We start from the raw sequence: 57,369 nt of genomic DNA, 5'->3' as shown, positions 1-57,369 counted from the left end.
GATGCGCGGCAAGAGGCTGATCCGGCGCCTTCTCGGCAAAGACGAAGCGCGCCGCCCCGCAAGGACGATCGAGGAGGGCCTGGAAAGTGCGCGCGCGGCCTGGAATCGGGAGATGCAGCCGTTCCGCAATCCGCTCGGGATCATTGATATTCCCGGCTATCCGCTGCTCGACAGCGTGCATATGGAAGGTTGCCAGTTCCTGCCGTCGCGCCGGTCGATCATCGAAAGGATGCCGGTCGGGGCTGTGGCGGCCGAGATCGGCGTGCAGACGGGGGCCTTCTCCCGTTTCATCCTTGATACCAACCGGCCGTCCGAACTTCGGCTGGTGGATATGGATCTGGCGACTTACGGCATCGATGCGATGTTCCGGGATGAAATCGGGCGCGGTATCGTCACCACGCACGAAGGGGACAGTTCGACGATCATCGCGTCGTTCCCCGACGCCCACTTCGATTACATGTATATCGACGCCGATCATGCCTATGAAGGCGTGAAGCGCGACATCGCGGCGGCAAAATCGAAGATCAAGCCCGGCGGCTATCTGCTGTTCAACGACTACACGTTCTGGTCGGCGGCGGAATGCATGCCTTATGGCGTGATTCATGCGGTGAATGAGCTGTGCATCGAGGATGGCTGGAAGCTCGTCTATTTCGCGTTCGGACAGATGAGCTACAACGATGTGGCCGTTCAGCGGATCGCGGACCTGCCGCAACCCGGCGGTTGAGGCCGGGCGGATCACGCCCCGCTTTTCAGCGGGCGGGTTACTTGCCGATCGTCGTCGCGATCACGCTGGTGATCTCCGTGATCCAGCCGCTGTCGGTCCTGAGATTGAACGTGTTGGTATAGGACCATGCGCAACTCTGGATGCCGATCGAGGCAAAGGCGTTGCTGACGGTGCCGTAGTACTTCGCCCGGTCGCTCGTCGCGATGTACTGGATCGCGCCATATTCCCCCACGAAGGGGACGCGCCCGGTGCGGGCGATGTAGTTCTTGACCAATTGCAGGTTCGCATCGAGTTGCGCGTAGTCCGCCGCGCTGCCGAACGTGGCACCCAGGGGCGGGGTCGGCGTGATGTACGTCGCGCCCTGGTGGGTGAAGTTGAACGGGTCGTAGTAGTGGAAGGTCGGCACCACATAGGGATCGTCGGGCATCTGCAAGGTGGCGAGCGATGAAACCTGCGAGGTGTTGCCTCCGCCGATGATGACCGGCCGGGTGAGATTGGTTTCGCGGATGGCGGCGAGCGCTGGGCGGTAGATGGTCAGCAGGTTGCTGTTGGTGAGATTGATGTTGGGCTCGTTCAGCAGTTCGAACCACACCGTGTCGGGCGCGCCGGCAAAGGTCTGCGCGATCTGGCGCCACATGGCGACGAAACGGTCGGTGTTGGCGGTCGGACTGGTGTTGATCTCGTCATAATGATGCATGTCGATGATGACATTGAGACCCGCGCCGGTGGCGAGCGAAACGACCTGCTGGACGCGGGCCATGAAGGTCGCATCGATCTGGTAGGGCGCCGTTGTGCCCGCATGGCCGGAGAAACGGACTGGCAGGCGGACGGTGTCGAAGCCGCCCGCCTTGATGAAGGGGAAGTCGGAATCCAGAATCTTGCGGCCGAGATCGCCTTCGTTGGGGGCATCGAGCTGATTGCCCATGTTCACGCATTTTCCGACCGGCAAGGTCGGTCCGACGGTTGACCGGGCGGCGAGGGCAGGGGCGTAGGGGAATGTGGGCGTCGGGGTTGGCGTCGGGGCCGGCGTGGGCGTGGGGGTCGGCGCCGGTGCCGGCGTCGATACAGTGGGTGCGGACGATGCGCCGCCACCGCCGCAGGCGGCCAGCACGAGAATGAGGGCGAGGGATCCGAAGCTCTCTTTGCGCATGTGTGTTCCATGATGGATTCGACAGGCATGGAAAAGAGGCAATGACGATCTGCAACAGTAAAACCGTGGATGATTTGATTCGCTGGACTTTGGGCAATCGTTGCCGCACGGTTCGTTCATCATGAAGCCGCTGATTTCGGTCATCATTCCCGCTTACAATGCCCACAGCACGATTGCCGCGACCATCGCGTCGGTTCAGCGGCAGAGCTGTTCCGATCTGGAGATCATCGTCGTCGACGATGGCTCAAGCGATGCGACGCCGGACATCGTGCGCGGGTTGCAGGGACAGGATTCGCGCCTCGGATTGATCCGGCAGGAAAATGGCGGCGTTTCGCGGGCGCGCAATGCGGGGATCGCGGTGGCGCGGGGGCGCTATGTCGCGCTGCTCGACGGGGACGATATCTGGCATCCACAGAAGCTCGAACGGCAGGTGGCGCGTTTCGACGCGGCGCCGGGCGGGGTCGGGCTGGTCTATTGCTGGTACCGGCGCATCGATGCGGATGACCGGGTCTATCCCAATTCCCCTGCCGCCCGCGTCGAAGGCCGGGTCTATCACCGACATCTCGAATGGAATTTCGTCTCGAATGGCAGCACGCCGATGGTTCCGACGGACCTGGCGCGCGCGGTCGGGTTCGAAACCGCCCTGCACGATGCAACGGGGCAGGGGTGCGAGGATTATCTGTTCCAGCTTCGGGTCGCCCGAACCCACCGCTTCGCGTGCGTGCCGGCCTACCTCACCGGCTATCGGCGGGTGGACGGCAGTCTTTCCCGCGACATCGAGGGCATGATCCGCTGGCACCTGAAGATGTACGATCTGATCCTTGCGGACGGGGGTGGGCACGGGCCTGCCGGCGGGATCGTGGCGCGGCGGCAGGCGCAACTGCTGGTGGAACTGGCGCGCAACAGGCTGCGGCGTGGGCATCTGGCCGAAGCGGCGGGGCACTTGCTGCGCGCGTTGCGCTATGCGCCCGCAAGCGTTCCACCCTTTGTGGCGATGGAGTTGCGCGCCGCGTGGAGGCGCTTGACCCCCGCTCCGCTGCCCCTCGCGCCGGGGCGGGATTTCCTCAGCTACGGGATCGAGGAGCCGGACGGGACCTGGGCGCCATCGCGGTCAGCCGCCTATCTGGCGCGGCTCGAGCGGTGGGATGGCGCCATGGAAACGGCTGGCTGAAGACGGGGCGCGGTGCGCCGTCAGCTTTCCAGTCGCACCGGTGAAGGCGCGTCGGTCTGCGCGCCCTTGAGCACGACGGCTTCCCGGAACCACTCGAGGGTGCGGCGCACGCCTTCCTCGTAGGTGATGTTCGCCTCCCAGCCGGGCAGAACCTTGCGGCACAGCGTCAGGTCGGGACGGCGGTTGGTCGGGTCCTGCGGGATCGGCGGGCACAGCTTGAGCCGGGCACCGGGAACGAGCGACACGATATGCCGTGCCACGTCGATCACCGGGATCTCGCGGTCGTTACCGACGTTGAGCGGGCCGCAATAATCGACGTTGTCGAGCCAGAAATACCGTTCCAGCGCGCTGACGATGTCATCGACATAGCCCCAGCTGCGCGACTGCAAGCCATCGCCATAGATGGTGAGTTCGCCGGTCGTGAGCGCCTGGCTGAGGAAGTTCGATACCGCGCGGCCATCATCGGGGCGCGTGCGCGTGCCATAGACGTTGAACAGGCGGACGATGCGGATATCGATGCCCGCCGTGCGATGCAGCTCGAACAACAGCGATTCGGTGCAGCGCTTGCTCTCGTCGTAGGAAGATCGCGGACCGGTGCAATCGACCTGGCCGCGATAGCTTTCCGGTTGCGGGCTGATCAGGGGATCGCCGTAGACTTCCGAGGTCGAGGCGAAGCTGATTCGGCCGCCTGGGTTGAGCATCTCCACCAGATTCAGCGCGCCAACCAGGTTCGCCTTGATCGTGCGGGCGGGCTCCCGCATGTACCAGGGAGGCGAGGCCGGCGAAGCGAGGTGAATGATCTCGTCGAACTTTTCCGCAGTTGCGAACGTTTCCACATCGGCCTGGACCAGATGAACGCGCGGATCGGTTACGTGTGCGAGATTCTCCCGGAGACCGGTCCAGAAGTTATCGACGATGACGAGGGTTTCCATGTCATTGCGCCGCACCAGGCGGTCAACAATATGCGACCCGATAAAGCCCGCACCCCCCGAGACAAGTACCTTCTTCGCCATAGCAATGAGCAACATGCCCTTCTGAATTTGCGGGTTCGATTATCCAATAATCGGAACCGGTTAAATTTTTCGCACCGATCAGGAGGGAAAACAATCCGAATAATCGGGTGTCAGGCCGTGCATGACAGCATCACCCGGCATTGCTCTGGCCGATTGCACCAAGTGCCGGTGTTTGCCGGATGCGTGGCGCGAGTTGCCCGTGTATTGCCGGATGCTCTTGGCAAAAAGTTGTTTCACCCCCGTGAACAGAAGGCGACTATATCTCATTTTTCGCAAATGCAAAAAAGAATCGGCGCCGCTTCCGGAATTGTACATAAACAGGACAGGGCACGATCTAGGGTAATGCGCGCGCGTTGGCAGGATACATCCAAAGCTAGAACCAAGTCACGGGCGTAAGAGTTACGCGGCCGCGGCGTTAACTTGCCGCATTCAGCCGTGGTATCCGGATGGGATGACCGCTATTCGGGGGCGCCGGCAAGGGGCGAAAAGCAAGGAGGGCAGGGGGAGCGGACTGGCCTGAAATCCCCACACCCGTTCGTCCTTCGACAGGCTCAGGACGAGCGGAGTTTCTGGTGTCCGATGCCGGCTATCGCGTCGTGTGTAGAATAGCCGCTTCGGCGGGAATGGCGGGGGGAGCGGTTGTTGGCACTGCGCGCTGAGCGTCTGGGATTGGGCGACAACCGTCGAGACCCCTTCAATCCTCTCCATCCTCCTCGTCATGCCAGCGTAGGCTGGCATCTCTGGCCTCAAGCAATCCGGCATGAGATCCCGGCCTTCGCCGGGATGACGGGATGACAGGATTTCCAGCGACGGGTTTTTGGCGCTTGCAGCCACACGGCTGATGACATTTTCCGCATCGTATCCGGACTGGCTGTTCCGACGCAAAGATGTCGGATAGGCGCCGCCCTGGCCACGTCGAAATTTGTCCACGCCGCCTACGAAGCGATCGCCCGGACATAGCTGGCGTAAGCGCCCTTGCCGAGCGCATCGGCACAGCGAACAAGTCCGTCCGCATCGATAAAGCCTTGGCGATAGGCAATTTCCTCGGGGCAGCAGATCTTGAAACCCTGGCGCTTTTCCAGCGTGCCGACAAATTCCGCGGCTTCCAGCAGGCTGTCGGGCGTGCCGGTATCGAGCCAGGCATAGCCGCGCCCCATCAGTTCGACATTCAACTGCCCCCGCTCCAGATAGATGCGGTTGACATCGGTGATTTCGAGTTCGCCGCGCGGCGAAGGCTTGAGATTGGCGGCGATGTCCACCACCTGGCTGTCATAGAAATAAAGCCCGGTTACCGCCCAGTTCGACTTGGGCACCACCGGCTTTTCCTCGATCGAGAGCGCGCGCATGGCGCCGTCGAACTCGACCACGCCATAGCGTTCGGGATCGGCGACATGATAGGCGAAGACCGTTGCGCCGGCATCGCGCGCCGTTGCCGAGGCCAGCAGTTCGGTCAGGCCGTGGCCGAAATAGATGTTGTCGCCCAGGATCAGGCAGGACGGTTCCCCGCCGACGAAATCCGCGCCGATGATATAGGCTTGCGCCAGCCCGCCGGGGTCAGGCTGCACCGCGTATTCGATCCGCATGCCCCATTGCGATCCGTCGCCCAGCAGCTTGCGGAATGCGGCGTTGTCATGCGGCGTGGTAATGATGAGCACTTCGCGAATGCCAGCCAGCATCAGCGTGCTGAGCGGGTAGTAGATCATCGGCTTGTCGTAGACCGGCAGAAGCTGCTTCGACACCGACATGGTGATCGGATAGAGGCGCGTGCCGCTGCCGCCGGCCAGGATGATCCCCTTCATGCCTTCATTCGCTCCTTTGTAGTGTCATCGGTGGACCGCCGCGATCAGGCGGTCGCGGATTCGCTGACGAGCCGCGCGATCACCGTCCGTGCGGAATCGCGCCAGAATGGCAAGGCAACTCCGTGAACCCTGGCCAGTTTGCCGCAATCCAGCCGCGAATTGGCCGGGCGTTCCGTGGGAGTCGGAAACTCCGCCGTGCTGATTCTGCGCACCCTGGCCGATGGGCCGCCTGCTTCGGCCGAAAGCGCGAAAATCGCTTCGGCGAAATCCGCCCAGCTCGCCTCGCCCTGGCTGCTCAGGTGGAACGTGCCGCGCAGCGCCGGATCGGCCTTTCCGACAAGATTGCGCGCCACCGCCGCTATGCCATCGGCAATGTCGCCAGCGCTGGTCGGGTTGCCGATCTGGTCCTCAACGACTTTTATTTCTTCCATCTCGCGCGCCAGCCGCAGCATGGTCTTGGCAAAGTTGGAGCCGAACGGGCTGTATATCCACGCCGTGCGCAGGATGGCGTGATTGGCCGTGGCGGCCGCGACTGCGCGTTCCCCGGCCAGCTTGGTGCGGCCATAGACGCCCAGCGGGTCGGCCATGTCGTCCTCCCGCCAGGGGCGGTCGGACCGCCCGTTGAAGACATAGTCGGTGGAAAGGTGGATGACCGGCACGTTCAGCCGGGCCGCTTCCGCGGCGACGGCCGCCGCCCCGATGCAGTTGACCGCCTGCGCCAGTTCCGGTTCCGCTTCCGCCTGGTTGACGGCGGTATAGGCGGCGGCAGAGACGATCGCATCCGGGCGCAGCGCATCGAACGCGCCGGTGATGGTTGCGGCATCGGCCAGATCGATTTGCGGCCGCCCGATCGGAATCACGTCCACTTTCAAGTCGTGCGCCCGTTCCAACATGGCCCGGACAACTTGTCCATGCAGTCCTGTAACAGCGAGGCGCATCGTCAGGCGGCATCCTGCTTGGTCTGATCGAGAACGCCCAGCCGCTCACCGTCATAGCGGGTGCTGAGCGGCCGCCACCACCATTCGTTGTCGAGATACCACTGGATCGTCTTTTCGATGCCGCTGTCGAAATTCTCCTGCGCGCGCCAGCACAGTTCGGTTTCTAGCCTGGTGGCGTCGATCGCATAGCGTGCGTCGTGGCCGGGGCGGTCGGTCACGAACTCGATCAGCTCCGCGCGGGGGCGATTGGCCGGCACCAGCCGGTCGAGCACGGCGCAGATGCGGTGTACCACGTCGATGTTCCGACGTTCATTGCGGCCGCCGACGTTGTAGGTTTCGCCGATCCGGCCCTTTTCGACGATGGTGTCAAGCGCCCGGGCGTGATCCTCGACGTAGAGCCAGTCGCGGACATTCTCGCCGGTCCCGTACACGGGAAGGGGGCGCCCATGCAGCGCGTTGAGGATGGTGAGCGGGATCAGCTTTTCCGGGAAGTGGAAAGGCCCGTAGTTGTTCGAGCAGTTGGAGACCACGACGGGCAGGCCATATGTCCGCTGCCAGGCCTTGGCGAGATGATCGGAGGCGGCCTTCGATGCGGAATAGGGCGAACTCGGATCGTAGGGCGTGGATTCCTCGAACAGCCCTTCGTCGCCAAGCGAGCCATAGACTTCGTCGGTCGAGACATGGAGGAAGCGGAAGGAATCGCGCTCTGGCGCGGGAAGCGATGTCCAGAAGGCCCGCGCCGCCTCGAGCAGCGTGAACGTGCCCATCACATTGGTCTGGATGAAATCCGCCGCGCCGGTGATCGACCGATCGACGTGGCTTTCGGCGGCAAGATGCATGATCCGGTCCGGGCGGAAGCTGGCAATCGCATCGCGCATGGCTTCGGCGTCGCAGATGTCCGCCTGCCGGAAGCGATATAGCGGGTTCCCCTCCACCGGCTTCAGCGAAGCGAGGTTGCCGGCATAGGTGAGCTTGTCGATGTTCAGGACCTCGAAGCCGCGCTCGAGCACCAGATGGCGGACAAGCGCCGAACCGATGAAACCGGCGCCGCCGGTTACGATCACGCGCGTCATCGGGCTTCTCCTTGATAATCGAAGTAATGCGGCAATGCGCTGAGGGTCGGTTGTGTCTGATCCTTCGCGGACAGGGTTCCGGCGTCGGCCTCCGCGGGCCAGGCGATGCCGATGTCCGGATCGTTCCAGGACAGGCCGAGATCGTGGTCGCGGTTGTAGTAGCCGGTGACTTTGTAGGACACGATGCAATCGGGCGCGAGCGTGCAAAAGCCGTGCGCGAAGCCTTCGGGAATCCACAACTGGTTGCAGCTTTCCGCGCTCAGGGTCACGCCCGCCCACTGGCCGAAGGTCGGCGATCCCTTGCGGATATCGACCGCGACATCGAAGATCGCGCCCTGAACGCAACGCACCAGTTTGCCCTGGGCGTGGGGGTGCGATTGGAAATGCAGGCCGCGAATTGTTCCCACCGCACTGCTGAGCGACTGGTTCTCCTGAACAAAATCGACGTCCGCGACGTGTGCGTCAAACCAGTTCTGGCGGAATGTTTCGGCAAAGTAGCCACGCGCGTCACCCAGCAGCTTCGGCTGGATTTCCACGAGACCGTCGATTGGTAATGGCTTTGTTTCCACCGAACTGTGCCGCTTCTTCTTGAGGATTTCACGATGGGCAAAGGGTAGGCGGGATGTCCGTTGATTTCCAGTTCTGTTTTGCAGCGCAAAAAAACGCCGTGCGGGAAAAGCGACGAAATGGGGCAATAGCGAGGTTGACTGTCCCGGAGTCGGGCAACATTCAGGAGACCTGTCTCAAAACCGGGCGGGTGCGTGATGAAATGATTCGCCTTTGAGGGGAAGTTTCTTTAAAAACCGACGTTTCAGGGGTTGGGGCGTGTCCAAGCGGGAATTAGGGGAATTGTCGTGATCTCTGGCGGAATCAATGGAAAGAGCGAGCTGCGCCGGCAGCGCTGGACTTATGCGATCATCGCATTGACGGTGTTCGGCGCGGCTTCGGGCAACAGCCTTGTCCGCGCCATGTTCATTCCCGGAGATGTGGCGGCGGCTGTCACGCAGAATCCGGCCGCTCTCGCTGCGCTCGCGAACAGCGGGTTCGGCAATCTTGCCGCACCCGTGAACCGTCCCGTCGGGCTTGGCACCGGCAACCTGTTGAACGGCCGCACGGCTCCGGTTGGCGCAGCGCCGGCCACGGGCAATTTCGTGGCTCCTGGCCCGGTTGGAAATCAGGGCACGCCGGGGGCTGGCAATCCCCAGGTTGCCGGCCTTGCTCCGCAAACGGCGGGAACGGCGCCGGGCGTGACCGGTGGTTCAACCCCCGGTGCGGGCAGCCCTGGTGCGGCAGCGCCCGCTAATTTCAGCACTCCCGGTATTGGCGGGACAGCGCCGACCGGGCCGGACATCGTGGCGGGTAGCAATCCGACCACACCGCCGACTACAACGCCCACAACGCCGCCAACTACCACGCCGACCGATCCCGGCACTCCCACCACGCCAGCCGAACCGCTGCCGGAACCCGAGACGTGGGCCATGATGCTGGCGGGGATGGGCATTGCCGGCTGGGTTGCGCGCCGCAAGCAGCGCAAGGCCGCCGTGGCGCGGGCCTGATCCGATCGGGAGCGTTCTGGCGGATCATTGCTGAAACGGTTCGGTCGATCCGACTTAGCGTAGTGTCATCACGTCCTTGTCGAACGTGATCGGGCCGAGCTTCGACAGCGCGTTCTGCCCCAGCAGCGACACGTTGATGCCGGTGCTCAGAACCGCGACACGAATGGGCGGCAGCTTACGGCCGGCGATGACGAGCCCGTCGAGCTGCCCCTGGCGGGCGCTGGCCTGGCCGCCGACCGTGGAAAGACTGCTTTCGCCGGTCTCCGCATCAAGGCTGGCCGCTACCAGCGCGGCGTCCTGTTCCGTCAGGACGGTGACGCTTGCCCCGGTATCGACCAGGAAGCGCACCGGTTTTCCATCGATCATGCAGGTGATGTAGAACATGCCGTCGGTCGACCGCGTGACCTTGCGTCCGCTGGTGGAGGGACTGGCGAATGAGGCGACCACTGGCTCCATGACTGCGCGGGCCGCCGGTTCCATCGGTGCCGGAGCTGAGTCGCCGGGTTCACCGTGAACAAGGCCAACCACGCCGACGGCGAAAGCCATCAGCGAGCCGGCCAGGCAGGAGTGAAGGTCGAGCGACGCGAACATACCTGGCTTTTCGCATGTCGCATCTCAACAGACGGTAGGCCGGTCTGGTTAACCGCAGTTTTACCTTTGCTTATTTCGTTGCGGTCAGGGAATCGGCGGGTGCGTTCTGCCCGGCCAGCTTGCGAACGTGGCGCCGTTGCACCAGAGCGAGCAGGAAAAGCACTACGGCGATGCAGCCGGTCTGGAAGGCCGCCAGATAGTAGGGGCGGCGCATCGTGCCCTGGTAGCGATAGAGCACATAGGGCTTTGCGGCCATGGCAACGCCGGCGTTCCGGTACAGGGTCTCGATCGCACCGGGCAATGCATCATGCATCAGAATGCCCGAAACGCTCATCACCGGATCGCCGGGGCGATCGCCGGTGCCTTCATACGGAGCGAGTTGGACGAAGTATTGCACAGGACCTTCGCCGCTTGCCGGAAGCATGGGCGCGAAGCGTGCCTGCTTGTCCGTCAGGATCAGATCCTGTCCCAGCGTTGCCGTGCGTTCGAACACGACGCGGCCGGTCAGGCGCGCGGAACCGTTCGACGGTTGAGTCGAACCCGGCGCCCCGACCGTGATTTCCTGCTGCTGTCCGCCCGACCCCGGCAGTGTCAGAATCCCGGCGAGCGAAACGAGCGAGGCGATAGCGAAGCCCGACGCCAGATAGGTGAGAATGCGGCCGAAGCGGATGGACTTGGCCAGGAGCCTGTCCTGTTCTTCGGCCGTGGTGAGCTCGTGATCTTCCTCTTTGCGGCGCGCGCCCAGCACAACGGCGACAAGGCCGGGAACGGCAAAGAGCAGCGCCAGCGCCAGGAAGGTAACGGCTGGCCAGCTCTGCCGAAAACTGCCGAACTGCCATTCCGAAAGACGGGCGAACAGACCGGTATAGCTCCAGGCTTCCCACAGGAAGTAAACGACGGCCAGCGCCACCCAGGCCACGCCCACGGGGCGAAGCCAGGCCTGCTTCTTCTCTGGCTCACCTTTCATGGCGGCCCCGCTCCCCGTCACAGTCGCCACATTCGGCCTCCCGCAGATTAAGTCATTCCAATGACTGTGTATCACGAACTTCGCATCAGCGACAATCGGCGGGAACACCCCGTCGTTCCGTGATGCATTTTTGTCGTTGCAAGCGACCCTGTACGGTCCTTTTAACCCCTAGTGATGCCTGTTACACAAGCCATCGTGAGCCTGGCACCATCCATCTCTCTTTCCAGATCGGCAAACGCGGGTCTGGCGTTCGGGTTCCCGCGACCGCAATTGCCGTGGATACGCGCCAATGCGGTTCTTTTGGTGGCGATCGCGGTCTTTGCCGGATCGGCGCTGGTCATGGTCGCCAGGCAAACCTGGTCCACGTCGCAGGGCGCGCATGGGCCGATCGTGCTGCTCAGCGGCCTGTGGCTGCTCTGGCGGGAATGGCTGCGGGCGCCGGCGGGGCGGGGGGACATGCGCTTCGCGGTCGGCGCGCTGTTGCCGCTGCTGGCGGTCTATGTTCTGGCGATGACGGTGGGAGCGGTCTGGCCCTTGTGGATCAGCATGGCGCTGAGCCTGATGTCCGTGCTCTACGCGATTGCCGGAATGGCGGCGATGCGTGCGCTGTGGTTCCCGCTGCTGTACCTGCTGTGGGCGGTGCCGCCGCCAAGCTGGGTCACGGCCCCGCTGACCGATTTCCTCACCGACTGGCTTTCAACCGTCTCGGTCGATCTTCTGTGGATGACGGGCTTTGACGTCGCCAGAAGTGGTGTCGATCTCTACATCGATCAGTACGAATTGCGCATGGCCGATGCCTGCGCGGGGCTCAATTCGTTGTTCAGCCTGTTCGCCATCGGCATGTTCTACATCTACCTGCGCCATCGGGCGGACTGGCGGTATGCCGCGATACTCGCGCTGGTGGTGCCTCCGGTGGCGGTTCTGGCGAATCTGGCGCGCGTGCTGATCCTGATGCTGATGACGCATGCGATGGGCGACGCGGTGGCGCAGGGTTTCCTGCATGGCACGACCGGGATGCTGATGTTCATCGTGGCGCTGATCGCGCTGATGGGCATCGACGCGGCGTTGTCGCCGTTGCGCAGAAGGCTGGCGCGCGCGTGAGCGGGGCCGGGGTGAGGAGGCCGGAAGGCGTGCGAATCGATCGGCGGCAAGTGCTGCTGGGCGGCTTGCTGATGGGCGCGGCGGGCGCTGCCCTGGCGTTGCGGCCACGGCAGGGCGCGCTGTCCGTGCCGGCGGGCCTGCTGGAGCGGGTCGTGCCGCAGACCATCGGCGGTTATCGCTATGTGAGCGCCAGCGGCCTCGTGCTTGCGCCCAAAAGCGAACTGCGCGAGGCGACTTATGCCGATGTGTTGACGCGGGTGTACAGCGCGCCCGATGCTCGGCCGGTGATGCTGTTGATTGCCTATGGTTCGGCGCAGGACGCGGGGTTGGCGGTGCATCGCCCCGAGGAATGCTATCCCGCCGTCGGTTTCGGCATATCCCCTGTGCGCAGGGTGCCGTTGACGGGGCCGGTTCCGCCGGGCAGCCAGGCCTGCTTCCTGACGGCGCGGCGCGAGGACCGGACGGAGCATGTCTATTTCTGGGTGCGTGTGGGCGATTCGTTTCCCGTCTCGCCCTTGCGGCAACGCCTGAAAGTGGTGCGCGACAACCTGGCGGGAACCCTACCTTTTGGGGTTCTGGCGCGCCTTTCGGTGATCGGGGGAGAGGCGGACGAGGCGCTGGCGATCGCGGAGCGGTTCAACGCGGCTCTGCTGGGTGCGATCGGAACGGAAGGACGAAAGGTGTTGCTGGGCCATGGTTAGAAAGGGCCTGGGGCTGCTCCTTGTCGCCCTGGTGACGGGTTGTGCCGACGAGGCGGAGCCGCAGGGACAGGTGGTGGCGCGCGTCAACGGCGTCGAGATCACGCGCCGCGAACTGATGACCGAGTTGAAGGCCCAGGGCAACTATGCCGAGGCGGACCTGAAGGCGGTGCAGGGCGGTTTGATCGCGCAACTGATCGACCGGAAGCTGCTGGCGGCGGAAGCGCGCAAGGCGCTGGTCGATCGCTCGCCCGACTATCTGGCGGACCGGCGGCGGATCGAGGAAATGCTATTGGCAAGCCAGTTGACCGGCCGGCTGACCGACCGGATGGGAGAGCCGGACGCTGCCGCGCTCACGCGCTACATCGATGCCAATCCGCAGATGTTCGCGCGGCGGACGATCCTGCTGATGGACCGGATCGATTTCGATCCGCGTGCGCTTGAGGCCGTGCCGCAGTTGCGGACGGCGGGAAGCATCGATGCGGTGGCCAAGGCGCTGGGTGCTGCCGGCCTCGGTTTTCGGCGCGATGAGCAGACGATCGATTCGCGCGGGCTGAGCCTTGGCGAAGCCGAGGCGCTGGAGCGGCGGCCTATCGGGCAGCCGGTCCTGACCGTCGATGGTGCCACGGCCAGCGTCGATGCCGTGCTTTCGCGAAGCCCGCTGCCGGGCGGACCGCAAGAACAGCAGCGCGCGGCGCGCGCCGCCCTGTTGCGGCAGGGGCAGCAAACGGTGGTCAAGGCCATGGTGGACCGGCTGCGCAAGGAAGCCGTGATCGAATATCAGCCGGGCTTCGGTCCGAAGCAGGCGCGTTAGGGGCAGGACCCTAGGCGGCATGCGCTGCCTTCAGCGGCGGGCGACCGTGCGCCGTGGCGCTTTCTGCTGGCCGATGTGGCTGATCCGGAAGATGAAAATCTGGATCCAGTTGAGCGGCACGGCAAGCCAGACATAGAGCAGCGCGTGGACGACGATGGCGCTGCTGAAGATGGCGACGAACAGGAACGGGGTCTCCCACGCGGGCATGCCCGCCAGCATGCCGGGATAGAGCGTGAGCAGCACCCAGCCGTGAAGCAGCAGGATCGGCAGGGATGCCTTGCCGAAGAAGCGCGCCACCCGGCCGATCATCATCCCGGCGGAGCGCTGCCCGGCCCAGATCAGGAAGGCGATGAACAGGAGTTGCTGGGGTACATAAGCGAAAATCGAACCGTATTGCCCCACCATCGGCTGTGGCACGAACCGCAGGTCGCAGGTGAAGCACGGGCCGATGCGGAACAGGCCGTGGCGATTGACCATCGCCAGTAGGACCGACGCGATCAGCGCCGCTACCGCCGCCCAGTTGGGAATCTTCTTCCCGTGCGGCAGCTTCATCCCGATCAGGAAGAAGAGGGTGGCGGTGGGCCAGTTGCGCCATTCGTAGATGTTGTCGGGCACCCCGGCTTTCCCGGCGCCCCAGATGATCGCGGCGGTCAGCGCGGCGACACCCAGAAACGCCGGTTTGGAGCGCAGGAAGGCGTAGGCAAACAGCCGGGCAGCCGCCAGCACGACGAAAAACCATGCGACGAAGCTGCTGTATTCCGTGCCGATGAGCAAGGGCCTGACCAGCCCTTTGATGGCATCCCATGGCGTGGGAAAGCCGACGCCGGCCAGCATGATCAGGAAACCGATAACGTGTGACACGATGGCGAAAAGTAGCAGCACGATCGATTGGCGCAGCACCGGCAGGAAGCCCTTCTTGCCGAGGGCGGGGGCGGCCATGCCGCTGAGGAAGAAAAAGGCCGAAACATCGGGAGCCAGCAGCTTGAGCTGGATCAGCGAATACCAGGCGTTGTCCCCCATGTGCTGGGCCACGCCGATCATCGCGTGGATATAGAATACGCACATCAGCAGATAGCCGCGCGCCACATCTTGCGCTTCGGCCGCGTTGGCGGTCTGCGATGGCATGATGCCGTTGTTCAGCACATTGCCGATCAGGACGCGCAAGCGTGCCGCGATGCCAACGGGGTGCGGAACAGGGGCGTTCATGCGGGCCGTTTCCATTGACGTTGCGCTTCGAAGAGTTGCGCCCAGAAGTCCTTGACGCCGATCATCGGCAGCGCATCGAGCGAGGCCCAGTTTTCCGCTTCGCCACCTTCGGTCTGCGCCGCGAGGTACGGGATGATCGCGCGCGTGGCGTGACGGGCAAGATGCGGGCGCAGATGATGTCCGCTCCAGCGTTCGGCGATCGGCGCCCAGGGCAGAACGCAGATTTCCATTTCGCCATGCAGGATGCGTGCGCTTGCCGGCCGGAATTCCGTGAGGCGGCGCTCGGCCGCGTCCAGACCGTGCGAGAGGTCGATGTCGATTTCTGGAGGCGGAATGCGGGGCATGGGTTCGGCGATGAAGCTGCTCCATCGCGGGCCAAGGCTTTCGATCGCGCCGCGCGCGTAGCAATATTCGCGCAGGATGTGTTCAAGCCGGCGGCGGACGCTGACAAGGCCCAGCCGTTCGACCATGGTCAGGAGACCGGGGCCGACAGCCATCAGCGGGCGGTCGATGAACCCGGTACGCCGGATGATCGCGTACTTGATCGCCTTGGCGCGCCCTTTCCGACGAAGCTGGCGGGCGGCCTTGAGCGCGGGGGCCATGTCCGGGTGCTTGATCGTCATCAGCGCATCGGAGCGGCCTTCTTCCTTGGCGCGGCGCAGCGCGCTGCGGGGCGATGTGGTCAAATATTCCTGATGCCAGCCGATCGCGTCCGCCGCATAGTGCAGCGGTGCACCGTGCTTGATCAGGCGCACGCCGAGTTCGAGATCCTCGCGCGCGTGGGCGAATTGCGGATCGAGCCCGCCCACCGCGTCCCACAGTGCGCGGGCAAGCGACAGGTTGCCGGTCAGCAGGTCGATATAGGTGAAGCGGTGGCCGGGGCGCGCCAGTTCGGCGAAATGCGCGTCCCACCAGCGCCGCGCGCTGATCCGGAAGCGGTCGCCCGAGGCATGGGGGGCGGGCGGATAAGGGCCGAGCACCGCGCCGCCGGGACGGGCGCGATGCATGTCCCAGTGCGCGGCGACGAGGCCGGGCGTGGGCATCACGTCGTCATCGAGGAACAGGAGAAGATCGGCGCCGGCCCGCTTAGCGCCGGCGTTGCGCGCCCTGGACGGGCCTACTCCGGGCTGTTCCAGCATATGGAGCGGATAGGGCACGGCATGGCTGGCCAGCATGGCCTGCGTCCCGTCCCGGCAGCCATCGGCGACGACGATAACCTCGAACGACGGTGTGCCCGGCCTCTGCGCGGACAGGGCATCCAGCACCTGGCGCAGCAGATCGCACCGGTTGTGCGATGGCACGATGATGCTGATTTCGGGGGAGGACGCGTCAGCCATGGCGGACTTTCCGGCGCGCCTGCAGATAGCGCACGGGGCCGATCAGGGCGCCCCTGGCCTGCGTCAGCGAGACGTTGAAGGGCAGGGGGCCGCGACGGCTGCGCCGGAAGGATCGAGCCAGCACCGGCAGATTCGCGCGCATCCAGCGGGCCATGTGCGCCAGCGCGCGGGGATTGGCTTCGAACAGCAGCGCCTTGGTGAGAATGGCGAACGATCCGCATTCATAGCCGTAGATCTGGCGTTGCAGTTCATCCATCGTCCTGCGGTGGCGATGCCAGTTGAGCGCCTGCGGATCGTAGGCGATCCTGTAGCCGGCGGCGAGGAGGCGGCGGAACATGTCGGTTTCGTCACCCGCCATGGCCCGCGTGCCCGCACCAAGCGCAAGATCGAACAGGCCGATCGCTTCCACGGCCGATCGCCGGACGGCGATGTTCACGCCGGCGCCGGCTTTCCAGCTCTCGAACGGATCAGTGCTGACGCCGTCATGCACGATGCGCTTGAAGCCGCGTCCGAAGCCGCCCATGCGCTGAAAGTGGATCTGGGCTTCGGTATCCAGTTCCAGCGCCATCGTGAGGCCGCCCGCCGCCATCACCATCGGATCTTCGAAATTGCGCAGCAGCGTGCGCAGCCACAGGCGATCGGGCACGGCATCATCGTCGGTGAAGGCCACGATCTCCGCCGTGACCGTTTCCATTGCGGTATTGCGCGCGTAGTCGAGGCCGGGGCGCGGTTCGAGAAGATAGCGAACCGTGGGAAAGCGTTCCACGACCACGCGGGTGGCATCGGTGGCGGGCGCGTTGTCGATGACGAGGATGTCCGGATCGTCGGGCATCGCCACCAGTCCGGCGAGGCACCGTTCAAGGTCTTCCGGGCGTTCGCGCGTGCAGATGACCACGGTGGCGCTGGGGAGCGCCACGGGCACGGGATCGGGATGGGAAACGCCCAGCGCGCGTTCGGTCCAGCGTTCCCAGAACGACGAATTGGCATTGCGCAGAAGACGCTCGCGCAAGGGCAGGGCGCGGTCGGCCGCATGGTGCCACAGCACCGCCTGCCCGCAGGGCTGGCCATCGATCCGGAGCAGCACCACCGCGCCTTCCTGGCCCGGCTCGCTGTCGATCCGTTCGGGAAGATGATCGATGTCGAGATCGAGAACCGCGAAGGCCATCAGTCGGCAATCCAGCGGACCGGGGGATTGAGCAGGCCCTTGGTGGGGCCTGTGCCGATCACCCGCAGCGGATAGACTTCCGCATGATAATCATAGACCTGCTGCCAGTCAGTCGAAAATAGCCCGACGGTGACGTGATAGCTGCCCGGCGCAAGGTCGATCCGTTCGAGCGTGAGGTTCACCCGGCCGGCGGGCATCGCCAGCGGAATATTGGCGATCTGGGTGTTGGTTTCGTAGCAGCAGCTATCATCGTCGCCATAGATGCCGATCAGCGCGACCGGGTTGCGAACGGTGGCGCTACCCCGGTAGTCGAACCGGATCTGCAGCATGCTGCCGCTGCGCAACACGTCCACCGGCGCGTCGGCGGTATCGAGCAGTTGCACCGAATGGATCTGCATCTCGCCCGATCCATAGCGGTTGACGCCTTCTTCCAGCCCATCGTTGGCGGTTTCGGGCAGGGGGGGCAGCACGTGCTCGGTGGCCGCGACCTTGGCGTCGACGGCGGCGGAATAGAGCGCCAGCGTTTCCTGCAACGGACCATAGGCGACCAGGTGACCGCCCTGCAGGAACAGCACGTCGTCACACAGCGCCTCGATCTGCGAGACATCGTGCGAGACGAGGAAGATGGTGCAGCCCGAGGCGCGGATATCGGCGACGCGGTTGAAGCATTTCTGCTGGAAAGCCTTGTCGCCCACCGCCAGCACTTCGTCGATCAGCAGGACTTCGGGGCGGGTGTGAACCGCGACCGAGAAGGCCAGGCGCATCCGCATGCCCGATGAATAGGTGCGTACCGGCGCGTCGATATGGTCTTCCAGTTCGGCGAAGGCGACGATGGCGTCGAATTGTTCGGTCACTTCGGACCGCAACATGCCGGCGATTACCCCCAGCAGATAGACGTTTTCGCGGCCGGTCAGGTCTTCGGTCAGCCCGACGCCGATGTCGAGCAGCGCGCCGATCCGGCCCTGCACCTTGATCGTGCCTTCATCGGGTTTGCCGACGCCGCCGATCAGCCGCAGCAGCGTGGATTTGCCCGCGCCGTTGAGGCCAACGACGCCGACCGCGCGGCCGCGCGGCACCGAAAAGCTGATGTGGCGCAGGCCCCAGAAGCTTTCCGGCTTCTCGCCCCTGTAGCCGGAAAGCAGAAAGCCCTTCAGCGTGGTCGGGCGCCCGCCATCGCGGCTGCGGTACCGTTTGCCCAGGTCGCTGACGACGATGGCGCCCTGTCTCATAGTTCGTCCACGAAGCGGGCGCTGACCCGGCTGAAGAACCACGCGCCGAACACAAGCAGCGGGATCGAAAGGGCCAGGAGCTTCACGAAAATCCATGGATCGGGCCAGGCGTGATGCAGGAAGATCGCGCGATAGCCTTCCAGCACCCAGGCCATCGGGTTCCAGGTGGTGAGGAAGGCGAAATGATGGCTGCTGTCGAGTGGCCGGTAGAACACGGGTGTCACATAGAAACCGAGCATGATGGCGATGCCCACCAGATGCTCCACGTCGCGGAAATAGACATGGATCGCGGCGATCAGGTTGGCGAAGGCGAGCGTGAGCAGGAACTGCGCGAGGATCACGGCGGGAAGCGCCAGCATGGAAAGGCCGGGAGCGCCGGTTTCGATCCACGAGGACGCGACGAGCAACGGCAGCGCCAGCAGGAAATGAACGCCGTTGCTGAGGATCGTGAGAACCGGCAGCAGATGTACGGGGAAGCCGGGGCGGCGGACCATCTCGCGGTTGCCGGTTACGGAAACCGCCGCCGAGGTGAGCGATGCGCCGAACCATGCCCATGACAGCACGCCGGCAAAGACGAAGGTCGTGTAGTTGGGGATGTTGAGCGGCAGGACCGAGGTGAAGATGGTGGCGAAGATCAGAAGCTGGCTCAGGGGCTTCATCAGCGACCAGCCAAGCCCGATCGCCGACCGCTGATAGCGGATCTTCAGATCGCGGCTGACGAGTTCGAACAGCAGGTCGCGCCAATGCGCAAGATCGTGCGAGCGTTGCCGGATCATGGGGCGCCGGTCTCCGGCTTCGGGAGCCGGCATCCGGCCCGCGCCGTCCGGTCTGTCCGCGCCACTGACAATCTCACTACCCCCCGAAGAAGCCGTACAAGTCGGCAGCACGACACCCGCATGCTGTTATCGCACCGCACAAAAAAGCCAAAGCAGGAAAATTTTTATCTGCTATTGATTGAATGAAGGTGAATCCATGTTGTCTGGTGCGTCCGGCAAATAATGGCATGATCAACCAGTGAGGAACAGGACCGGCATGCCGGATATTTCGATCATCATCCCGGCCTACAACAATGCTGGAACCCTGGATCGAACCCTGCGGAGCGTGCTGGCCCAAAGCCATGACGGTTGGGAAGCGATCATCGTGGACGACGGATCGCGTGACGAGACCGCCGCGATTGCCCAGGGCTTTGCCGAAGCGGATGCGCGTTTCCGGCTGATCCGGCAGGACAACGGCGGCGCCGGCGCGGCGCGCAACAGCGGCATCGCGGCCGCGTCCGGCGAATGGATCATCTTCCTCGACGCCGATGACGTGCTGGCGCCGGACCATCTGGAACGGATGTTGAAGGCAGCGGAGACAACGCCGGAGGCCGGCTTGCTGCACGGTGGCTGGCGGCGCTTCCGCGATGGCCAGCCCTGGTGGACCCCGCATCCCGCGCGTGTGCTGGCATCGCCTTTTGCGGCGGCGGCGCGGGGGTGCCCGTTCGCGATCCACAGCGCGATGACGCGGCGGCGGCATATCGTGGAAGCGGGCGCGTTCGATCCTTCGCTCAGAATATGCGAGGACTGGGACCTCTGGCAGCGCATTGCCCGGACGGGCGTGGTGTTTGCGGCGGTTCCCGGTGTCTGGGCCGATGTCCATGTGCGCCCGCAGTCGCTGTCGAGCGATAGCGGGCGGCATCTGGCCGACGGGCTGGCCGTGATCCGGCGCGGCCACGCCGCCGATGCGCGCGTGACGCAGCCCGCCCCGGCCCATGCGCGGGGGGAAGCGCCGGAGAGACTGGCGGATGCCGTATGGTCGCACGCGATCTGGACGGCGGCGGCGGCGATCGGACGCGGCGGCGATCCGCTTCCCCTGATCGACAGCGTTGCGGAGCCGCTGCCCGCCGCGATCGATGTCGCGATGGCCTCGGTGATTCTGGAAGACGGGCTTGTCGTCGGCGCCTGCCTTGAAGGGGAGCCGTGGCCGGCGCTCTGGGCGAAGGCTGGCCCCGGCATCGCGGCGCTGCTGGCCTGGCTGGACGAGCGATCGGGCTCCGGCGTGCTGGGCCGGCGTATCGGCTACCATCTGGAAAGCAGGGTGCTGGCGGCGTTGCCCGCCGATGTGACGGCCACGATCGGTTCCATGCACCAGCAGGTCATCGATCTGGCGGACAGCATTCCCGATCTCGTCCTGCCGAATGTGGGCCGCCTGCGGTGTATCGTCCGCTTCGACGGGAAGGAACTGGGCCGGTTCGACCGGATCATCTTCGGGGCGATTTCCGGGCAGACGCTGGCGAGCGAGATTCGCGCGCTGGTGGACACGCCCGATCTGCGTCGGCTTCTGGCGTGGCGGCGGCTGACGCAAGGACCGCTGCGGCGCTGGAAAGGGCGCTATCTCTCCCCGACGGCGCTTAAGCGGCTTTGGCGGGCGCAAGCCCAGCAATGGCGCGCCGACCGCTGGAACCGGGGGCGAGCGGCGGGCCGGCCTCCTTACGAGGACATCGTGGACCTGCTCTACGACGCCGTGCCGGGCAACGCCTTCGTGCGCGAGGCGGATGGCAGGATGGCGCGGATCATCGCGGAGGTGCGGGAAACCGTCGCCGCGCAGGCCGATGCCGAACGCGGCGATGGTCCCCGCACCGGACCAGCGCCGGGCGAGGAAGTCGATTACAAGCAGGAAGCCTACTGGGAAGGCATCTTCGCCAGCAAGGACCCGTGGGACTACCGCAACAACTACGAAGCGTTGAAGTACGATCAGACGATCGCGCTGATCACCGCTGTATTGGCGGATGGGCAGCGCTTTGGCGACGTGCTGGAGATCGCCTGCGCCGAAGGCGAATTCACCCGCCGCATGGCGCCGTTCAGCGACCGCATCGTCGCGACCGACATCGCCCCGTTGGCGGTTGCGCGCGCGGCGCAGGCGCTGAAGGATCTGCCCAACATCGCCTGCCAGCAGCTTGACCTGCTGACCGACGAGCCGCCGGGGCTCTACGATCTTATCGTCTGCAGCGAAGTGCTGTACTATCTGGAAGACGCGGAGACCCTGGCGCGTTTCGCCGCGCGGGTCAGCGCGCACCTCAAACCGGGCGGCAGGTTCGTGACCGCGCACGCCAATCTGCTGGTGGACGAGCCGGACCGCACGGGGTTCGGCTGGCCGCACCACTTTGGCGCCAAGGGCATCGGCGCGGTTTTCGCGGCCGACCCGGCCCTGCGGTTGACCGCCGAGTTCAAGACCCCGCTCTACCGCATCCAGCGGTTCGAGAAGGCCGCCGGCGGCGGTGCGCCCGAGATCATCGTGGGCGATACGGCCCATCCTCTGCCGCCGCGCGTGGCCGAGCAGGTGCGCTGGCGGGGCGGGGCGGAGATCGGAGCGGGCGATGGCTGGCACGATTTCCCGATCCTGATGTACCACCGGATCGCCGCCGATGGCCCGCCCGGCCTGGCGCAATGGCGGACCGATCCCGCCGCGTTCGAGGCGCAGCTCGCCTGGTTGCGCGACAATGGCTGGCGGGGCCTGTCGATCGAACGGATGGCGCAGGCGCTGTTCTGGAACCACCCGCTGCCGGAAAAGACGGTGCTGCTGAGCTTCGACGATGCGACGCGTGATTTCCTGGATCATGCGCTGCCGCTGCTCCACCGCTACGGCTTCCCTGCCGCGCTGTTCGTGCCGACGGGCAAGGTCGGCCTGACGGCGGACTGGGACAGCACGCACGGCGATCCCGCGCCGTTGCTCGGCTGGGACGAGATCCGCGCGCTGAAGCATTGCGATGTCTCGATCGGATCGCACGGGGCGATGCATCTGCCGCTGACGGCGCTATCGCCCGAAACGCTGGTTCGGGAACTGGCTGGATCCAGGGCGGCGCTGGAGGCGAAGCTCGACATGCCGGTGCGGGCCATCGCCTATCCATTCGGCGATTTCGACCCGCTGGTGCGCGACATGGCGCGTCAGTGCGGTTACGATATCGGGCTGACCTGCTTTGACGGGGTGATTGGCCGGGATGCCGATCCGCTGGTGTTGCGGCGTCAGGAAGTGCGGGGCGGGATCAGCCTCGAGGCCTTTGCGCGGTTGCTGGGCTGAACAGGCTGCCGACCGGGAAGGGCAGGGGATCGGCCTGGCGCTGCGATGGTGCGGGGGCCGCCGTTCCGGGCCTTGCGAAACGCCATCTGAGTTGTTCGATCACGGTCGCCGGCACCACCGAGAACAGCATGGAAGCGGCGAGCGGAAGCGACTGGCGCGCGGTGAGGGCGATGACGTGCAACAACATCGCCAGCCTGCGCTGGTGAACGGCGCGCCGCACGACCCAGATGCCATAGCCCCGCAGTCCCGCGCGGATCAGCGCTTGCTTTTCGGGATGGCGGCCGCGGATTTCATCAAGCGTCATCACCCATGAACGCAGCATGCGCGGCAGGTTGCTCGACATGTTGTCGGGCAGTTGCCGGTAACCGATCTGGTAGTCCTCCACGACGCCGAAGGCGTAGTGTTCGGCGACACGGCAATAGAACAAGATGTCCTCGCAGCCCTGCGCGTCATTGTCACGCAGCGCGGGTTCGAAGCCCCCGGCGGCTTCCAGCGCTGCGCGCGTCACCAGGGCTGCGCTGCCGTTGCCGATGAAATTGTTGGTGAGAAGGGTATCGAGCACCCGGCCCGCGTGGCGTGGCCCTTCGCCGCGATAGGTGACGCGGTTGTGCGCGTCGATCATGACGTACCAGCTGTACACAAGGCCGGTGTCCGGCCCTGCGGCGAGCAGCGTGGCGAGCTGGCGCTCGATCTTGTCGTCCGTCCACAGGTCGTCGGCGTCGACGAAGGCGATGTAGTCCGACTTCGCCTGCCGCCAGCCGTTGTTGCGTGCGCGAGCGACACCGCCGTTCACCTGCCGTACCAGGCGGATACGGGGATCGTGGGCGGCGAACCGCTCCACGATGGCGGGGCCGCCGTCGGTCGAACCGTCATCGACCACGATGATCTCGAGATGGGCATGGGTCTGCGCCCGCACGCTTTCCAGCGTCTGGGCGATCCACGCTTCCGCGTTGTAGGCGGGGATGACGATGCTGACCAATGGATCGCGATGGTTCATAGGACTGGCGCTTGTATCCCCGGTGCGGCTGCCTCTTCGCGCACCCTGCCCGCCCTCTCCGGGCAAGGCAATACCGCGATGCAGCACGCCAGGCCGATATTATTCATGGCACCGCAAAGAACCGGCGTATAAGGAGAAACGGGCCGTCGATCGTTCAGATGTGAAGGAGACGTCATGATCCTGGCATTCATGGCCGCGGCGGTTGCCACGGTTACTCCAGCCACGGCCCAGCAGGCGATCGAGACCGCCCAGCAGGGCGCAGTGATCAAACTGGCCCCCGGCCGTTACGGGCGCGTGATGATCGTCCGCAAGACATGGAGCAGGCCGATCACGATCGACGCCAGCGGAGCATCGCTGACGCTCAACATCGTCGCCTCGCGCGGCGTGAACATCCGGGGCGGAACATTTACCGGCGCGCTCGGTCAGGGCGGAGAAGGGTATGCGGTTCTCGTGCGGCAAAGCAGCAACGTGGCGTTCGAGAACGTGGCCATCAGCTCTTCGATCCGAGGCATGGTCATCGACCGATCCACCGATGTGCGCGTGACGCGGGCGATGCTGACCGACATGCGGATCGATGGCGTCAATATCGCCTCGTCGCAGCGTGTGACTATCACCGACAGCAGTTGCTCCGCGTTCAATACCGGCGAGGCGCATCCGGATTGCATCCAGATGTGGTCGTCGCCCAAATACGGCGTCACACAGGATGTAACGCTGCTTCGCAACAGATCCGATGGAAACATGCAGGGTTTCACGGCGTTCAATCATGTGCGAGACGGCGTCGATGATGGCGGCTTCGACCGTATCACGATCGCGGACAGTTGGGCGCGAGGGCAATACGCCTGGGGTGTGGCGGTTTTCGATTGCCGCAACTGCGTAATCCGCAACAATCGGGGCGAAACGCCTGCTGGTGCCAGGCACGCGGTTGTCGTCCGTGCAACACGATGCACGAATTGCACGGTGACAGGCAACGTCGATGGACGTCGCCCTCGGTAAGCTGCGTTATTCTGCCGGAACCGGAGAAGGGCGAAGGTTTGCTATCGAAGTGACCTTCCCGTCGCCTTCGATTTGCAGGCGATAAGCGGCAGCGGCGACCAGAGCCATCAGCATGTAGACGAACGATACGCTGTCTTCCTGCGCCAGAACGATCTTGTCCACCATCCACACGACAATACCGGTTGCTGCGGGCAACGCGGCGCTGGTCTCTCCAAATCGCTTTTGGCCAACCGCAATTGCCTTCGCCGCGAACAGGCCGTGCATGATTGCCATGACAATGAAACCGACCACGCCATAGCTCAGTGCCGCCATCAGAACATAGCTGTCTATGGACGCTTCACCCGCGGGATTGGTATATCCCAGCACCCGCCCTCCTTGCCCCGGACCATATCCGATGACCGGCCGCTTGATCATGAGCGGAATGGCGGCGCGCATCTGTTCGAGCCGCCCTTCGGTGCTGGCGGCATGGGTGCCACCACCAATCGTCATGACGCGCAGTCGCGGCACAGAAAGGACCGTCGCCATCGATAGCGCGGCCAGGATAGGCATGGCATAGAGCAGGGTGGCGGCGATGATGTTCGATCGATCTTGACGCCATTTGTCGATCGTCCAGATCGCGACATAGAAGCCGTGGGCAACGAGTACGCCGACGATGCCCACGCGAGCCTGCGTTAGCAGGATGGCGTAGAAAACCAGAGCGTTGGCAACGATGCATACAGCGCGCAGCCACATCTTCCGCCCATAGAAGATGTAATGGAGGAAGAAAGGCATTGCCATCGCCATGAACTCGGCGAACGAGAGCGAGGTCGAGAACGGACCCACGATACGATATTCATCGCTGCGGAAGCGGGGGTCCAGCAGCATGGCCATCGTCGGATCGCTTACCTTCAGGAAAGAAGGAATGTGATCGGCCCATAGAATGCGTTGATTGCGGAATTCGAAATATCCCATGATCGCCAGCACGATGGCGAGAATGCGGACGATATTCGAAAACAGATCGATATTGCCTTTGCGCACCATCACGTAGGCGGCGATGAAGAACGTGGCAGTCCAGCCCAACTGGTTCTTCACGAAAGTCTGCATCGATTGGGCGAGGTAGGGGGAGAGTGGAATGGACAGGGCCTGAAAGGCGACGAACGCCCACAGAAACTTGACCTCGACTCTTGATTCGAGCGCGATCGCGGTCAATTGCTTGCGGAATTTCGAAGAGGTCGAAAAACACAGCAGGAAAGCGAGCACGGAAAAAACGATAAGCAGGCGCCGGATTTCGATCAAAGGCAGGCCCGGGATCTGCACCGCCAGATAGTATGGCCACAGCACGACCGCGACCAGATAGGCAAAGAACGTCGCGGTCATGAAACGGACCGGCGGATGATTATTTTCCGGCATCACCCAGATGATGATCAGCGAAAGCACCACGACCGGCAGCAAGGGAATGGCGATCAGATTGATCGGCAGCCCGCCGATGGCGGCTCCGATCAGCGCTGCGATCAGGAAGATGCCAAGGCCGGTGACCACCTTGAAAAGTAGCCCGCGTTCCGGCGGATGGTAGTTACCCAGCGTGAACGCAGGCAAGCCATCCCGATCCGACGACGGCAGGCGGGCAGCGATCGAACGAAACATTCTGGTCGTCTTCCCCGTAGTATTGAAGCGGCCAGTCTGTTGGCGCGCATCCGCGTCGGCCGATCGGCGCTTGCCATTTGCGGTTTAGCGGATACAACCGATTGGTCCAAGACAAGATTTGTATTGCGCTGGCCGGCCGGCTGCGTCGATCCCGACTACGCATGTGGAAACCTTGACTGCAGAACCAGAAAGCTCTTCCAAGGTGGTCCGGGAACGCCTTGATGACGTGACCCGTGCCAAGGGGCTGGCAATTTCGCTGGTCGTGCTGGGGCATTTGCTGGTGGGGCCGCCGCCACCGGGAGCTGAATGGTTCGTGGCGATGCGAACGGCCATTTATGCATTCCATATGCCGTTCTTCATGTTTTTGAGCGGGTTCATCTTCTATTACACGGGCGGGGATGAAAAGGGCGCGGCGCGGCCGGTGCGTTATATCGCGACCAGGGCGCACCGGCTGCTTCTGCCCTTCCTGCTGCTGGGCTTGGCACTGACGGCCGGCCAGTTGCTAATGAGCGCGCTGCATGGGCAAGGTTTAGACCTTGTTCGCCTGAAGGCGAGCGTGGTCGATCTGTTCTGGACAACCCACGCCAGCCCGGCGCAGTTCATCTGGTATCTGGCCGTCCTGTTCGAGATTGTCGTCCTGACGCTCGTGGTCCGGCGGGTGTTTCCATCGCCCTTCCACATGGCGCTCCTGTTCATTCCGATCGTTGCTTTCGTGCCCATCGTCCATCTCGAGATGTTCTATCTCGATCGCCTGATGCTTTACGGCATCTTCTTCTATGTGGGCGGAATCATCGCGCATGACCGGGCGCGGTGGACCGCGTTCGTCGATCGCTACCTCATTTCGTCAACGATTGTTTTCGGCATGGTTATCGTGCTGACCAGAATACTGCATATCTATCATGTTTCGATCCTGGGGTGTGGCCTTGCGTCGCTGGCGGTCCTGCATGGTCTTTGCCGCAGGGATTGGCCCCGTTTCAACCGGTCGATGCATTGGTTGGGCTATTACAGCTTTGCGATATACCTCCTGAACACTCTTTTCATAGGGGCGACGAAGTTCGCACTGGATCGGGTGTTTTCATGGCAAGGTGGTATGTTTTATTTATACTTGGCAGCGATGTTTACGGCAGGTCTGTTCGGCCCGGTCATTGTGAAAAAGTATTTCCTGAGCAGAATTCCGGCGCTGGATCGGATTACGAGCTGAGCTGGATAGACCGTGTCCCGCTCTGTTCCACGGCGATGTAGGCGAACGTGATGCGCTTGCCTTGGCGAGGCTGCTATTTTAGATAGATCGTAGCTTGAGCCGCTTATCATCGGTTTACAGTTCGCAGGATCGGACATCGAGCATATATGTCTCTTACGCAATGGCTCCGAATTCTGTGGGCACGGCGCCTGCTTGTTCTGCTGACGCTGGCTGGCGTGCTGGCTGGAGCAGCCGTAATCGCGTGGCAGCGCCCTTATGTCTATGCCGGCAAAACCCGGATCGTAATCGACCTGTCGAAAGATCCGATCACGGGAGCTGTTGTCGCGCCGCGATCTTTTGAGATGGTTATCGCGACCCAGACCGCGCTGATTCAGGATCCATCCGTCATCGAAAGAGCGGCGCGCATTCTTGGCTATTTGCCAGCCAATAAACCGAATCCTTCGGATTATGCGGCGTTGACGGCGGAACGGCGGCTGGTGACGAACCTGGGCAATGGCTTGTTCGTCACCAATGTCCCGGATTCGAACTTGATCGATATCCTCGCGTACACGAACTCGCCGGAGGAATCGAAACGCTTCTCGGAAGCCGTGCGGCAAGCATACATCGAGTTGTCCGTCCGTCAGCAACGGGCTTCGGCAATCGGGGCTCTCTCGGTCATGCAGGACCAGATGCGACGTTTCCTGGCGCAGCGGACGGAGGCATCGCAGCGGAGGGCGGCGTTCGAGCGTCGTTACAACGTGGTGTTGCACGAGAACGGCGGCAATTTCGACGAGGATGGGCTTAACCAGATTGCCAATGCCAGCGACGATCAACTGAGGCAGATGGCCAAGGCAGGGGCGGCATCAAGCGCGGCCGCGCGGAATGCCGTCGTGCTGTCGCGCATCGACGCGGCACTGGCGACAGCTCAGGCGACACTGGGGCCAAATCATCCGCAAGTGCAAGCGCTTGTCCAGCAGAGGGCCGCCGCGGCCGCTGTCGCACAGGCTCCGATCCGGGCGCAAAACGCCAGCATGAGCGTGGACACCCTGATGTCCCACAAGGTCGAGCAGCTTCTGGCGGACCGCGGAATTCTCGCGGAAGGCCGGATGCTGGTGAATCAGGAATACATCTACGATTCATTGATGCGTGGCCTTGCAGCGCGTATCGTTACGACGGCGCAGCAGGCGAACGTGAGCAACGGTGGAGTGACGCCCGTTGGCGCACCGACCGCAGAGTTCAAGCCGACCGCGCCGAACTTTACTCTGATCGGCGTACTTGCCGCGGTGATCGGCCTTATTCTTGGCGTTCAGATCGCCATCATCGTCGAACTGCTGAACCGGCGGGTGCGCGGGATTGAGGATCTGGCGACGTTCGGTGTGCCGATGTTGACGCCCGGACGTCAGGGCGAGGACCGGGAAGAGGCGGCCGTGCCGGAGCTGGTCGCGGCGGCGTGACGCGGTAGCAGCCGCCGGCGCAGGGCGCGGGTCAGCGGCTTTTCGATCGTAAGATAGAACGCCATGGCCGCCAGCGTGCCGGCCACGATCAGCAGGATATGGCCGGCGCCGAGCGCCTTCAGCGACGATGGCAGATGGACCGCGACGCGCTGCGTGAAAGAGTTCACGATCGTGTGCAGCAGGTAGATGGTATAGGATGCGGCGCCCAGGAACACCCCGGCCTGCGGCACCCTGACGCGCGGTTCGATGCGGACAAGGCCGTGCAGGATGCCGGCAAAGGCAATACCCAGCAGCAATGTCCACCACGTGGCGCCGAACGAAGTGTAGTCCATGGTTCCGGCCCGGTGAATGCCGAACCGCGCCTCTGCGACGAGGAGGGCGACAAGCGCGGCGAGCGCGATCAGGAGCGGCGCGAAGCCGGGCGCGAAAGCGCGCCGGCCGTGCAGCAGGCCGACGCCCATGCCCATCATGAAATCAAGCGTGAAGGTCGACAGGAAAAACGAGGGAAGGCCGCCGATGGCCTGCCCCCTGGCGGCAAGGACGAGTTGCCCGACCGAAGCGAGGCCCCACAGGGCAAAGGCCCCGAGGCCGACGCGCGTGTTGACCAGCAGGAGCAGGAACATCGCGTAGAACAGCATTTCGTGCCGCAGGGTCCAGACGACCGTGGGCAGCGTGGGGCTGAGCGAGGGCCATAGCAGGACCGAGCGCGCGACCATCGCCGGATCGACCGCAACGCCCATGATCGTGCGCAGCGCTGCCCAGCCCAGCACGATGATCCACAGTGGCGGAAGCAGCCGGATCGCCCGTTTCAACAGGTACGCGCGCGCCACGCCGGGCTGGCCCACTTCCCGCCCATGGGCGACGGTGATGATGAAGCCGGAGAGGACGAAAAAGAAATCGACGCCATGTTCGCCGAACGAAAGCCACGACCAGTGCGGCGCGCCAAATTCGTCCGCCGAGGCATTGGCGTGAAACACGACGACCAGCATGGCCGCGATGCCGCGGGCCAGTTCCACCGTCCGGATGGTCGAGATTTTGCCCGCTGTCGATGACACGGGACGCATTCCAACCAGCTATCCACCGGTTTGTCGAGTGCCAAGCGGGCGATCCCGCAGAAATGCCCTCCTGATGCGGCAACGCGAAAACCGCTGTCCTACAGGATACCGATTCGGTTAAAGAACAAAAGATGAACATTGATGAAGGAGGCTTACTTGAGCGACCGATTGTCCACTTTTGGTGATTCGCTGACGGCGCCCGTGCGGATGTGCTTTGTTGTCGCACCGCACAACAGCAATGCGCTCGACCCGCTTCCCAAGGCGATACGCGCGCCCAGCGACGGGGTTATCACGCTGCGCGCGGTGAACAGCGACAGCGATGTCGCGCATCCCGTGCGCGAAGGCGAGGTGCTGGCCGTGCGCGCCGCCTATGTCCGCGCCACGGGCACGACCGTGACGGGCACCATCGTGGGGTATGCCTGATGCGCTTCGGCTTTGGCTTCGGTGTCGGAATCACGGGAGGCGGATCGAGGCGCGCCGTCGTGATAGCGCCGGCACCGGGCGCGTCTCCCACGACGTTCGCGCTGGCGCCGTCGGTGCAGTACCATCCCAACAGCCAGGCCGCGGCGCTGGACGGCAGCAGCCGCGTGACGGCCTGCCCGGACCTTGCCGGGCGGGCGGCGCTGTCCGGCATCAACTATTCGGGCGCGACTGTCGGCCCGGTGCAGATGGTGGACGGGCTGGGCCGCAAGTTCTGGCGGTTCCGGGGCGCGGACGCGGCGATCATCGGCAATGCGCTGACCAACCTTTCCGCGCGCGCGGTGGGCGTGTTCATGGTGGCGCGCGTCCACCTGCACAAGAACACCGCGAACTTCTTCAGCCCGCGCTATTCGGCCTATACCAGCGATGCCACCAACACGACCTATAGCGGCGGCAGCACGCTGCGGCAGGTGGTGACGGGCAGTTCCGCGCCGTGGCTCTATGGCGCGGGCATCGGCGCGTTCAACGATGCGACCAACGGCTACAAGGCCATTCCCGGCGCGCAGATGCAGGTGATGGGCGTGGCATCGCGCACGACCGCGAACGGCGGCCAGCGGCTCTACATCAACGCCGATTGCGTGGTGGTGGCGCAGTCGGGCGTCACCTCCACCGCCTGCACGGGCGGGATGATCGGCGGCGTGCCGGCGGCCTCGAACGCGATCACGCTGGGGTCAAACCAGTCGAACCTCGCGGGCGATTTCTTCGACCTCTACGAGTTCGCATTGTGGAATGCCTCGCTGACCAATGCCCAGGCCGATGCTATCGCGGCGGCGATGGTCGCGAACTACGCGATCCCGACTATCGACAGCCAACTCGTGCTGGAAGGCGACAGCATCACCAATGCTATCCCGACCGCGCTGGCGACCGACCCGACCAGCAGCGGCAACATGGCGATGATCCTGACCGAACCGGGGGCGTTGCAGGTGCCGGCATCGTGCCGCGTGATCCTGCGCGGGATTTCGGGCGCGCAGATCAGCGACCTCGTGACGCGGCGCGACGCCACCAACCCGATGTCCGCCGCGCTGATTCCGGGCGGGGCCGCGAAGAACATCCTGGCCGTGCAGATTGGCCGCAACAACGTTTCCGAAAGCAACGGCAAGCAGAACTCGACGCAGTATTATGCCTCGCTGGTCGCGCTCTACAACACGGCCTCGACGGGCTACGTGCAACGCGGGTGGAAGGTGGTGCATGTGGCCAATATCGCCGGGCCGGCCACAGCGGTAACGACTAACATACTTCCGGGCGAGGACACGATTCAGAAGCGGCTCGAAGCGATCCGCGTGCTGGTGGCGGACACCGTGAACCATGTGCCGAACCCGACGTTCCTCAACGATTGCCTGGCCGGCAGCGGGCAGGCCTATGACGGCGCGCTGACGGTGTTGCACCTCTACGACGTGACGGTGGGCGGCAGTACCGTGTTCAAGACAGCGACGGATGCCACGAACACCGGCGCCGGGTACTACGACAACGATCAGACGCACCTGCGCCTTGCCGGCCAGCAACTGATGGTGAGCGGGGGCGACACGCCGCAGTACGGCTATGCGTCGATTATCTGAGGGCGGTCATCGCGGGCAGGGGAGGCGCGGTGCGATGCAGCATCCTTCGCGGCAGGTCATCGCCGATTCGGAGAGGGTGGCGCCGGGACATGATATCCCGCCAGCCTGATCTTGCCGCTCTGGTGTGCTGCCTGGCATTAATGATCCCAAGTGGCACGGATATGGTCGTGGAGGTTGCCGCAGACGAAGCTGCGGGGTGAAACGTAAACCACACTATGCCGCCAAATCGTTCCAGTTTGATACTGCATTGCAACAAAAAACAATGCGATGGGGCATTTTAAGGTGCATCTTTTGTGGCGCGGAACCCTGCAATTCGTTTAGAAGGGGGGCGCAAGACATGGAGATTGATGTGGGCTGGTTTTCAAAACTCTTTTCCCGTGCGCGAGAAGATGAGGATCTGGATCAGCCGACCTTTTCCCTGATCGAAAGTGGCGGGAGCCGCACCAACATCGATCGCATGGCCAAATATCCCCGCTTTTCCGGTTCCGCGACGGACGAATTGCGCGGTTTTCGTGGCGGGCCAGAGGACCATATCCGGCTGAAGCTGCGCGATGCCTTCACGCCGGCGCAACCGGTTGCGGACGTCCGCCACCTTGCCGGGCGCACCACCGTGCTGCGGTCGCTGATCCGGTCGCTGGAGGATCAGCGGTTGCATGTGGTGCTCTATGGCGAGCGCGGCATCGGCAAGACGTCCCTGCTGCGGGCGCTAACGGAACTGGGACAAGAGGCGCAGTATCTGGTGCGCTATACCTCCTGTGGCGAGGAAAGCGATTTCAGCGCGCTGTTCCGGTCGGTCATCTCGACGATTCCCCTGCTCTATCATGCCGATCACGACCCGACGGACGAGGAGATCGAACAGGGCAAGTCGCTCGACAGTCTCCTGCCTTCGGGGCCGCTCAGCGCAAACCAGATCAGCGACCTTTTCGCGCGGCTTTCCGGCACGCGTATCCTGATCATCCTCGACGAATTCGACCGGAGTCCGAATAGCGGCTTCCGTCGCTCCGTGGCCGAACTGATCAAGAACCTTTCGGACCGTTCGATCCGCGTCCAGCTGTTGATCGCGGGCGTTGCCAGCAATCTCGCCGAACTGGTCGAGCATGTTCCGTCGATTCGCCGCAACATCTTTGGCCTGCGCGTGCCGGCCATGGAGGCGGACGAGATCCGCGAACTGATCGAGATCGGCGAGCATGCCAGCGGCATGGCCTTTGACGACAAGGCGATCCAGTTGATCACCTCGTTCTCCTGCGGTTCGCCCTACCTAGCCAGTCTGCTGGGGCAGCACGCGGGCATGGCCGCCTTGGACCGGGGGGTGAAGGAGGCCGGCGCATCCGACGTGGCCGAAGCGGTCCGCATCGCCGCCGACGAAATCGAGCAGCGGGTGTCCGAAAATTCGGTTGAAACGATCAACCGTGCTTTCGCCGAAGGCAAGGACTATGCTCTGGCGGCGCTGGCGCGGATCGCGATGGGGCATGGCGGCCGGTTGGATACCAAGAACGGCGACAATGCCGCCGAATGCGAACGGGCGGTCAAGGACGCCGGCCTGCCTTATGAACTGGTGGTGCCCGCAGGCAAGCCGGAGGATGGCCGTTACGAGTTCCGGGAAGAAGGGTTGCCCACCTATCTGTGGATGATGGTGGCGCGCGATCTGGTCAACGACCCCGCCAAGGCCGTGGCCAAGATCGGAAGCTGAGCGGCCGCGCCAGAGGGAAACCAGGATGGCTGGTCTTGTTGCGAAGCTGGTCGAACGCATTCGGCTGAAGCTGTGGAAACGCCGGCAGCATGACAATCTGGCGCTGCGGGCGTGGTTTCGCGACAGGCACCGGATCGATGTCGGCCTGCACAGCTATGGCTGTTTCGATCAGTGGCGCATGCCCGGCCCCATCCGGATCGGCCGGTATTGTTCGATCGCCAGCACGGTGCGTTCGGCGCCGATCAACCACCCGTTCGACGCGATGACGACGCATCCGGTGCTCTACGAACGCAAGTTCGGAGGCGTGGATCAGGATATCCACTGGGACGACGTTCTCGTAATCGAGGACGACGTGTGGATCGGCCACAACGTGATGATCCTGCCGGGCTGCAAGTTCGTGGGCCGGGGGGCGATCATCGGCGCTGGCGCGGTAGTGACGCGCGATGTGCCGGCTTACGCGGTTGTCGCCGGCAATCCCGCGCGCAAGCTGCGCGACCGGTTCCAGCCGGACCTGATTGCCGCGCTGGAGGAAAGCCGCTGGTGGGAACTGGAGCCGGCGGACTTGCGCGCGCTGATCGGCGGCGATCGCGATCTGGTCTATCACCCGACGGCGGAGAGCGTGCGTGCCTGGACGGCAAGCCGGGGCCGGCAGGCGTGATGGAGGAGCAGGCGGGAAAGCCACCCACGATCAGCGTGATCGTGCCGCACTATCAGGATCTGGAGCGGCTCGACCTGTGCCTTTCCGCGCTGATGGCGCAGCAATGCGATCAGGATTTTGAAGTCGTGGTGTCCGACAATGCCTCTCCCTGCGGCGAGGCGGCTGTAGCCGGGGTTATCGCGGGCCGCGCGCGGCTGACCATCGCCGCAGAGAAGGGGGCCGGGCCGACACGCAACGCCGGCGTGGCCGCTTCGCGTGGAGCGGTGCTGGCTTTCACCGACAGCGATTGCATCCCCGATCCGGGCTGGCTTGCGGCCGGTATGGCGATGCTGGAATCCTGCGATTTCGCCGGAGGGAAGATGATCGTCCTGGTGCCTGACGCCGCGCGGATGAACGGGGTGGAAGCGTTCGAGAGCGTCTTCGCCTTCAATAACCGCCGCTATGTCGAACAGGAAGGCTTTACCGTCACGGCCAACCTCTTTTGCCCGCGCGCGGTTTTCGAGCGGGTAGGGGGCTTCCGCACCGGCCTGTCGGAAGATCTCGAATGGTGCCATCGCGCCACGGCGGCCGGCTATCGCATCGGTTATGCCGAAAGCGCGGTGGTGGGCCATCCCGCGCGCGCCGACTGGGCGGACCTCGTCGGCAAGTGGCGGCGGATCAATGCCGAAACCTTCGGGTTGTTCCTGAACCGTCGCCGGGGCAGGGTGCGGTGGGCGATCCGCAACCTGGGCCTGCCGCTGTCCGTGCTGGCCCATGCGCCCGTAGTGATGCGCAGCGACGCCATTTCCGGACTGTCCAACCGCGCGCGCGCGCTGGGAACGCTGGCGCGCCTGCGGCTGTGGCGGATGGGCGATGCCTACAGGCTGCTGTTGCGGAGGCCGAACTGATGCATGTGGCCATCGCCATCGTCGCCTTTCGCAATGCGGACGAGATCGCCGGCTGCCTGGCAGGGCTGGCCACGTCGACGCATTGCGATTTCGAAGTGGTCATCTGCGAGAACGGCGGAGCTGACGCTTATCGCGCGCTGGTGGACGCGCTTCCCGCCAGCTTGCCGGGTGGGCAACCCGTCACGGTAATCCAGGCGCCGGGCAACCTCGGCTATGCTGGTGGCGTGAACGTTTGCATCCGGGCGCGGCCCGATGCCGATGCCTGGTGGGTGGTCAATCCCGATACGGTGCCCGATTCCGGGGCGCTGGCGGCGCTGGTGGCAAGGCTGGCACGGGGAGACTGCGCCGCCGCCGGGGGCGTGCTGCACGATCCGCGCGGGCGTATTCAGGCCTATGGCGGCCGGTGGCGCGCGCTGATGGCACGGGCGGAATCGATCGGCAGCGGCGCATCGCTGACCGATCGGCCGGACGCTGCGGCGATCGAAGCCCGGATGAACTATCTGCTGGGCGCCTCGATGCTGATCGGACGGCGGTTCGTCGATGCTGTCGGGCTGATGCGCGAGGACTATTTCCTCTACGCGGAGGAAATCGAGTGGTGCCTGCGCGGCGTGGCGGCGGGGCTGAAGCTGGGATTCGCGCCCGATGCGCGGGTCTGCCACGATCAGGGAAGTACCACCGGATCGAACGACGCGCACCGTACCCGTCCGCGCATGCCGATCTACCTCGACGAACGCAACAAGCTCAATGTCGTGCGCGATACCACGCCGGCCAAGCTGCCGGTGGCGGCGCTGGCTTCGTTCGTCCTGGCGTTCCTGCGCTATGGCCGGCGCGGCGCCTGGCGCCAGTGGGGATATGCCATGGCCGGCTGGTCGGCCGGCTTGCGCAACCAGAGAGGTTTCCCTCCCTGGATGCGATGAGGCGGGGACAGGCCGTCAGAAGTCGTTCAGCACGGTGCCGACGACATTGACCTTGTCCGACTTCATTTCCTCGATGAGCGTGGCCACGTCCGAAACGTAGGTCTTGTCCTTGCGCGCCACTATGATGCAGTAGCGCACGACCGAGGCGATGCGGCGGCCGTCGGCGTTGTTGTTGCTTGCCGGCGTATCGATGATCGTCACTTCGAATTCGCGCATGCACAGGTCGAGCAGTGACTTGAAGCGCTGGCCCGAGAGCAGTTCCTGCGCGCGCCGTTCGCTCTGGCCGGCATAGATCAGCGACAGCGAAGGCAGCACGTTTTCCTGGATGATATCGCCGAAGCTCACGTCGGGATCGGCCAGGCAATCGCGCAGCGTGGGCACATCGTGCGAGGGGGCGATCATCTTGTGCACGGCCGGCGAGCGCATGTCGGCGTCGATCAGCAGCGTCTTGATTCCGGCCCTTGCCAGCGACACGGCAAGGTTCACCGACATGAAGGTGGAGCCGCTCTTCGAGTTGGGCGCGCAGAGCGCAAGCCCGCGCCGGCCCACCCGGACGTGGTGGGCGAGCAAGTGCGTCCGCAGCGCCGCAATCGCTTCGGCTTCGGGGCTGGTCGGGTCCGAAAGGACCACGATCTTGTCCGATACCTTGAATTGGGCGGCGCTGGAGGATTGCTGCTCCTGGCCGTTTTCGGCGGAGGGGCTCTCCGCCTCTTCCTTCACCGAAGTCTCGATGCCTTCGCCTGTGCTGTAGGTATCGTTCATAGCGCTGCTGTCTTCTCTGTGACCGGTGGGAGGCGGCGTAATGTCTTCCTGCGGTGCCATATGTCAGGCGGCCTTTCGACCCAGCCAGCCAAACCAGCGGAATGGTTGCTGTTCCTCTTCCGCCTTCGTTTCATGCACGATGCGGCCGATGACCGGCACGTCACCGGTGACAAGGTCATCGATGCTGCGAACGCGGCGCTTGCTGAGTTCCGCGCCGATCGCGCCGACAAGGCCAAGGCCGATGCCCGCACCGATCGCGCCGAGCAGGATCAGGCCGACCTTGGGCGAAACCGGGCTGTCCGGCGCGACGGCGCTGCCCAGCAGGGTCAGCCCGCTTTCGCGCGAGGCGGCTTCGAGGCTGAGGTCGCCGGCGCGCGCCATCGTCTTGTTGTACTGATCGCGCAGCACGTCCACACGCGCCTGGATCTTGCGCAGTTCATCGATCTTGTCGCGCTGCGCAAGCACCTTGGCCTGCTGGCTCGCGACCTGGCTCGTAAGCGAAGGCCCGGTAGCCGATCCGGCCCGCGCGGCGGCAAGAGCCGCGCTGCGTTCCTGCGCGGCCGCCGAGGCAAGCGCGGCGCGCTGCTGACGAAGCGCCACGATCTGCGGGTGGTTGGGGCCAAGGTTGGAGGAAAGCGTCGAAATCTGGGCATCTACCTGCGCGAGCTGGGCGGCCGAAGGGCTGGAAATCGCGGCTGCCGGCATGCTGGCGGTTTGCAGCGGCACCTGATTGGACAGGGCCTTCAGGCGTTCCGAATCCGGATCGCTGTAATCGTTCTGCAGGACCACGCCGCTTTTCTTCTCGAAAGACGACTTTTCCTGTTCGACGCTGGTGAGTTCCTGCGCGACCTTGTTTGCCTGCTGGCGGAACCATTCGGCGTTGCGCGCCGCGCCTTCCTGGCGGAAGGCGATGCTCTGTTCGACGTAGGAGGTGCGGATGAGGTCGGCAATCCGGCGGGCCTCTTCGGGCGTACCCGCCTTGTACGTGATTTCCATGATGTTGCTGCCGGGCAGCGGCTGCGCTTCGGTATTCTCGATGATCCCATCGGCCAGCCAGCGGCGCAGATCGACCTGCCCCTCAGACCCGCTGGCCTTGTAGTCGGCGATCTTGGCGGGGTCTTTGGTCCATCCCAGCGCATCGACCACCTGGCCCGCGACACGGTAGTCGGTGATCAGTTCCGATTGCGTGGCGATATAGGCGCGGGCGAAGTTGGTCGACAGCACCTGCTGCGTGACCGGGTCCGGTTTCACCAGGTCGAGCAGCACGCGGGAGTGCGCTTCATACTTGACCGGGAGAATGGCGATGGCGAGCGCGGCGATGAGCAGGCAGCCCAGCACCGATCCGACAAGAAGCATCCGTCGCGCCAGAAGGATGCGAAGAAGCTGGACAAAACTCATATCATTCTCCCGGACGAAGCCGTTTCCTTAGAAGAAGCGCTCGCCGACCTCGATCACGTCGCCGATCTGGATCGGGGCATCGAGATCATAGTGCTTCAGTTCCTTGCCGTCGCGAATGACCTTGACCTTCTTGTTCGACCCGAGCTGGGTGAGGCCGCCCGCCACGGCAAGCGCCTTGCGCAGGGTGAGGCCGTCATCGACCGCATAGTTGCCCGGCCGCGAGATCTGGCCGGAAATGTAGAAAGTCTGCGCTGTCGGCACGAACAGCTTGTCGCCCGGCGCGACCAGCGGGTCCTCGTCCGGGCCGCCAATGGCGATCTTGCTGATGTCGAGCGACAGTTCCTTGCCATCGGCGCGGCGCAGCTTCAGCAGCTTGGCGCCCGAAGTCTTCACGCCACCCACGCGCGCCAGGATATCGGAAACGCGGTAGGCGCGGTCGATCGGGACCATGCCGGGCTGGGAAACCTCGCCCAGCACGACGACATAGCGGCTTGCATAGTTGACGATCGTCACGTTGATCGCCGGATTGGTATAGTAACCGCCCTTTTTCAGGGCCTGCCCGATCATGTCCCGCAATTGCAGGACGGAGGTGCCGCCGGCGTGAACGGTGCCGACCAGCGGCAACTGGATCGTGCCGTCGGTCTGGATCTGGACACGGGCGGGGCCTTGCGTGTCACCCACGACGACAACCTCGATGATATCACCGGTGCCCAGGATGTAGCCCTCTGTCATCAGCGCCCCCGGCGCCATCGGCGCCTGCTGCGCGAGCACGGGCGAAGCGCCCATCGCGGCTGCGGCCGTGGCGGCAAGCACCTGTTTCAGCAGAGAAGCATTCATGCGGGTTCTCCAGAAAGTCTCAGAACTGCGTGGCAATCGTCACGCTGGTCCGGAAGCTGTTATAATCGTAGAAGTTAACGTTGGCATTCCGCCTCGTATATCCGCCGTCAAGAATCAGGCTGAACCGGCCAATGGGTTCGATGTGGAGCGCGCCAACGATGCTGTCGGTCTTGTCGTTGTTGATCGGGATCGACGTTGCCGTGCTGCTGTAGTTGAAGTCACGCGCCATGTGGGTGCCAGTGAGGGTCAGCGTCATCAGCCGGTTGAGGACATAGGCGGCGCGCAGTTCATACTCTTCCTGCACGATGTAGTCGACGTTGAAGCCCAGCGACGGATCGACATTGCGCGAAGCGGTGGCGTCGATGCTGAGCCGTTCGCTGGCGCGCAGGTTGAGGCCGAGTTCCCAGGTCACGCCGTTGAACGATTTCGTCGCGGGTGTGCCGCGCCGTTCGACGTCGGTATAGGCGACCTGCGCGTGGCCGCTGAGGCGGGCGCCGATGTTACGTTCGAAGCGGACGCCACCGAACCTGGCGCGGAGCTTCGGTGCGCCGAAATAGTTGACGCCATCGCGGTTCGGGAAATTGATGTCACGCTGTGCGCCGAACAGGCGAATCTCGCCGATCGAAGGCTGGGTGTAGAGTATGCCGCCGCCATAGGTGACCGAATTGGCGTCCGACCCCTTGCGCCGGTCTGAACTGTTGCGGGCGTTCGAGTACGCGATCGTGCCGAAGGGCTTGAAGCCCACTGGGGCGCCACAGGCGACAAGACCTTCCACGTGGAAAATCGATTCGGTGTTCTTGGTGGTCAGCGCTGTCCCCACGGTCAGGACGTTGAGATCGGCCAGATCGCTCTGCCGCCGGGCATAACCGCCGGTCACGTTCGCGCCGCAAGGCCCGACCTGCGATCCGAGACCGCCGGTCAGGTCGATGCGCTCGCGGTTGAGGATGGTGTTGCGGGCATGGAAATCGTAGCCGGCCGATCCCACGAGCGAGACGTAGCTGGTGCCGAAGGGCTTGTAGATGTCCGCCGAAACCAGCGGAGTCATCTTGAAATCGCTCTTTTCAAGCCCGCGCTGGGCAATGGCGGCATCGCTCGCCCGGGCGATGTTGGTGTCGTAGAGGCCCTTGGCGGAAACCGACAGGATCACGTGCGGCGCCTGCTGCTGCTGTGGCAGCACCGACTGCGCATAAGCCGGAGCCGCCACGAGTGCGGGCATGATCAGAGCCAGCTTAACGACATTTATCTTTGCCATAGGTCCCCCAGTATTTCCCGGTCCATGCCGCCCACGAGTGATGAAATGACTTTACCATCATTTCCGTTTCTGGACGATCCGCCGTAACATACCTAAAAAATTCCGAATTTGTTCGCCGAATTTTGCCGTGCGTGCCGCTTTGGCAACGTCCAGCCCCTCCATCTCGGGTACGGGATGCCCGAACACCCGGCACGAAGCCGTGCGCGCGACGACCAGGCGCTTCCGGCGCGCCTGTGCCGGCTGCATCAGATCGATCTCCCCGATGGCGAGCGGCGCGCAGGCGAGCGCACCCGCGGCCAGCGCGCTTGCCATCATCGCATCGCCCGTTTCGGTGCGGCTGATGATCAGGCTGCGGCCGTCCTGTTCGTCGAACGAGGGATAGCCGTGCTCGTCACCGTACCAGGCATCGGCGCAGGCGATATCGGCCACGCCGCCTACCGCATCGGGGCAGATCTTGCAGCGGAACTGGACTTCCTTGGACAGGTGCGCGCCCCAGCTGTCGGCATAGCTCATTTCCCGGACCGTGCCGTTCGCGGTTTCCGCCCGAGCCATGCCCGGCCAGCCGTTGCCGCGATAGCGGAAGCTCGCGAGGTCTTGCGGAGAGAGGCCCATGGCGCGCACGACGCGGTCCGCGCCATCGTGGCTCGGCAATCCCCCGCAGAAGAAGGAGAGCTTCAGCGGGAAGCGCTCATCCACGCGCGGATCGAGTGTGGCAAGCTGGCGCAGCGCCGAAATGTCGCAGGGCTTGCCGACAAAGGCGGTGCGCCGGTTACCGGCCAGCGCTTCCTCGATTCGGCTCAGGGGCGATGAAGCGGCATAGCGCGAACCCGCGTTGCGGATCACTTCCTCACGGGTGAACGACCACTGCAACCGGTTGCGCGTCGGGTGTTCATCCGCTGGGGCGATGTGGAGCACGCTGTCGACCACACCGCTTTCCAGCGCGTGGACCAGCAAGGCCGAAATGACCCCGCCCGATGAACCCGCGAAGCGTACTGCCGGATCGAGCGCGTGGCCGGTCAGTACCTGCCGCCACGGCCCCCAGGAGATGTCCTGGTGCGGCGCGCCCTGCCAGGGTGCGATTTTCGCCCCCGGGCAACTGTGCGCGATCAGTTGCTCCTGCCTGTCGGACAGGGAGGCCGACTGAACCGGACGGCTGTATCCCGGCGCGCTGGTGCCCATCGTGACCGCGTTCGGGGCCACCCCCGCGCACAGGCCGCAGCCGCTGCACAGTTCTCCCTTCAGCACGCGCTGCAAAGTGGGGGAGGCGGAAGAAACAGTCATGCCCTTGGTTCGAAGCCCCGTTTGCGTGCCGCCTGGATGAATACATCTTCCAACGCCGCCCGATAGACGTCGAGAAGCGCATCGACTTTCTTCATGCCGTTGGCTGCTGCTGCCCCAAGTTCATTGCGCTTGTCGATACCGTTAAGCACGAATTCGACAGCCGCTTCTTCCCCGATACCCTTCACGGGGAGCACGTGATCGTATCCGAGCAGCCCGAACAGGCCGCTGAATTTGCGGCTATAGGCGACCGGAACGACGGGCGTGCCGGCGGAAAACGCGCCGATACAGGCATGCATCCGGCCGGCGACGAGGAAATCGAGGCTGGAAATATAGCTCTTGGCTTCGGACGGCCCCCGGAACTCCGGCACCCGGATCGCTTCGGGGAACTCCTTTATCAGGCGGTCGGCCAGACGGCCGTCGTCATCGGTCGGGTCCGCCTTGCTGGTGGCATGCGGCACCAGATGCACTTCGACATCGTCACGCATGCAAAGCTGGGTGAGCAAGCCGCGCGTGAAGCGGGCGTAGTCATAATCGAGGCCGAAGCGGTTGGCGCCGGTTTCCGCCTGGTGGAACAGCAGGCCGGATGCGTTGACGCCGACCCGGATCTTCGCGCCGCCGCGTTCGTTCGAGCGATCGTCGAAAGGCAGGACGAAGGCGACATCGACCGACAACCGGCTGGGGGCGGAGGGCGCCATCTGCCGGGTCACGTCCAGCGATTGCTGATCGCGGGCCAGGACCGCCGTGCTGCGCCGCATCGCATTTGCAGCAAGCATCTTGTAGAGCGCACCGGTGAACGGGCCGATGGTCTGTGGCGAGAGCACCAGCGGCACCTTGCGGGCGATCGCCATCATCTTGGTCAGCCACAGGAAGCCGAAACGCTTCGGGCCGTAGATGTCGGCAAAGCTGTCGCCCGCGCCGATGTCGAGAACGCAATCGACCGCGGCAACGGCCCGCCAGAAGCCACCGGGGGACAGCAAGGCCCTGCTGTCGATGACGAAGATATCGACCTCACCTTCCAGCAGGGCGGGCGCATCGCCATCGCGCATGCTCATGACCGTGAACTGCGGGGCAAGGCCCAGCTTTGCCGCGACCTGTCGGACCAGCGCGATATTGCCGAGCGTCAACGCGCCGACGCCAAGATTGCCCGAACTGACCGAATGCCACAGCAAGCCCACGCGGATCGGGTACCTGGCTCCGTCGCGTGATCCGGTCGGCCCATCCTGCGGATCGGTCTGCATCATGTCCTTCACACTCGGCACATCCTTAGTTCTGGCCACGATCATCCCGCGAAGCGGGCGCAATTGCTGCATTTGCGCTTGGATTGATGCTGCGACCGCTATATCGAAGCGCGGCCAAGATACAATCGAGACAAGGGCCGGTTGGCGGCGGCTTGTCCCATTTTGAGGACGTCTTGGGTAAAAAGCGTGAAAATGTCCTTGAATTGGTGTTTGAGATTCGCCCATGGATATAACGGGTTGTGAAGTGCTGCAATGCGGCAATTCAAGCCCAACGGCCACGTTCCGAGGTGCCCCGGCGATCAGGGCCTGACGGTTACGAAAGGGCCTGCCGTTGCAGTGCGGTGATTGCATGATTTGTGCGGCGACTTTGGGTGCGTGTTCGTAAGGGGGATGTTCCCCGCTCGTGGAAAGGCCGGGCCATTTCATGATCCATGTTAGCAAAAGGCCAGGTGTGTGCGGATCGGTTTGGTAGGATCGGGCGGCGGCCATGTTCGCCAGTTACTCGACCTGGAGGGGCTCTGGGGCGATACCGACTATTTCTTCGTGACCGAAGATACCGCGCTGACGCGCGACATTGCTGCAAAGCACAGGACGCATTTCGTGCCGCACGTCGCGCTGGGGCAGGCGCGGCTGGGCAAGCCCTTTCGCATGGCCCTGGCCGGGGTCCGCAGCTTGTGGACTTCGCTCGGCATCGTCTGGCGTGAACGCCCGGATGCCGTGATCACGACCGGGGCGGGATCGTGCTACTTCACGGTGCTGTTCGCGCGCCTGCTGGGGGCCAGGATCGTCCTGATCGATTCGTTCGCCCGATTCAGCGGGCCATCGGCCTTCGCGCGCATCGCCACGCGGCTGGCGCATGTCCGCATCGCGCAATCGCAGCAGTCGGCGGACAGATGGCCTGGCGCGCGCGTGTTCGACCCCTTCCGCTTTCTGGATAAGGTTCGCCCGGCGAAGGAACCGCTGGTCTTCGCCACCGTCGGCGCGACTCTGCCCTTCGATCGGCTGGTCAGGCTGGTTGATCAGGCCAAGCGCGACGGTCTTTTGCCGGAGAACGTCATCCTGCAGACCGGCATCGGAGGAACCGAGCCGATCGGCGATGGCATCACCGACGTGCGCGAGACGCTGGATTTCGAGGACGTGAAGCAGATCCTGCAGCGCGCCGACATCGTCATCTGTCACGGCGGCACGGGCTCCATCATCACCGCGCTTCGCGAAGGCTGCCGCGTTATCGTGATTCCCCGCATCTTCAAGCGGGGCGAGCACTACGATGATCACCAGTGGGAGATCGCGCAGGCCTTCGCCGACCGGGGTATCGTGACGATGGTGGGGGAAGACGATGACATCGCGACGGCGATCGCGGCCGCACGGCAGCTTGACCCGGTCTGCGCGACGCTTGATCCCAGCGCCCTCATGGCCGAACTGCGATCGCTGTTCGATCAGTGGAAGACGGAAATTCCTGCTGGCGGGCGTACCCGGCGCGCGCAGGAGCCACTTCCCGCCGAGCAAAGATCATGACGGGCGCCCCATGTTGCGCTAGCGTCATGGGCGATCGTTCACGCCATTTCGCGATTCCCGCCAACGCTTGATACACGCGGCCGGTGGAGTGCCGGTCGGAAAAGGAATGCCGAGCATGGAAGACCAGATGGTACGCGAAAAGCCCTTCCTCCGGCTCGACCGGGACGACGGTTTCTTCGAGTTCGACAAGGAGCAGTGCAAGGAACTGGGCGCGTCGCTGCACGACCAGTACGCCGCCAACACGCCCTTTCCGCATATCGTCATCGATAACTTCCTGGATGCGGACATCCTCCGCCGGGTGGCTGCGGAGTTTCCGGGGCGGGAGGATGGCCGCTTTTCGGACGACTTCTCCAAGCTCAAGACGGGCTACACCCTTTCGCAGATCCGCAGCGCCTATATCCAGGATCTGTTGAATGCATTGAATTCACTGTATTTTCTGAACTTTCTCTCGAAAATGACGGGTATCAAGGGGCTGGTGTCGGACCCGTACTTTCTGGGGGGCGGCCTTCATGAAACCGCGCGGGGCGGGCATCTGAGCGTCCATGCCGATTTCAACGTTCATCCGCACACCAAGATGCTCCGGCGGCTCAACCTGATCCTGTTCCTGAACGAGGATTGGGAGGAGGAATTCGGCGGGGCGCTGGAACTTTGGGACCGTGACATGAAGGCCTGCCAGAAATCGGTTCTGCCGGTGATGGGGCGGGCGGTCGTGTTCAATACGGATTCGACCAGCTATCACGGTCATCCCGATCCGCTGACCTGCCCCGATACCCGCTTCCGCCGCTCGATCGCGCTCTACTACTACACGGCAGCCTCGTCGGCCGCGGTGTTGCCGCATACCACGTTGTTCAAGGCGCGCGCGGGCACCAGCGACAAACAGCCCAGCTTCAATGAACGGGTGGTTCAGCGCCTTCGCCGTGCGCTCCGTTTCCGGATCGGATAGGCGGGCGCGGCGGGGATCCCTGTTACCGCTTCCGCATTCCGCAATAGCCCGACAGGACCGGCATCCCCCCGCATCGACCTTTAGAATGCTTCTCCATCCGATGGGACTGACATGAGCGACGTATCTGCCCAGGCCCATCGGCGCACTGGCATGAAGGTCTTTTTTGCGGGAACCATGACGGCGCAGGTCTGCGCGCTGCTGCGCTATGTCGTGCTGGCCCGCATTCTCGGGCCGGACCAACTTGGCCTTGCCGCGATCCTGATCCTGACGTCGCAGTTCCTGGACCTGCTGACCGAGGGCGGGATCACCTACTACCTGATCCAGAGCAAGGATGGCGACGAACCGCAGGTCCAGTCGATGATCCAACTGGTCAATATCCTGCGTTGCTCTTTCATGAGCGCGACGCTGCTGGTGATCGCGCAGCCCGTCGCCGATTTCTATGGCCGGCAGGAACTGGTCCACGGCGTGCGCATGCTCAGCATCGCGCCGTTCCTGCTGGGCTTCATGCATTACGACGTTCGCCGCCTGCAGCGCTACAACCGGTTCGCGCCCGAAGGGTGGATGCTGATGTTCTCGGAAGCGTTGTCGCTCGCGGGTTCGGCAGCCGCCGCCTTCATCCTGCGCGATTCCACGGCGGTTGCCTACGGTCTTGCCGCCCGCTCGCTGGTGATCGTGATCGTATCGCATGTCGTGGCCGAAAGGCGCTATTCCGTCAGTTTCGTGCGGGAATCCTGGCAATCGCTCAGCAAGTTCAGTTGGCCGCTCGTCATCAACGGCGTGTTGCTGTTCGTGTGCATGCAGGGCGACCGGCTGTTCATCGGCAAGCAGCTCGGTGCAAGGGAACTGGGCCACTATGCCGCGATCCTGCTGCTGATCTACTATCCGACGGGGATACTGACGCGGCTGATCAATTCGATGCACATGCCCAACATCGCGCAGGCGCGCGAGGATACCGCCCTGCTCAACAACCGGGTGGACCTGCTGGCCGGGCACTATCTTCTGCTCGGCATATCCATGCTGATCGGTTTCGCGGCGTTGATGCCATTCATGGTGCCGCTGCTCTATGGACGGGAATTCGCGCAGTCCGTCTATATCATCGCGATGATCGGTTTCCTGCAGATAGCGCGGTTCCTGCGCGGATGGCCCACGGCGTTCGCTCTGGCCACGGGGCGCAGCGATCAGGTGCTGACCAACAATATCGTCAGGCTGATCGCTTTTCCGCTGGCACTGGCGGGCCAGATCGTCCTGACCGGGCTGGACGGCATCCTCATCGGGTTCACGGTCGGGGAGATCCTGGCTTTCGCGATGGCGACCTTCATGGTCGACCGCAGCAGCCATCGCGGGGCACGGGGGGACCTCCTGCTGATCCTGGCCTTCATCGCGTGCGGCGTTGCCGTGACAGCGGGCGGGATGGCGGTCGACCATGGCCAACTGTTGCAAGCCAGCGCCCTGATCGTCGTGGCTCTGCTCTCCGCTGGCTGGATCGCCTTGCGCCAGCGTGCCGCGATCGAGCAGGCGCTGGTGCTGGCCGTAGGCGCGCTCCGCCGCTTCTCGAAGCGGTCGATCGCGGGGTGAACGGCTGTGGCATTCTGAAACAGCGCGAAAATTGTTCTCCGCGCGCGTGTATTTGACATAGCCTGTTCTTGCCGTCCGCAATAACGAGGGCATCGGCATTTATCCAGGAGGGCCGGGCTGGCCATCTTTTTCGGGGGTGGGCATGGAAGCGGCAATGGCGATCGATGACGTGTCCGCGGCGAAGAAGCAGCGGTTTGTCGTGCTGGATGCCCTGCGGGGGGCAGCGGCGATGATGGTGCTGATCCTGCACACCGCCTTCATCTTCCCGTCCGCATCGCTGGCAGTCGACTTTTTCTTCATGCTCAGCGGCTTCGTGCTGGCGCATGGCTATGGCGACCGGTTGCGGGACGGGCATGACCGGAAGCAGTTCGTGATCGCGCGGCTGATCCGTCTGTGGCCGCTGTACCTGCTGGGGTGCGCCATTGCCCTGCCGGCCTGCGCGGGCATGGCCCTGTTCCACTGGTCGTTCTGGAACTTCAAGGTGTTGTTGCTGGCGACGGTGACGGCGCCATTCTTCATACTGCTGCCCTATGATGTCTTTTCGATCCCGCTCAATCCGCCGGGCTGGTCGCTGAGCTTCGAACTCATGGCGAACGCGGTGTTCCTGTTCGTGGGCACGCGCCTGCGCTGGGCGGTTGGCATGACGGTGGCGTGGGCTGCCCTGCTGGTGTGGGCCGTCTATCTCTATCACGGCGGATCGACCGGCTGGACGAGCTTCTGGGGCTCGTTTCCGCGCGTGTTCTTCGCCTTCTTCTGCGGGGTATTGCTCTACCGGGCCTGGCAGGGGCAGTGGCTCCCGCGCATCTCCGTGGCGCCTTGGATGATCATACTGGCATTGATCGCCATCTGTGCCTGGGACCCGCCGAAGCATCGCATCTACTATGCGGTGGTGCTGCTGGTATTGAATCCCATGCTCATCTGGCTTGGTGCGTGCAGTACCGCCAGGGGGGCGCTCGAACGGGTGTGCGTGCTGTTCGGCGATCTTTCCTATGGCGTCTATGTGCTGCACGTGCCGATCATCATGGTGGTCGAGGGGCTGCGTTTCCTGCTGATCAGCGGCAATGCGGCCACTTATGTACCTACGGGAGCGACGTGGTGGCTGACGCAACCCATCGCGCTGGGCGTGGCCTATGTGCTGACCTACCGCTTCGACGCCCCCGTCCGGCGGGCGCTCGCCCGGCGTTTCCTCGCGCGCGGAGCCACGAAACCGTCGGTGCCCGTGTCCGGAGCGGCATAGCTGGCAGTATTGGCAAGGATAGTATTCCCCTGAAATCGTGGCCAGCTGCCCGCGGCCGCCGTCCCGCATGCTGAATCGGCCAATAACCATTGATCAAAAGCCGATTCACATAAATCTGCCGTAAAATGACCTCGAAAATCAGAATTCAATAGGAGGGGCGGGCCTGAGCATTGGATTCATGGGGGTCGAAAATGACGGTTTTTACTGTAGATTCGGTTGATCAGTTAAGCAGTGCTCTCAAGATTGCTGTGGCAGGAGATGAGGTCAAGCTTAAATCAGGAGAATATTCCGGTATAAAGATCAGCGGTATGAATTTCGGATCCGGTATTTCCATAAGTTCAGCGGATTCTGAAAATCCCGCAAAGATTGTCAGCTTTTCAATCAAGAGCAGTAGCGGTATTTCGTTCAGTGACGTGGAAATGACGCCCAAGACGGATGGCGGCAATTATTCCCTTTCTGTAAACGCGTCGAACAACATAAGTTTCGATCACGTCAAGGTTTCGGGGCCGGAGGGAAGTGCTGGCTACGATATCACTCCGTTCATCATCCGGAACAGTACCAACGTCTCGGTAACGAATTCTGAATTCACGCACCTGTGGCACGGCATAAATCTGCTCGATAACACGGGGGTTACGGTTGGCGACAACTATTTCCATGACATCCGCACCGACGGCGTGCGGGGTGGTGGAAATTCGGACATGACCATCAACAACAACTATTTCACCGATTTTCATCCGATCGCTGGAGATCACCCGGATGCGATCCAGCTTTGGACCGGCAATACGACCGCGTCCGCGCATGACATCGTCATCAGTGACAACGTCGTCTATGCGGGCACCGGCGAAGCCATTCAAGGCATCTTCGTGCGCGACCAGGTCGGCTCGCTTCCATACCAGAATGTGACCGTCACCGGGAACGTTGTGGTGGGCGGACTGGGCAACGGGATTGCCCTCGATCATATTGCGGGAGGCACGGTCAACGGCAATCTGGTTGCCGGCTTGGGAGACAGCACGTCGTGGCTTCGTGTTCAGAACAGCAGCGACGTGACGGTCAGCGATAATAGCGCAACGACCTACAACATGGACGATGCCAGCAACACGCATGTTCTAAGCCACGACAATGCGCAACTCGCTCCCATTTACGACGGCGGCGTTGCCTTTGCCGAAAAATACGGCGATCACATCGCATCGCTGATCCCCGGCGGATGGCTGACGGCTGACGATCTCGTCAGCGCGACCTCGGCGCAATACGCCGCCAAGCTGGCTGCTCTTCCACCGGTCACGATCATTGCGGGCACCGACGGCAACGACCGGCTGACGGTCACCAACATCGGCGATTGCGAAGTGCAGGGTGGCGCGGGCAATGACACGCTCACCGGTGGACTTGGCCACAACACGCTCGTCGGGGGCATCGGCGATGACACCTACTATGTGAAGGGTGCCGGCGATGTCGTGGTCGAAGGCGTCGATGGCGGCAACGACGCGGTCTATGCCTCGATCGACTATACCCTGACCGCCAACGTCGAGACGCTGCGCATGACTGGCGAGGGGCTGACCGGCACCGGCAACGAACTGGATAACCGCATTATCGGCAGCAACGGTATCGATCATCTCTATGGCATGGGCGGCAACGACGTAATCCAGGGGCAGGATGGCGATGATGTGATCTATGGCGGTGACGGGGACGACACGATCCGGGGAGACGATGGCAACGACACGCTGTTCGGCGATGACGGGAACGACAAGCTCTATGGTGGTGCTGGAAACGACGTCATCAACGGAGGCGCGGGCAACGACACGATCGAGGGTGGTGCCGGCGTCGACATTTTGACGGGCGGCGCGGGCAAGGACGTGTTCATTTTCCGCGCGGGCGATCTGGATGGCACCTCCAAGGCGAACCCGGAGATCATCACCGACTTCTCGAAGGCGGATGGCGAACGCATCAACCTGTCGAACATCGATGCCAAGATCGCCACGGCCGCCGATGATCCGTTCACCTTCATCGGCACCAAGGCGTTCTCGGGCAAGGCCGGTGAACTTCACTACGAGGTGCAGGACGGCCACGCCTTCGTGTCCGGCGACGTCAACGGGGACGGCATCGCGGATTTCACGATCAAATTGCTGGGCGTGACTTCGCTCGCGGCGGGCGATTTCGTGCTCTAGTCCGGGTTTCCGGAAAATGACGGGGCCGGCGCGCGGATGCGCGCTCCGGCCCCGTTTTCATGTTTGCCCGTGCTGCGCGGCTTCGTAGGCGGCACGATCGGCGCGGGACATGCCGGCGGACAGGAAACGGCCATAGGGGCCAACCTCGATGTCGCTGCGGATCACCGTTGCCGGATTGCCGGCGACGATCGATCGCGGCGGCACGTCACGCGTCACCACCGCGCCGGCGGCGACAATGGAGCCGTCTCCGATGGTCACGCCAGGCATGATCAGGCTGCGCGCGCCGATGAAGCAATAACGGCCGATCGCGGTATCCAGATAGAGGCCCCGCGTCATGTCGTGGCACAGGATCGTCGCGCCGAAGGCGATGTACGAGCGTTCGCCGATGCGGACGCCGCGCGGATGCGTCTTGTCGAGCTTGGCCGTCATCGAAATGCGGGCCGTGGGATCGATCCGCATCTTCCAGACGCGGTTGAGATACAGAATGCGCAACTGAATGATCCTGCGCTGCAGGCCCAGGAGGTTGTTGAGGCTGGACATGGGTATCTACCGTCCTCGCGTCACGATCATTGCAGTTCCAATTCTTACAATATGCCTGCCATCCCACATGCTATTTCCTATGGTGACCGAACCGTAAACGATAGTGAAACTTGTCGTGCTGTAGACTGTTTTATATGATGTAAAACAGTGCTGGACCGTTTGCAGCATCATAGCGTAACAGTTTTTTGCAGTTGCTCAATCCAGTGTGCGGCTGCGAGCGCACGGGGGGTGTTCAGATGTCCACGTTGGAAAAGATCAAGCAGATCGTTGGAAAGCAACTGGGCCGTGACCCGGGGGAGTTCGACGAGAGCACCAATCTGCTCGAAGCCGGTTATGAGTCGCTTGACGTCATCGAAACCGTGTTCGCGGTAGAGGAGGAGTTCGACATCAGCATCGAATTCAACGCGAACGATGAATCCGCTGCGCAGTTCGAAACAATCGGGGATATCGTGCGCTCGGTGGATGCAGAAGTCGCCAAAAAAGGTGGCAATTGAAGCGCGTAGCCATCACCGGCCTGGGCGCGGTATCGGCCGCGGGGCCTGATGCCGCATCCACCTGGGCGGCCGTTCGCGCGGGCGAAAGCGCGATCCGCCCCTTGCAACTGGAGCGTCGGGAATACGTCAACTGTCCGATCGCGGCGCAGGCGCTGGATTTCGATCCGGCCAATTACTTTTCCTCGAAGGAAATCGTGCCGCTCGACCGCTTCTCCCAGTTCTCGGTGGTCGCCGCGCGCGAGGCGCTGGCTGATTCGGGGCTGGATACGGCGGAAGACGCAGTGCGCCATGCCCCCACCATCGTCGGGATCGGCGTCGGCGGCCTCTGCACGCTCGATGACGCATTCTATCGCGTGTATCACGAGAACGTGCGGCGCGTGCATCCGTTCGTCGTGCCACGACTGATGTGCAACGCCGCGGCAAGCCAGGTGTCGATGCATCTGGGACTCCACGGCCTGACCTATGCCGTGGCGAGCGCCTGCGCCTCGGGCACGCACGCGATCGGGCAGGCGTTCAACCTCGTCCGCTCGGGCATGAACAAGGTTGCCTTCGCCGGCGGTTCGGAAGCCTGCATCGCGGTGGGCACGATTATCGGCTGGGAGGCGTTGCGGGTACTTTCCAACGACACCTGCCGCCCGTTTTCAAGGAACCGCAGTGGCCTTGTTCTGGGGGAAGGCGCGGCGATGCTGGTGCTGGAGGAATGGGATCACGCGGTCGCGCGCGGAGCCACCATCCACGCCGAAGTGCTGGGCTTCGGCGGCAACGCCGATGCTGGTGACCTGACCTCTCCCGATCCGGCGAGCGCGGGCGCGGCGATGGCCATGGCCATCCGCGATGCGGGTCTGCAGCCTGTCGATATCGGCTACATCAACGCCCACGGCACCGGCACGATGATGAACGACAAGGTGGAAAGCGGCGCGATCCGCGATGTGTTCGACGGCAAGCCACCGCCTGTCTCTTCGTCGAAGGCGGTGCTTGGCCACAGCCTTGGCGCGACCGGCGCGCTGGAAGCCCTGGTTTGCGCCAAAGCGCTTCACGAACAGCTTGTGCCACCGACCGCCAATTGCGATGAGCCCGATGAATCGCTTGGCGTGGACATGGTCCCGGAAGGTGCGCGGAAGACGAGCTTTTCGGCGGCGATGTCGAACAGTTTTGCGTTTGGCGGGCTTAACGCCGTGCTCGTAATGGGACGCGCCTGATCGCCGGGCCTTGCCAGATCGCCGTGCATCTGCGCAGGACGGCTCGAGTGGGAGTGGAGTAGCGGCGTGCGTATTGCCTATGTCTCGCTCTCGACCCCATTCTCGCGTGCTTCGTGGAGCGGCATCCCTTGGTACAGCCTGCGCGAGGTGCAGCGGCGTTTCCCCGACACGCATGTCATCGATACGCCTGGTTCCGACAAGCTGGTCGATCGCATCGCGACGATCGAACGCTTCGGCATGAACGTGCGGCGGAACAACCTGATTGCGCAGTATTACAGCCAAGCGATCAATGAACAACTGGAGCGGTTGCAGCCGGACGCTGTGATTGCCGTCGCCGCGGCGCACAAGATTGCCTACCTCGATCGCAAGTGGCCGCTGATCTACGTGGCCGATGCGATGTACGGCACGGTCGTCCACTATTACGACAAGTATGCGCGCAACGGTACGCGCTGGAAGGCCAAGGGCGATGCGCTCCAGCGCTCGCTGCTGGAGCGTACCGATCGCATCCTGCTGGGGTCGACCTGGGCGGTCGAGGCGGCGAAGCAGTATTATGACCTGCCGGCGGAACTGATGGCGGTGGCGCCGATGGGGGCCAATCTGGACAGCGATCCCGGGTTCGAGCCTCCCGCGCTGGATCGTCCGCTTTCTCTGTTGTTCGTGGGCTATAACTGGGACCGCAAGGGCGGGCCGCTTATTCTGGACATCTGGCGCGAACTGCGCCGCCGCACGGGCAACGCGGAACTGCATATCGTGGGGGCGCGACCCAAGGCGGCGGATGGGCTGGATGGCGTGATCCTGCACGGCCGGCTGAACAAGACGGATCCCGGCCAGTACGAGACCTTCCTCTCGCTCTACCGCGATGCGCATTTCTTCATCATGCCCAGCCGGCAGGAAGCCTATGGCATTGTCTACTGCGAAGCGGCGGCTTTCGGTCGCCCGGCGATCGCGGCGCAGACGGGGGGCGTGGGAACGATCGTCGGCGACGACAGGACGGGCCTGCTGTTCCCGCTGGAAGCCACGCCGGCCGACTATGCGGACCGTATCCTTGCGCTATGGTCGCAGCCGGAAGCCTATGTGGCGATGTGCCGCGCCGCGCGGAAGAACTACGAGGTCAACCTCAACTGGCATAGCTGGGGCGGTATCGTCGAGAACGCGGTGCGCGAAGCGGTTGCCAAAAGGCTGACTGCGGCCGGTTGAGGGCAGGCAGCGACGGTTAGAGCAGGTTGCGCCGATCCGGCCATGCCCGCATTCGGTGGCAAAGAGCCGGTTTTTCACCATAAAAAAGCATGATATTCGCGTTTCGGCGAGCAAAATGGCGCCTTCACCCCTTGCGAGCCGCGATTTTACACAGCATAATTAACTGTAATAATAATGACGTGTTTGGGAAAGGTCGCTGAAGGATGGCCCCTGATTGTCATGATACCTACCCGGTAGAAGACTGGGTTCGCGGTCGTGCGATCCTGGCCATGCTGTTCGGGCTTGGACTGGGCGTGGCGTTCTGGATCACGCTTTACGTGTTCCTTGCGGGCTGATCGGCGCCGGCGAGCTGCCTAGGTAGGCAGCGATCCAAATGCTTGCCGTCAATAGGCATTCTGGTGCAGGACGACGCTGACGGTCCGGATCAGGATCACGATGTCGCGCCACAGCGTCCAGTTGTGCAGGTATTCCAGATCGGACTGAAGCCTGTTCACAAGGTCCGCCTTGCGCTCCGTCGCCCCGCGATAGCCGCGAACCTGCGCTAGCCCGGTGAGGCCAGGCTTGATCGCGTGGCGATGCCAGTAGCGTTCGTCGATGTGCCAGAACAGCAGGTTCTCCGCTCTCGATCCCAGCGCATGGGGGCGCGGCCCCACGATGCTCATGTCGCCTTTCAGCACGTTGATCAGCTGCGGCATCTCGTCGATGCTCGTGGCGCGGATGAAGCGGCCGAAGGGCGTGACGCGGTTGTCGTTGCGGCTCGCCGAAAGCGTGCCCTTCGCGTCGGAACTGGCCACGTGCATGCTTCTGAACTTCAGGATATGGAACAGCCGGTTGGACCGGCCCACCCGCGTCTGCACGAAGAACACCGGCCCACGGTCTTGCAGGTAGATCGCCAGAGCCACCAGCACGAGCAGCGGGGCGAGCAGGAACAGGACGGTGCCGGCCACGGTGATGTCGAACAGCCGCTTGATGATGCGGTCCTTGAGGCCAAGCGGCCCGCGCGAGACGATCAGCGTGGGGACGCCGTTGTGGCGGGCGATCCCGATCGGCGAGAGTTCCGACATTTCGGGCGCGATGACCTCGCCCTGCACGTTGGCCCCCTTGAGCGTCAGCGCCCAGACCTGGCGCCTTTCCGGCGGGCATTGCACGATCACCCGGTCCGCATACTGGATGACTTCGGCGAAGCGGTCGTAAATCGCGGGGCTCAGGCGGGAAGGGTCGAACACGTCGCTCGATTCCATCACGATCGTGCAATTGGCGGAGGGCATCGATGGCGCCGGAACGCCATCGCAGACCACCACGATCTCGTAAGGTTCACCGCCGACCAGGGCGCTGGAATGCCTGACGAAGGCGTAGCGCACCACCATCAGGAAAAAGCCCGACATCATCACGCCGGCAAAGAAGGTGGCGCGCGACCAGCCGTCACTGGCCTTGAGGAAGAAGGCGACCAGCATGATCGTCGACGTGGCCAACGCCAGCGCGTTGATGCCGCGCCCCATCGCTGTCCAGCGTTCATGAACGATCGCGGGAGAATAGGCGCGGATCAGCAAGGCCGTGGCCACGTATAGGGGGAGCAGCATGATCAGCTGGTCCATCCACTGCCCGTTGCCATGATGCAGCACATGGATCTGGCCGGCGATCAGGAATCCCGCCGAAATGGCGATGACGTCGCCGAGCAGCATGAGAAGATACATGCGCAGGCGCAGGAGGGATTTGGACGTCGACCGGCGGCTTTCCGCCGCGGCAGACGCCATCACATGCCAAGCTTGCACTTCCTCCATCGCCAACCCCGGACACCTTAGAATGTGATAGCAATCTGGCTTCGTATCGCCTGCTTTTGATAGCGCAGTTATGCAGTGCGGCATACCGTCGAGATTTTACACTTGTCCCAAAATTGTATCGTTGCAACCGGATATTCGGCTCAAATTGTAAAATCGTCGTCTCGATTGTTGCTTTGCAAGATAATCGGGCCTTGCAGCATTCCCGCAGCGAAAGGGCTGGATACTTCGCAAAACGGACCCTTTCGAAGCGGGGCGCGACCGATCGTGCCATGTTTGTGTTGCGATGCGGTAGCCGGGGTGGTGCGTCCCCCTTTCGGACGACCGCTCCCGCTTTCTCCGTTCTGGCCGTCGCGCTGAGCGTTGCGCGCTGCGGCTGTTTTCCCTTCCTGGCGATCCCAAACTCTCTTCGGGCACTTGGGTTCCAGGTTCTTGCTCTTGCCTGAACAATCCCCATATCCGCCGGCATGGGGGGAACCGAAGAGATCATCGCGGGCGTGTTCCAAACCGGTGGGCTGCGGCTTGACCGGGCGCTGGCGGATGCATCGGGCCTCTCGCGCGAGCGGATCAAGGCGCTGATCGAGGAGGGCAGGGTCGAAGTGGCCGGCCGCGTGGCGGCGCAGGCCTCGTCCAAGCCCGGTCCGGGTGTGCCGTTCTCCATTCGCGTGCCCGAAGCGGCGCCGGCCGAGGCGGTGGCCCAGGATATTCCGCTGGCGGTCGTTTACGAAGATGCCGACCTGATCGTGATCGACAAGCCTGCGGGGCTCGTCGTCCATCCCGCGGCGGGCAACCCCGATGGCACGCTGGTCAACGCCCTGCTGCACCATTGCCGGGGACAGCTTTCGGGCATCGGCGGCGTCGCGCGGCCGGGGATCGTCCATCGCATCGACAAGGATACCTCCGGCCTGTTGGTCGTGGCCAAGACGGATGTCGCGCACGAAGGGCTGGCCCGGCAGTTTGCCGACCATTCGATCACGCGCGCCTATCGCTGCGTCACCGCCGGGCGGCCACTGCCACCGGCGGGAACGATCCGCGGCGCGATCGGCCGGTCCAGCCACGATCGCAAGAAGATGGCGCTGGTCGAGGAAGGCCGGGGCAAGCACGCGGTGACGCATTACCGCTCGCTGGCGCCTCTGGACGAGGCGGCGCTGGTCGAATGCCGGCTCGAGACGGGGCGGACGCACCAGGTGCGTGTTCACCTTGCGTCAATCGGCCATCCGCTATTGGGCGATCCTGTATATGGACGCACGCCCTCCCGGCTTCGGCCGCTTCTTTCCCGGCTCGGTTTCCGCCGTCAGGCGCTGCACGCGGCCGAGCTTGGATTCCTTCACCCGGTCGGCGGCCAGCCGCTCCACTTCGCCAGCCCGACGCCCGTCGATATGCGGGAACTGATCGTCGAATTGTGCGTTGAGGGGCAGAATGCCGTGGCTATGTCCAATCTGTAGCATTAGCATCCACTGGTATAATAGATATCAACCCGCGAAGATTCCATGTGTGGTCCCACCGTCGAACGCCCATTAGGGGTTCAGGCACTGGGGTTCCGACGCGAAGAAAGGAAGTGTTCAGGTGAGTGAACAGAAGAACGCGCTGTCCGTCCCCTCGTTGAACGGGGAAGCCAGCCTCAACCGCTATCTGGCGGAAATCCGCAAGTTCCCGGTGCTGACCGCCGAGCAGGAATACATGCTCGCGAAGCGCTATCAGGAACATCAGGACCCGCAGGCCGCCGCCCAGCTCGTCACCAGCCACCTCCGGCTCGTGGCCAAGATCGCGATGGGCTATCGCGGCTATGGCCTGCCGGTCAGCGAGCTGATTTCCGAAGGGAATATCGGCCTGATGCAGGGCGTGAAGAAGTTCGAGCCGGATCGCGGCTTCCGCCTCGCCAC

At 63.6% G+C, this 57,369-nt stretch carries 51 protein-coding genes; 27 read left to right on the top strand and 24 right to left on the bottom strand.

All coding sequences use genetic code 11. The features are described from left to right. The first annotated feature begins 1 nt into the window (after position 1). Complete coding sequence (locus B3547_RS04705; RefSeq protein WP_292960684.1) at positions 2-724, top strand: class I SAM-dependent methyltransferase; 723 nt, start codon at positions 2-4, stop codon at positions 722-724. Between the two features lie 37 nt (positions 725-761). Here the strand turns inward: B3547_RS04705 and B3547_RS04700 are convergent, their stop codons facing one another. Beyond that, positions 762-1,649, bottom strand: coding sequence for a glycoside hydrolase family 5 protein (locus B3547_RS04700; protein ID WP_292960715.1), 888 nt, complete (start codon positions 1,647-1,649; stop codon positions 762-764). Positions 1,650-1,995: 346 nt separating this feature from the next. Here B3547_RS04700 and B3547_RS04695 point away from each other — a divergent pair, with 346 nt between their 5' ends. Further along, on the top strand, positions 1,996-3,045 hold the full coding sequence (locus tag B3547_RS04695) for a glycosyltransferase family 2 protein (protein ID WP_292960682.1): 1,050 nt from the start codon (positions 1,996-1,998) through the stop codon (positions 3,043-3,045). 20 nt (positions 3,046-3,065) lie between these two features. Here B3547_RS04695 and B3547_RS04690 read toward each other — a convergent pair whose 3' ends face one another. From B3547_RS04690 to rfbC, 5 genes are all read right to left on the bottom strand, one after another. Beyond that, positions 3,066-4,058 (bottom strand): NAD-dependent epimerase/dehydratase family protein, encoded by a 993-nt coding sequence (locus tag B3547_RS04690; RefSeq protein ID WP_292960713.1) that lies wholly within the window; start codon positions 4,056-4,058, stop codon positions 3,066-3,068. A gap of 935 nt (positions 4,059-4,993) precedes the next feature. Next, entirely contained in the window at positions 4,994-5,857 is an 864-nt protein-coding gene (gene rfbA / locus B3547_RS04685; RefSeq protein WP_292960680.1) for a glucose-1-phosphate thymidylyltransferase RfbA, read from the bottom strand. A gap of 44 nt (positions 5,858-5,901) precedes the next feature. Beyond that, entirely contained in the window at positions 5,902-6,795 is an 894-nt protein-coding gene (rfbD, locus tag B3547_RS04680; RefSeq protein WP_292960678.1) for a dTDP-4-dehydrorhamnose reductase, read from the bottom strand. A 2-nt stretch (positions 6,796-6,797) separates the two neighbouring features. After that, positions 6,798-7,868 carry a dTDP-glucose 4,6-dehydratase gene (rfbB, locus tag B3547_RS04675; protein ID WP_292960675.1) on the bottom strand — a complete coding sequence of 357 codons (1,071 nt, stop codon included), beginning with the start codon at positions 7,866-7,868 and terminating at the stop codon, positions 6,798-6,800. Then, positions 7,865-8,563, bottom strand: coding sequence for a dTDP-4-dehydrorhamnose 3,5-epimerase (gene rfbC, locus B3547_RS04670; RefSeq protein WP_349676473.1), 699 nt, complete (start codon positions 8,561-8,563; stop codon positions 7,865-7,867). The genes rfbB and rfbC overlap by 4 nt, the downstream gene beginning before the upstream one ends. A 159-nt stretch (positions 8,564-8,722) precedes the next feature. Between rfbC and B3547_RS04665 the strand changes: the two genes are divergently transcribed. After that, complete coding sequence (locus tag B3547_RS04665) at positions 8,723-9,424, top strand: PEP-CTERM sorting domain-containing protein (RefSeq protein WP_292960673.1); 702 nt, start codon at positions 8,723-8,725, stop codon at positions 9,422-9,424. A gap of 54 nt (positions 9,425-9,478) precedes the next feature. Here B3547_RS04665 and B3547_RS04660 read toward each other — a convergent pair whose 3' ends face one another. Together B3547_RS04660 and B3547_RS04655 are read right to left on the bottom strand one after the other, a co-directional pair. Then, positions 9,479-10,015 (bottom strand): retropepsin-like aspartic protease family protein, encoded by a 537-nt coding sequence (locus B3547_RS04660; protein WP_292960671.1) that lies wholly within the window; start codon positions 10,013-10,015, stop codon positions 9,479-9,481. Positions 10,016-10,085: 70 nt separating this feature from the next. Beyond that, positions 10,086-10,982: a hypothetical protein gene (locus tag B3547_RS04655; protein WP_292960669.1), complete on the bottom strand. Its 897-nt coding sequence runs from the start codon at positions 10,980-10,982 to the stop codon at positions 10,086-10,088. 303 nt (positions 10,983-11,285) lie between these two features. Here B3547_RS04655 and xrt point away from each other — a divergent pair, with 303 nt between their 5' ends. From xrt to B3547_RS04640, 3 genes are read left to right on the top strand one after another with little or no spacing between them, the layout of a single operon-like run. Beyond that, the gene (xrt, locus tag B3547_RS04650; protein WP_292960667.1) at positions 11,286-12,083 is read left to right on the top strand and encodes an exosortase; all 798 of its coding nucleotides are present in this window, start codon (positions 11,286-11,288) and stop codon (positions 12,081-12,083) included. 29 nt (positions 12,084-12,112) lie between these two features. After that, on the top strand, positions 12,113-12,784 hold the full coding sequence (locus B3547_RS04645; RefSeq protein ID WP_292960665.1) for an exosortase C-terminal domain/associated protein EpsI: 672 nt from the start codon (positions 12,113-12,115) through the stop codon (positions 12,782-12,784). Beyond that, positions 12,777-13,595 (top strand): SurA N-terminal domain-containing protein, encoded by an 819-nt coding sequence (locus tag B3547_RS04640; protein ID WP_292960663.1) that lies wholly within the window; start codon positions 12,777-12,779, stop codon positions 13,593-13,595. The genes B3547_RS04645 and B3547_RS04640 overlap by 8 nt, the downstream gene beginning before the upstream one ends. Positions 13,596-13,625: 30 nt before the next feature. Here the strand turns inward: B3547_RS04640 and B3547_RS04635 are convergent, their stop codons facing one another. The 5 genes from B3547_RS04635 to B3547_RS04615 are packed head-to-tail and all read right to left on the bottom strand — an operon-like array spanning position 13,626 to position 19,308. After that, positions 13,626-14,801: an acyltransferase family protein gene (locus B3547_RS04635; RefSeq protein ID WP_292960661.1), complete on the bottom strand. Its 1,176-nt coding sequence runs from the start codon at positions 14,799-14,801 to the stop codon at positions 13,626-13,628. Next, positions 14,798-16,138 (bottom strand): glycosyltransferase family 2 protein, encoded by a 1,341-nt coding sequence (locus tag B3547_RS04630; protein WP_292960659.1) that lies wholly within the window; start codon positions 16,136-16,138, stop codon positions 14,798-14,800. Before B3547_RS04630 ends, B3547_RS04635 begins: the two co-directional genes overlap by 4 nt. Further along, the gene (locus B3547_RS04625; protein ID WP_292960657.1) at positions 16,131-17,303 is read right to left on the bottom strand and encodes a glycosyltransferase; all 1,173 of its coding nucleotides are present in this window, start codon (positions 17,301-17,303) and stop codon (positions 16,131-16,133) included. The genes B3547_RS04630 and B3547_RS04625 overlap by 8 nt, the downstream gene beginning before the upstream one ends. Then, positions 17,303-18,532, bottom strand: coding sequence for an ABC transporter ATP-binding protein (locus B3547_RS04620; RefSeq protein ID WP_292960655.1), 1,230 nt, complete (start codon positions 18,530-18,532; stop codon positions 17,303-17,305). The genes B3547_RS04625 and B3547_RS04620 overlap by 1 nt, the downstream gene beginning before the upstream one ends. Then, entirely contained in the window at positions 18,529-19,308 is a 780-nt protein-coding gene (locus tag B3547_RS04615; protein WP_292960653.1) for an ABC transporter permease, read from the bottom strand. The genes B3547_RS04620 and B3547_RS04615 overlap by 4 nt, the downstream gene beginning before the upstream one ends. A 256-nt stretch (positions 19,309-19,564) precedes the next feature. Between B3547_RS04615 and B3547_RS04610 the strand changes: the two genes are divergently transcribed. Further along, positions 19,565-22,588, top strand: coding sequence for a glycosyltransferase (locus B3547_RS04610; RefSeq protein ID WP_292960651.1), 3,024 nt, complete (start codon positions 19,565-19,567; stop codon positions 22,586-22,588). Here B3547_RS04610 and B3547_RS04605 read toward each other — a convergent pair. Then, a complete protein-coding gene (locus B3547_RS04605; RefSeq protein WP_292960649.1) occupies positions 22,554-23,585 on the bottom strand; it encodes a glycosyltransferase family 2 protein in 1,032 nt (343 codons plus the stop codon). The two genes, B3547_RS04610 and B3547_RS04605, sit on opposite strands and share 35 nt — an antisense overlap. A 174-nt stretch (positions 23,586-23,759) precedes the next feature. On the opposite strand from B3547_RS04605, the gene B3547_RS04600 reads away from it, so the two are divergent. Further along, the gene (locus B3547_RS04600; RefSeq protein WP_292960647.1) at positions 23,760-24,578 is read left to right on the top strand and encodes a right-handed parallel beta-helix repeat-containing protein; all 819 of its coding nucleotides are present in this window, start codon (positions 23,760-23,762) and stop codon (positions 24,576-24,578) included. Between the two features lie 6 nt (positions 24,579-24,584). Here the strand turns inward: B3547_RS04600 and B3547_RS04595 are convergent, their stop codons facing one another. Beyond that, positions 24,585-26,201, bottom strand: coding sequence for an O-antigen ligase family protein (locus B3547_RS04595; RefSeq protein ID WP_292960645.1), 1,617 nt, complete (start codon positions 26,199-26,201; stop codon positions 24,585-24,587). 163 nt (positions 26,202-26,364) lie between these two features. Here B3547_RS04595 and B3547_RS04590 point away from each other — a divergent pair, with 163 nt between their 5' ends. Beyond that, positions 26,365-27,402, top strand: coding sequence for an acyltransferase family protein (locus B3547_RS04590; protein WP_292960643.1), 1,038 nt, complete (start codon positions 26,365-26,367; stop codon positions 27,400-27,402). 146 nt (positions 27,403-27,548) lie between these two features. Beyond that, positions 27,549-28,835, top strand: a complete 1,287-nt coding sequence (locus B3547_RS04585) for a chain length determinant protein (protein WP_292960641.1) — start codon at positions 27,549-27,551, stop codon at positions 28,833-28,835. On the opposite strand, the gene B3547_RS04580 is transcribed toward B3547_RS04585, so the two are convergent. Then, a complete protein-coding gene (locus B3547_RS04580) occupies positions 28,781-29,890 on the bottom strand; it encodes an acyltransferase family protein (protein WP_292960639.1) in 1,110 nt (369 codons plus the stop codon). The two genes, B3547_RS04585 and B3547_RS04580, sit on opposite strands and share 55 nt — an antisense overlap. A 156-nt stretch (positions 29,891-30,046) precedes the next feature. On the opposite strand from B3547_RS04580, the gene B3547_RS04575 reads away from it, so the two are divergent. From B3547_RS04575 to B3547_RS04550, 6 genes are all read left to right on the top strand, one after another. Next, complete coding sequence (locus B3547_RS04575) at positions 30,047-30,313, top strand: spike base protein, RCAP_Rcc01079 family (protein WP_292960637.1); 267 nt, start codon at positions 30,047-30,049, stop codon at positions 30,311-30,313. Between the two features lie 59 nt (positions 30,314-30,372). Beyond that, a complete protein-coding gene (locus tag B3547_RS04570) occupies positions 30,373-31,926 on the top strand; it encodes a hypothetical protein (protein WP_292960634.1) in 1,554 nt (517 codons plus the stop codon). A gap of 457 nt (positions 31,927-32,383) precedes the next feature. Continuing rightward, complete coding sequence (locus B3547_RS04565) at positions 32,384-33,616, top strand: ATP-binding protein (RefSeq protein WP_292960632.1); 1,233 nt, start codon at positions 32,384-32,386, stop codon at positions 33,614-33,616. 25 nt (positions 33,617-33,641) lie between these two features. Next, positions 33,642-34,274: a CatB-related O-acetyltransferase gene (locus tag B3547_RS22035; RefSeq protein WP_292960630.1), complete on the top strand. Its 633-nt coding sequence runs from the start codon at positions 33,642-33,644 to the stop codon at positions 34,272-34,274. Beyond that, complete coding sequence (locus B3547_RS04555; protein ID WP_292960707.1) at positions 34,274-35,161, top strand: glycosyltransferase family 2 protein; 888 nt, start codon at positions 34,274-34,276, stop codon at positions 35,159-35,161. The genes B3547_RS22035 and B3547_RS04555 overlap by 1 nt, the downstream gene beginning before the upstream one ends. After that, on the top strand, positions 35,161-36,078 hold the full coding sequence (locus tag B3547_RS04550; protein ID WP_292960628.1) for a glycosyltransferase: 918 nt from the start codon (positions 35,161-35,163) through the stop codon (positions 36,076-36,078). The genes B3547_RS04555 and B3547_RS04550 overlap by 1 nt, the downstream gene beginning before the upstream one ends. Positions 36,079-36,093: 15 nt before the next feature. Here B3547_RS04550 and B3547_RS04545 read toward each other — a convergent pair whose 3' ends face one another. The 6 genes from B3547_RS04545 to B3547_RS04520 all read right to left on the bottom strand — a co-directional run bounded on the left by B3547_RS04545 (position 36,094) and on the right by B3547_RS04520 (position 43,272). Further along, a complete protein-coding gene (locus tag B3547_RS04545) occupies positions 36,094-36,840 on the bottom strand; it encodes a CpsD/CapB family tyrosine-protein kinase (RefSeq protein ID WP_292960626.1) in 747 nt (248 codons plus the stop codon). Positions 36,841-36,903: 63 nt separating this feature from the next. Next, positions 36,904-38,238: a chain length determinant protein gene (locus B3547_RS04540; protein ID WP_292960623.1), complete on the bottom strand. Its 1,335-nt coding sequence runs from the start codon at positions 38,236-38,238 to the stop codon at positions 36,904-36,906. Positions 38,239-38,265: 27 nt separating this feature from the next. Continuing rightward, positions 38,266-39,075 (bottom strand): SLBB domain-containing protein, encoded by an 810-nt coding sequence (locus B3547_RS04535; protein ID WP_292960621.1) that lies wholly within the window; start codon positions 39,073-39,075, stop codon positions 38,266-38,268. Between the two features lie 19 nt (positions 39,076-39,094). Beyond that, positions 39,095-40,291 carry an outer membrane beta-barrel protein gene (locus tag B3547_RS04530; RefSeq protein WP_292960618.1) on the bottom strand — a complete coding sequence of 399 codons (1,197 nt, stop codon included), beginning with the start codon at positions 40,289-40,291 and terminating at the stop codon, positions 39,095-39,097. A gap of 93 nt (positions 40,292-40,384) precedes the next feature. Beyond that, on the bottom strand, positions 40,385-41,608 hold the full coding sequence (locus B3547_RS04525; RefSeq protein WP_292960616.1) for a Coenzyme F420 hydrogenase/dehydrogenase, beta subunit C-terminal domain: 1,224 nt from the start codon (positions 41,606-41,608) through the stop codon (positions 40,385-40,387). Then, entirely contained in the window at positions 41,605-43,272 is a 1,668-nt protein-coding gene (locus B3547_RS04520) for a polysaccharide pyruvyl transferase family protein (protein ID WP_292960614.1), read from the bottom strand. Before B3547_RS04520 ends, B3547_RS04525 begins: the two co-directional genes overlap by 4 nt. 27 nt (positions 43,273-43,299) lie before the next feature. Here B3547_RS04520 and welK point away from each other — a divergent pair, with 27 nt between their 5' ends. The 5 genes from welK to B3547_RS04495 all read left to right on the top strand — a co-directional run bounded on the left by welK (position 43,300) and on the right by B3547_RS04495 (position 50,278). Next, the gene (gene welK / locus B3547_RS04515; RefSeq protein WP_292960612.1) at positions 43,300-44,361 is read left to right on the top strand and encodes a beta-1,4-glucuronosyltransferase WelK; all 1,062 of its coding nucleotides are present in this window, start codon (positions 43,300-43,302) and stop codon (positions 44,359-44,361) included. Positions 44,362-44,476: 115 nt separating this feature from the next. After that, positions 44,477-45,304, top strand: coding sequence for a 2OG-Fe(II) oxygenase (locus B3547_RS04510; RefSeq protein WP_292960610.1), 828 nt, complete (start codon positions 44,477-44,479; stop codon positions 45,302-45,304). A 150-nt stretch (positions 45,305-45,454) separates the two neighbouring features. Beyond that, complete coding sequence (locus B3547_RS04505; protein ID WP_292960607.1) at positions 45,455-46,879, top strand: oligosaccharide flippase family protein; 1,425 nt, start codon at positions 45,455-45,457, stop codon at positions 46,877-46,879. Between the two features lie 154 nt (positions 46,880-47,033). Next, positions 47,034-48,116: an acyltransferase family protein gene (locus B3547_RS04500; RefSeq protein ID WP_292960605.1), complete on the top strand. Its 1,083-nt coding sequence runs from the start codon at positions 47,034-47,036 to the stop codon at positions 48,114-48,116. Positions 48,117-48,307: 191 nt separating this feature from the next. Then, positions 48,308-50,278, top strand: a complete 1,971-nt coding sequence (locus B3547_RS04495; protein ID WP_292960603.1) for a right-handed parallel beta-helix repeat-containing protein — start codon at positions 48,308-48,310, stop codon at positions 50,276-50,278. Positions 50,279-50,335: 57 nt separating this feature from the next. On the opposite strand, the gene B3547_RS04490 is transcribed toward B3547_RS04495, so the two are convergent. Beyond that, positions 50,336-50,818: an acyltransferase gene (locus tag B3547_RS04490; protein WP_292960602.1), complete on the bottom strand. Its 483-nt coding sequence runs from the start codon at positions 50,816-50,818 to the stop codon at positions 50,336-50,338. A 185-nt stretch (positions 50,819-51,003) separates the two neighbouring features. Between B3547_RS04490 and B3547_RS04485 the strand changes: the two genes are divergently transcribed. From B3547_RS04485 to B3547_RS04470, 4 genes are all read left to right on the top strand, one after another. Next, the gene (locus tag B3547_RS04485) at positions 51,004-51,312 is read left to right on the top strand and encodes an acyl carrier protein (protein ID WP_292960601.1); all 309 of its coding nucleotides are present in this window, start codon (positions 51,004-51,006) and stop codon (positions 51,310-51,312) included. Continuing rightward, entirely contained in the window at positions 51,309-52,511 is a 1,203-nt protein-coding gene (locus tag B3547_RS04480) for a beta-ketoacyl-[acyl-carrier-protein] synthase family protein (RefSeq protein ID WP_292960600.1), read from the top strand. The genes B3547_RS04485 and B3547_RS04480 overlap by 4 nt, the downstream gene beginning before the upstream one ends. A 66-nt stretch (positions 52,512-52,577) precedes the next feature. After that, positions 52,578-53,708 (top strand): glycosyltransferase family 4 protein, encoded by a 1,131-nt coding sequence (locus tag B3547_RS04475; RefSeq protein ID WP_292960598.1) that lies wholly within the window; start codon positions 52,578-52,580, stop codon positions 53,706-53,708. Between the two features lie 203 nt (positions 53,709-53,911). Continuing rightward, the gene (locus B3547_RS04470) at positions 53,912-54,043 is read left to right on the top strand and encodes a hypothetical protein (RefSeq protein WP_292960597.1); all 132 of its coding nucleotides are present in this window, start codon (positions 53,912-53,914) and stop codon (positions 54,041-54,043) included. A gap of 48 nt (positions 54,044-54,091) precedes the next feature. Here B3547_RS04470 and B3547_RS04465 read toward each other — a convergent pair whose 3' ends face one another. Continuing rightward, positions 54,092-55,462, bottom strand: a complete 1,371-nt coding sequence (locus tag B3547_RS04465) for an exopolysaccharide biosynthesis polyprenyl glycosylphosphotransferase (RefSeq protein ID WP_292960705.1) — start codon at positions 55,460-55,462, stop codon at positions 54,092-54,094. A 491-nt stretch (positions 55,463-55,953) separates the two neighbouring features. On the opposite strand from B3547_RS04465, the gene B3547_RS04460 reads away from it, so the two are divergent. Together B3547_RS04460 and B3547_RS04455 are read left to right on the top strand one after the other, a co-directional pair. Continuing rightward, a complete protein-coding gene (locus B3547_RS04460) occupies positions 55,954-56,931 on the top strand; it encodes an RluA family pseudouridine synthase (RefSeq protein WP_292960595.1) in 978 nt (325 codons plus the stop codon). Positions 56,932-57,052: 121 nt separating this feature from the next. Continuing rightward, on the top strand, positions 57,053-57,369 hold a 317-nt coding region (locus B3547_RS04455), incomplete at its 3' end, for a sigma factor (RefSeq protein WP_292960593.1).

This window comes from Novosphingobium sp. UBA1939 (assembly GCF_002336885.1).
Classification (GTDB): Bacteria; Pseudomonadota; Alphaproteobacteria; order Sphingomonadales; family Sphingomonadaceae; genus Novosphingobium.
Note: the sequence above shows the minus strand (reverse complement) of the source record. Positions and strands in the feature narration are given on the sequence as shown.

What these genes read in the sequence shown, in the direction of transcription:
- B3547_RS04505 (WP_292960607.1), top strand. Translation starts at nt 45,455, where the DNA reads ATGAAGGTCTTTTTTGCGGGAACCATGACGGCGCAGGTCTGCGCGCTG.
- B3547_RS04615 (WP_292960653.1), bottom strand. Translation starts at nt 19,308, where the DNA reads ATGATCCGGCAACGCTCGCACGATCTTGCGCATTGGCGCGACCTGCTG.
- B3547_RS04705 (WP_292960684.1), top strand. Translation starts at nt 2, where the DNA reads ATGCGCGGCAAGAGGCTGATCCGGCGCCTTCTCGGCAAAGACGAAGCG.
- B3547_RS04620 (WP_292960655.1), bottom strand. Translation starts at nt 18,532, where the DNA reads ATGAGACAGGGCGCCATCGTCGTCAGCGACCTGGGCAAACGGTACCGC.
- B3547_RS04470 (WP_292960597.1), top strand. Translation starts at nt 53,912, where the DNA reads ATGGCCCCTGATTGTCATGATACCTACCCGGTAGAAGACTGGGTTCGC.
- B3547_RS04700 (WP_292960715.1), bottom strand. Translation starts at nt 1,649, where the DNA reads ATGGGCAATCAGCTCGATGCCCCCAACGAAGGCGATCTCGGCCGCAAG.
- B3547_RS04565 (WP_292960632.1), top strand. Translation starts at nt 32,384, where the DNA reads ATGGCCAAATATCCCCGCTTTTCCGGTTCCGCGACGGACGAATTGCGC.
- B3547_RS04600 (WP_292960647.1), top strand. Translation starts at nt 23,760, where the DNA reads ATGATCCTGGCATTCATGGCCGCGGCGGTTGCCACGGTTACTCCAGCC.
- B3547_RS04490 (WP_292960602.1), bottom strand. Translation starts at nt 50,818, where the DNA reads ATGTCCAGCCTCAACAACCTCCTGGGCCTGCAGCGCAGGATCATTCAG.
- B3547_RS04510 (WP_292960610.1), top strand. Translation starts at nt 44,477, where the DNA reads ATGGAAGACCAGATGGTACGCGAAAAGCCCTTCCTCCGGCTCGACCGG.
- B3547_RS04660 (WP_292960671.1), bottom strand. Translation starts at nt 10,015, where the DNA reads ATGTTCGCGTCGCTCGACCTTCACTCCTGCCTGGCCGGCTCGCTGATG.
- rfbA (WP_292960680.1), bottom strand. Translation starts at nt 5,857, where the DNA reads ATGAAGGGGATCATCCTGGCCGGCGGCAGCGGCACGCGCCTCTATCCG.
- B3547_RS04625 (WP_292960657.1), bottom strand. Translation starts at nt 17,303, where the DNA reads ATGGCCTTCGCGGTTCTCGATCTCGACATCGATCATCTTCCCGAACGG.
- B3547_RS04530 (WP_292960618.1), bottom strand. Translation starts at nt 40,291, where the DNA reads ATGCCCGCACTCGTGGCGGCTCCGGCTTATGCGCAGTCGGTGCTGCCA.
- B3547_RS04605 (WP_292960649.1), bottom strand. Translation starts at nt 23,585, where the DNA reads ATGAACCATCGCGATCCATTGGTCAGCATCGTCATCCCCGCCTACAAC.
- B3547_RS04585 (WP_292960641.1), top strand. Translation starts at nt 27,549, where the DNA reads ATGTCTCTTACGCAATGGCTCCGAATTCTGTGGGCACGGCGCCTGCTT.
- B3547_RS04595 (WP_292960645.1), bottom strand. Translation starts at nt 26,201, where the DNA reads ATGTTTCGTTCGATCGCTGCCCGCCTGCCGTCGTCGGATCGGGATGGC.
- rfbB (WP_292960675.1), bottom strand. Translation starts at nt 7,868, where the DNA reads ATGACGCGCGTGATCGTAACCGGCGGCGCCGGTTTCATCGGTTCGGCG.
- B3547_RS04555 (WP_292960707.1), top strand. Translation starts at nt 34,274, where the DNA reads ATGGAGGAGCAGGCGGGAAAGCCACCCACGATCAGCGTGATCGTGCCG.
- B3547_RS04690 (WP_292960713.1), bottom strand. Translation starts at nt 4,058, where the DNA reads ATGGCGAAGAAGGTACTTGTCTCGGGGGGTGCGGGCTTTATCGGGTCG.
- B3547_RS04695 (WP_292960682.1), top strand. Translation starts at nt 1,996, where the DNA reads ATGAAGCCGCTGATTTCGGTCATCATTCCCGCTTACAATGCCCACAGC.
- B3547_RS04640 (WP_292960663.1), top strand. Translation starts at nt 12,777, where the DNA reads ATGGTTAGAAAGGGCCTGGGGCTGCTCCTTGTCGCCCTGGTGACGGGT.
- rfbD (WP_292960678.1), bottom strand. Translation starts at nt 6,795, where the DNA reads ATGCGCCTCGCTGTTACAGGACTGCATGGACAAGTTGTCCGGGCCATG.
- B3547_RS04635 (WP_292960661.1), bottom strand. Translation starts at nt 14,801, where the DNA reads ATGAACGCCCCTGTTCCGCACCCCGTTGGCATCGCGGCACGCTTGCGC.
- B3547_RS04495 (WP_292960603.1), top strand. Translation starts at nt 48,308, where the DNA reads ATGACGGTTTTTACTGTAGATTCGGTTGATCAGTTAAGCAGTGCTCTC.
- B3547_RS04525 (WP_292960616.1), bottom strand. Translation starts at nt 41,608, where the DNA reads ATGACTGTTTCTTCCGCCTCCCCCACTTTGCAGCGCGTGCTGAAGGGA.
- B3547_RS04465 (WP_292960705.1), bottom strand. Translation starts at nt 55,462, where the DNA reads ATGGCGTCTGCCGCGGCGGAAAGCCGCCGGTCGACGTCCAAATCCCTC.
- B3547_RS04550 (WP_292960628.1), top strand. Translation starts at nt 35,161, where the DNA reads ATGCATGTGGCCATCGCCATCGTCGCCTTTCGCAATGCGGACGAGATC.
- B3547_RS04460 (WP_292960595.1), top strand. Translation starts at nt 55,954, where the DNA reads ATGGGGGGAACCGAAGAGATCATCGCGGGCGTGTTCCAAACCGGTGGG.
- B3547_RS04655 (WP_292960669.1), bottom strand. Translation starts at nt 10,982, where the DNA reads ATGAAAGGTGAGCCAGAGAAGAAGCAGGCCTGGCTTCGCCCCGTGGGC.
- B3547_RS22035 (WP_292960630.1), top strand. Translation starts at nt 33,642, where the DNA reads ATGGCTGGTCTTGTTGCGAAGCTGGTCGAACGCATTCGGCTGAAGCTG.
- B3547_RS04630 (WP_292960659.1), bottom strand. Translation starts at nt 16,138, where the DNA reads ATGGCTGACGCGTCCTCCCCCGAAATCAGCATCATCGTGCCATCGCAC.
- B3547_RS04610 (WP_292960651.1), top strand. Translation starts at nt 19,565, where the DNA reads ATGCCGGATATTTCGATCATCATCCCGGCCTACAACAATGCTGGAACC.
- B3547_RS04540 (WP_292960623.1), bottom strand. Translation starts at nt 38,238, where the DNA reads ATGAGTTTTGTCCAGCTTCTTCGCATCCTTCTGGCGCGACGGATGCTT.
- B3547_RS04545 (WP_292960626.1), bottom strand. Translation starts at nt 36,840, where the DNA reads ATGAACGATACCTACAGCACAGGCGAAGGCATCGAGACTTCGGTGAAG.
- B3547_RS04520 (WP_292960614.1), bottom strand. Translation starts at nt 43,272, where the DNA reads ATGAAATGGCCCGGCCTTTCCACGAGCGGGGAACATCCCCCTTACGAA.
- B3547_RS04500 (WP_292960605.1), top strand. Translation starts at nt 47,034, where the DNA reads ATGGCGATCGATGACGTGTCCGCGGCGAAGAAGCAGCGGTTTGTCGTG.
- B3547_RS04535 (WP_292960621.1), bottom strand. Translation starts at nt 39,075, where the DNA reads ATGAATGCTTCTCTGCTGAAACAGGTGCTTGCCGCCACGGCCGCAGCC.